General features: G+C 64.5%; 49 protein-coding genes (1 of these 49 running past the window's edge). 30 read left to right on the top strand and 19 right to left on the bottom strand.

What is annotated here, in order from left to right; translation table 11 throughout:
• Positions 1–673, top strand: the 3' portion of a protein-coding gene (locus tag AC1DO7_RS03795) for a lysylphosphatidylglycerol synthase domain-containing protein (protein WP_441623414.1). The gene continues 314 nt to the left of window position 1, outside the view; the window shows 673 of its 987 coding nt (coding positions 315–987); the start codon falls outside the window, past its left edge; it ends in the stop codon at positions 671–673.
• Between the two features lie 843 nt (positions 674–1516).
• Here the strand turns inward: AC1DO7_RS03795 and AC1DO7_RS03790 are convergent.
• The 5 genes from AC1DO7_RS03790 to AC1DO7_RS03770 form a co-directional block, all read right to left on the bottom strand.
• Positions 1517–1690 (bottom strand): hypothetical protein, encoded by a 174-nt coding sequence (locus AC1DO7_RS03790; protein WP_441623415.1) that lies wholly within the window; start codon positions 1688–1690, stop codon positions 1517–1519.
• Positions 1691–1751: 61 nt separating this feature from the next.
• Positions 1752–4847 (bottom strand): efflux RND transporter permease subunit, encoded by a 3096-nt coding sequence (locus tag AC1DO7_RS03785; RefSeq protein WP_441623417.1) that lies wholly within the window; start codon positions 4845–4847, stop codon positions 1752–1754.
• A 1-nt stretch (position 4848) separates the two neighbouring features.
• Positions 4849–6015 (bottom strand): efflux RND transporter periplasmic adaptor subunit, encoded by a 1167-nt coding sequence (locus AC1DO7_RS03780; RefSeq protein WP_441623418.1) that lies wholly within the window; start codon positions 6013–6015, stop codon positions 4849–4851.
• A gap of 21 nt (positions 6016–6036) precedes the next feature.
• On the bottom strand, positions 6037–7215 hold the full coding sequence (locus tag AC1DO7_RS03775) for a TolC family protein (protein WP_477115804.1): 1179 nt from the start codon (positions 7213–7215) through the stop codon (positions 6037–6039).
• A 757-nt stretch (positions 7216–7972) separates the two neighbouring features.
• Complete coding sequence (locus AC1DO7_RS03770) at positions 7973–8401, bottom strand: DUF746 domain-containing protein (RefSeq protein ID WP_441623422.1); 429 nt, start codon at positions 8399–8401, stop codon at positions 7973–7975.
• Positions 8402–9284: 883 nt separating this feature from the next.
• Between AC1DO7_RS03770 and AC1DO7_RS03765 the strand changes: the two genes are divergently transcribed.
• Genes AC1DO7_RS03765 through AC1DO7_RS03740 form a run of 6 tightly spaced genes read left to right on the top strand, consistent with a single transcriptional unit; the run spans position 9285 to position 15175 of the window.
• Positions 9285–9899, top strand: a complete 615-nt coding sequence (locus tag AC1DO7_RS03765) for a phosphatase PAP2 family protein (protein ID WP_441643461.1) — start codon at positions 9285–9287, stop codon at positions 9897–9899.
• On the top strand, positions 9896–10585 hold the full coding sequence (locus tag AC1DO7_RS03760) for an ABC transporter ATP-binding protein (protein WP_477115803.1): 690 nt from the start codon (positions 9896–9898) through the stop codon (positions 10583–10585). The genes AC1DO7_RS03765 and AC1DO7_RS03760 overlap by 4 nt, the downstream gene beginning before the upstream one ends.
• Positions 10582–11379 (top strand): ABC transporter permease, encoded by a 798-nt coding sequence (locus tag AC1DO7_RS03755; protein ID WP_441621824.1) that lies wholly within the window; start codon positions 10582–10584, stop codon positions 11377–11379. The genes AC1DO7_RS03760 and AC1DO7_RS03755 overlap by 4 nt, the downstream gene beginning before the upstream one ends.
• Positions 11380–11412: 33 nt before the next feature.
• Complete coding sequence (locus AC1DO7_RS03750) at positions 11413–12084, top strand: response regulator (RefSeq protein ID WP_441621822.1); 672 nt, start codon at positions 11413–11415, stop codon at positions 12082–12084.
• Positions 12081–13397, top strand: a complete 1317-nt coding sequence (locus AC1DO7_RS03745; protein ID WP_477115802.1) for a sensor histidine kinase — start codon at positions 12081–12083, stop codon at positions 13395–13397. The genes AC1DO7_RS03750 and AC1DO7_RS03745 overlap by 4 nt, the downstream gene beginning before the upstream one ends.
• Positions 13394–15175, top strand: coding sequence for a glycosyltransferase family 39 protein (locus AC1DO7_RS03740; RefSeq protein ID WP_477115801.1), 1782 nt, complete (start codon positions 13394–13396; stop codon positions 15173–15175). The genes AC1DO7_RS03745 and AC1DO7_RS03740 overlap by 4 nt, the downstream gene beginning before the upstream one ends.
• A 53-nt stretch (positions 15176–15228) precedes the next feature.
• Here the strand turns inward: AC1DO7_RS03740 and AC1DO7_RS03735 are convergent, their stop codons facing one another.
• From AC1DO7_RS03735 to AC1DO7_RS03715, 5 genes are all read right to left on the bottom strand, one after another.
• Complete coding sequence (locus tag AC1DO7_RS03735; protein ID WP_441621834.1) at positions 15229–15993, bottom strand: fumarylacetoacetate hydrolase family protein; 765 nt, start codon at positions 15991–15993, stop codon at positions 15229–15231.
• A gap of 93 nt (positions 15994–16086) precedes the next feature.
• Positions 16087–17535: an MFS transporter gene (locus tag AC1DO7_RS03730; RefSeq protein WP_441621816.1), complete on the bottom strand. Its 1449-nt coding sequence runs from the start codon at positions 17533–17535 to the stop codon at positions 16087–16089.
• 112 nt (positions 17536–17647) lie between these two features.
• Entirely contained in the window at positions 17648–19174 is a 1527-nt protein-coding gene (locus AC1DO7_RS03725; protein ID WP_441621814.1) for an amidase family protein, read from the bottom strand.
• 104 nt (positions 19175–19278) lie between these two features.
• The gene (locus tag AC1DO7_RS03720) at positions 19279–20583 is read right to left on the bottom strand and encodes an MFS transporter (RefSeq protein ID WP_441621812.1); all 1305 of its coding nucleotides are present in this window, start codon (positions 20581–20583) and stop codon (positions 19279–19281) included.
• Between the two features lie 118 nt (positions 20584–20701).
• Positions 20702–21922 carry a pyridoxal-phosphate-dependent aminotransferase family protein gene (locus tag AC1DO7_RS03715; protein ID WP_477115800.1) on the bottom strand — a complete coding sequence of 407 codons (1221 nt, stop codon included), beginning with the start codon at positions 21920–21922 and terminating at the stop codon, positions 20702–20704.
• Between the two features lie 180 nt (positions 21923–22102).
• On the opposite strand from AC1DO7_RS03715, the gene AC1DO7_RS03710 reads away from it, so the two are divergent.
• Positions 22103–22822, top strand: a complete 720-nt coding sequence (locus AC1DO7_RS03710; protein ID WP_441621808.1) for a GntR family transcriptional regulator — start codon at positions 22103–22105, stop codon at positions 22820–22822.
• 103 nt (positions 22823–22925) lie between these two features.
• Positions 22926–23612: an aspartate/glutamate racemase family protein gene (locus tag AC1DO7_RS03705; protein WP_441621806.1), complete on the top strand. Its 687-nt coding sequence runs from the start codon at positions 22926–22928 to the stop codon at positions 23610–23612.
• Between the two features lie 101 nt (positions 23613–23713).
• On the opposite strand, the gene AC1DO7_RS03700 is transcribed toward AC1DO7_RS03705, so the two are convergent.
• On the bottom strand, positions 23714–24652 hold the full coding sequence (locus AC1DO7_RS03700) for a LysR substrate-binding domain-containing protein (RefSeq protein ID WP_441621804.1): 939 nt from the start codon (positions 24650–24652) through the stop codon (positions 23714–23716).
• 150 nt (positions 24653–24802) lie between these two features.
• On the opposite strand from AC1DO7_RS03700, the gene AC1DO7_RS03695 reads away from it, so the two are divergent.
• From AC1DO7_RS03695 to AC1DO7_RS03680, 4 genes are all read left to right on the top strand, one after another.
• Positions 24803–26002 (top strand): fumarylacetoacetate hydrolase family protein, encoded by a 1200-nt coding sequence (locus AC1DO7_RS03695; RefSeq protein ID WP_477115799.1) that lies wholly within the window; start codon positions 24803–24805, stop codon positions 26000–26002.
• Between the two features lie 132 nt (positions 26003–26134).
• A complete protein-coding gene (locus AC1DO7_RS03690) occupies positions 26135–27466 on the top strand; it encodes an MFS transporter (RefSeq protein WP_441621800.1) in 1332 nt (443 codons plus the stop codon).
• A gap of 106 nt (positions 27467–27572) precedes the next feature.
• Positions 27573–29129, top strand: a complete 1557-nt coding sequence (locus AC1DO7_RS03685) for a UxaA family hydrolase (RefSeq protein WP_441621798.1) — start codon at positions 27573–27575, stop codon at positions 29127–29129.
• 68 nt (positions 29130–29197) lie between these two features.
• Positions 29198–29932, top strand: a complete 735-nt coding sequence (locus AC1DO7_RS03680) for a TetR/AcrR family transcriptional regulator (RefSeq protein ID WP_441621796.1) — start codon at positions 29198–29200, stop codon at positions 29930–29932.
• A gap of 2 nt (positions 29933–29934) precedes the next feature.
• Here AC1DO7_RS03680 and AC1DO7_RS03675 read toward each other — a convergent pair whose 3' ends face one another.
• The 4 genes from AC1DO7_RS03675 to AC1DO7_RS03660 are packed head-to-tail and all read right to left on the bottom strand — an operon-like array spanning position 29935 to position 36591.
• Positions 29935–31320 carry an efflux transporter outer membrane subunit gene (locus tag AC1DO7_RS03675; protein WP_441650023.1) on the bottom strand — a complete coding sequence of 462 codons (1386 nt, stop codon included), beginning with the start codon at positions 31318–31320 and terminating at the stop codon, positions 29935–29937.
• A gap of 4 nt (positions 31321–31324) precedes the next feature.
• Positions 31325–34489 (bottom strand): efflux RND transporter permease subunit, encoded by a 3165-nt coding sequence (locus AC1DO7_RS03670; RefSeq protein ID WP_477115798.1) that lies wholly within the window; start codon positions 34487–34489, stop codon positions 31325–31327.
• A 4-nt stretch (positions 34490–34493) separates the two neighbouring features.
• On the bottom strand, positions 34494–35699 hold the full coding sequence (locus tag AC1DO7_RS03665) for an efflux RND transporter periplasmic adaptor subunit (RefSeq protein WP_441621790.1): 1206 nt from the start codon (positions 35697–35699) through the stop codon (positions 34494–34496).
• Between the two features lie 4 nt (positions 35700–35703).
• Positions 35704–36591 (bottom strand): alpha/beta hydrolase, encoded by an 888-nt coding sequence (locus AC1DO7_RS03660; protein WP_441621788.1) that lies wholly within the window; start codon positions 36589–36591, stop codon positions 35704–35706.
• A 162-nt stretch (positions 36592–36753) separates the two neighbouring features.
• On the opposite strand from AC1DO7_RS03660, the gene AC1DO7_RS03655 reads away from it, so the two are divergent.
• Positions 36754–37767, top strand: a complete 1014-nt coding sequence (locus AC1DO7_RS03655) for a LysR family transcriptional regulator (protein ID WP_441621786.1) — start codon at positions 36754–36756, stop codon at positions 37765–37767.
• Between the two features lie 37 nt (positions 37768–37804).
• Here AC1DO7_RS03655 and AC1DO7_RS03650 read toward each other — a convergent pair whose 3' ends face one another.
• Together AC1DO7_RS03650 and AC1DO7_RS03645 are read right to left on the bottom strand one after the other, a co-directional pair.
• The gene (locus AC1DO7_RS03650) at positions 37805–38383 is read right to left on the bottom strand and encodes a TetR/AcrR family transcriptional regulator (protein WP_441621784.1); all 579 of its coding nucleotides are present in this window, start codon (positions 38381–38383) and stop codon (positions 37805–37807) included.
• A gap of 59 nt (positions 38384–38442) precedes the next feature.
• Positions 38443–38853 carry a plasmid pRiA4b ORF-3 family protein gene (locus AC1DO7_RS03645; protein WP_441621782.1) on the bottom strand — a complete coding sequence of 137 codons (411 nt, stop codon included), beginning with the start codon at positions 38851–38853 and terminating at the stop codon, positions 38443–38445.
• Between the two features lie 293 nt (positions 38854–39146).
• Between AC1DO7_RS03645 and AC1DO7_RS03640 the strand changes: the two genes are divergently transcribed.
• The 5 genes from AC1DO7_RS03640 to AC1DO7_RS03620 all read left to right on the top strand — a co-directional run bounded on the left by AC1DO7_RS03640 (position 39147) and on the right by AC1DO7_RS03620 (position 44883).
• Positions 39147–40415, top strand: a complete 1269-nt coding sequence (locus AC1DO7_RS03640; protein WP_441621780.1) for a Rieske 2Fe-2S domain-containing protein — start codon at positions 39147–39149, stop codon at positions 40413–40415.
• A 284-nt stretch (positions 40416–40699) separates the two neighbouring features.
• The gene (locus tag AC1DO7_RS03635) at positions 40700–41953 is read left to right on the top strand and encodes an NAD(P)/FAD-dependent oxidoreductase (protein WP_441621778.1); all 1254 of its coding nucleotides are present in this window, start codon (positions 40700–40702) and stop codon (positions 41951–41953) included.
• Between the two features lie 77 nt (positions 41954–42030).
• Positions 42031–43293 carry a DUF3500 domain-containing protein gene (locus AC1DO7_RS03630; protein WP_441621776.1) on the top strand — a complete coding sequence of 421 codons (1263 nt, stop codon included), beginning with the start codon at positions 42031–42033 and terminating at the stop codon, positions 43291–43293.
• A 67-nt stretch (positions 43294–43360) separates the two neighbouring features.
• Positions 43361–44332, top strand: a complete 972-nt coding sequence (locus AC1DO7_RS03625) for a quinone oxidoreductase family protein (RefSeq protein ID WP_441621774.1) — start codon at positions 43361–43363, stop codon at positions 44330–44332.
• Positions 44333–44427: 95 nt separating this feature from the next.
• Positions 44428–44883: a carboxymuconolactone decarboxylase family protein gene (locus AC1DO7_RS03620; protein ID WP_441621772.1), complete on the top strand. Its 456-nt coding sequence runs from the start codon at positions 44428–44430 to the stop codon at positions 44881–44883.
• Between the two features lie 193 nt (positions 44884–45076).
• Here AC1DO7_RS03620 and AC1DO7_RS03615 read toward each other — a convergent pair whose 3' ends face one another.
• Entirely contained in the window at positions 45077–45991 is a 915-nt protein-coding gene (locus AC1DO7_RS03615; RefSeq protein ID WP_477115806.1) for a LysR family transcriptional regulator, read from the bottom strand.
• 418 nt (positions 45992–46409) lie between these two features.
• Between AC1DO7_RS03615 and AC1DO7_RS03610 the strand changes: the two genes are divergently transcribed.
• The 3 genes from AC1DO7_RS03610 (at position 46410) to AC1DO7_RS03600 (ending at position 49464) form a co-directional block, all read left to right on the top strand.
• Positions 46410–46742, top strand: a complete 333-nt coding sequence (locus tag AC1DO7_RS03610) for a non-heme iron oxygenase ferredoxin subunit (protein ID WP_441621770.1) — start codon at positions 46410–46412, stop codon at positions 46740–46742.
• Positions 46743–46795: 53 nt separating this feature from the next.
• On the top strand, positions 46796–47806 hold the full coding sequence (locus AC1DO7_RS03605; protein ID WP_441621768.1) for an NAD(P)H-dependent flavin oxidoreductase: 1011 nt from the start codon (positions 46796–46798) through the stop codon (positions 47804–47806).
• 218 nt (positions 47807–48024) lie between these two features.
• On the top strand, positions 48025–49464 hold the full coding sequence (locus AC1DO7_RS03600; protein ID WP_441621766.1) for an NAD-dependent succinate-semialdehyde dehydrogenase: 1440 nt from the start codon (positions 48025–48027) through the stop codon (positions 49462–49464).
• Between the two features lie 115 nt (positions 49465–49579).
• Here AC1DO7_RS03600 and AC1DO7_RS03595 read toward each other — a convergent pair whose 3' ends face one another.
• A complete protein-coding gene (locus AC1DO7_RS03595) occupies positions 49580–50635 on the bottom strand; it encodes a LacI family DNA-binding transcriptional regulator (protein ID WP_441621764.1) in 1056 nt (351 codons plus the stop codon).
• A 288-nt stretch (positions 50636–50923) separates the two neighbouring features.
• Here AC1DO7_RS03595 and AC1DO7_RS03590 point away from each other — a divergent pair, with 288 nt between their 5' ends.
• The 8 genes from AC1DO7_RS03590 to AC1DO7_RS03555 all read left to right on the top strand — a co-directional run.
• Complete coding sequence (locus AC1DO7_RS03590; protein WP_441621762.1) at positions 50924–51604, top strand: SDR family NAD(P)-dependent oxidoreductase; 681 nt, start codon at positions 50924–50926, stop codon at positions 51602–51604.
• Positions 51605–51689: 85 nt separating this feature from the next.
• Positions 51690–52697 carry a Bug family tripartite tricarboxylate transporter substrate binding protein gene (locus AC1DO7_RS03585; RefSeq protein ID WP_441621760.1) on the top strand — a complete coding sequence of 336 codons (1008 nt, stop codon included), beginning with the start codon at positions 51690–51692 and terminating at the stop codon, positions 52695–52697.
• Positions 52698–52728: 31 nt separating this feature from the next.
• Entirely contained in the window at positions 52729–54285 is a 1557-nt protein-coding gene (locus tag AC1DO7_RS03580) for a class I adenylate-forming enzyme family protein (protein WP_441621758.1), read from the top strand.
• Complete coding sequence (locus tag AC1DO7_RS03575; protein WP_441621756.1) at positions 54282–55001, top strand: SDR family oxidoreductase; 720 nt, start codon at positions 54282–54284, stop codon at positions 54999–55001. The genes AC1DO7_RS03580 and AC1DO7_RS03575 overlap by 4 nt, the downstream gene beginning before the upstream one ends.
• Entirely contained in the window at positions 54998–55774 is a 777-nt protein-coding gene (locus AC1DO7_RS03570) for a citryl-CoA lyase (RefSeq protein ID WP_441621755.1), read from the top strand. The genes AC1DO7_RS03575 and AC1DO7_RS03570 overlap by 4 nt, the downstream gene beginning before the upstream one ends.
• A 73-nt stretch (positions 55775–55847) precedes the next feature.
• Complete coding sequence (locus AC1DO7_RS03565; protein WP_441621753.1) at positions 55848–56390, top strand: carboxymuconolactone decarboxylase family protein; 543 nt, start codon at positions 55848–55850, stop codon at positions 56388–56390.
• Positions 56383–57240 (top strand): SDR family NAD(P)-dependent oxidoreductase, encoded by an 858-nt coding sequence (locus AC1DO7_RS03560; RefSeq protein ID WP_477115797.1) that lies wholly within the window; start codon positions 56383–56385, stop codon positions 57238–57240. Before AC1DO7_RS03565 ends, AC1DO7_RS03560 begins: the two co-directional genes overlap by 8 nt.
• Positions 57241–57320: 80 nt before the next feature.
• Positions 57321–57671 (top strand): Bug family tripartite tricarboxylate transporter substrate binding protein (locus tag AC1DO7_RS03555; RefSeq protein ID WP_477115796.1); only part of this gene is annotated, 351 nt, incomplete at its 3' end.

Below are 57671 nucleotides of genomic sequence, written 5' to 3'. Positions count from 1 at the left end.
ACTGCGGTCGTCGACCGCATCGGCAAGCCTGATCGTGGATATGCAACTCACCTTGATCAGCCAGCTGATATTTACGATGGTCGGAATCGGCTTCCTGCTGACGGCGCATTCCGACTCGAAAGCCTTCCAGCTCGCCGGCAATCTCGCCTGGGGCGTGGTGGTGCTTCTGCCGCTGCTTGTGTTGTTTGCATTGGTGCAGCACGCAAGCCCGTTTGAACGGCTCGGCCGTGTGCTCAGCAAGATTACCAGCGGGAAAATTGCTGCGCTGACAGGTCAGCCAGCAAGGATCGATCAGTCGATCAAGCTGATCTGGCGCCGCCGGCCGATCATTTTCCGCTTTCTATTCTTCTGGCAGCCGCTCCAGTACATATCGACCGCGCTGGAGCTTTGGCTGGCGCTGCATTTCCTTGGGGCACAGGTAAGCGTTGTGGACGCCGTGGTGCTCGAAGCTCTGATTCACGCACTCAGTAGCGCAGCCTTTTTTGTACCTGCGGCGCTCGGGGTTCAGGAAGGGGGATTTGTCGTGATTGGTACCGCACTGGGTATTGATCCCGCGACCTGCATTGCCCTGGCGGGTGCACGCCGCATCCGGGACCTGATCATCTTCCTCCCGGGGCTGCTTGCCTGGCAAATATCTGAAACGCGCGGCCGCGCCAGTCGGCTTCGCCCGTGAATCGCGGTTGGCGTTGCATGCCGGCGTGCGGCTGCGGATCGGTGATGCGGAGGCATTCCGCTTTTTAAAGGTTCCTGGGAACGCGGCGCGTCACCAGACATCGATGTCGATTTCCGCGAAGAGCCGATCCAGAATAAATTCGCCGTCACGCCGAAAAGACCATCCGTCGCCTGCTCCAGCGCCAGGCGGACCGCGGTGCCGCGGGGATTCCATTTCYCACGCGAGCCAATGCTTCCAAGTGGCAACCGTCGTCGTCGCTCTCCGATTTCCACTAGTGGTGCGGCGACTATCCGAGTCGCAGAACTGTCTTGCAATTCCTAATGCCTTTTCCTACGCTGGGCCGTACCGGGGGAATCATATCTGGCAATAAAATGGAGTTAATAATATGCGCAACCGAATCCTCTTGTGCGTGGCCCTGTCGACGCTTAGCGTCACGTTCAGTAGCTTCGCACAGTCCCCACCAAGCCCAGCACCGCGCCAGCCGCCCATATCCCAAGCACATCGCGAAAATGTCGATTCACGGCTTCCTTTGTTCTTGGCAAGTACAATCAAGCGAGGTCCATTTTCGACAGTGACCGCAGACAGTTGCAAACAGGAGAACGAACTGTGCGGCAAGGACAACAATTGCTGCAATGGACTAAAGTGCGATGGTAGCCTTTGCCAGAAATAATAAATAATCCGCCCGCATAGGTTGTGCGGGTACCTCAATAGACACTTAATCGAGCTGATCGAAGCTTCGTTACCGCAATCGGTGATAAAGCCCTGCAAACGTGTTTGGTTTGCAGGGCTTACTTCTTTCAAGCTCTCGAACGGACTGCACGCGTTTTGCGAGACCGGCGAATGCTAGGGCCGGGTGTTGGCGGGAAGGACGGAATTCCGGTTCTGCTGTTTTGACGGTTTTGCTGCCTGCTGCTTGCCTTGGCTTGAGGTCTTCGCCGTCGCGCTGAAAGTCGCGCCGAGGCAGAAGCAAAATACGGTAGCCAGCAGCATGGGAAGGACACGCATTTCCCTGGTCATGACAATCTCCTCTTCTGTGGCCGGTACGCCTCGCGCGCACCGGCCGATGGTGAATTCAGATTCAGACGCCTTCGGCCGGCGTCAGCGAGGCTGCATGGGGCCCGCCCTTACGTCCGCGATGGCGATTGACCCAAGCAAATACCACGGGCAGCACCAGTAGCGTCAGCAGCGTGGTGGTCACCATGCCGCCCACGATCACCAGCGCCAGCGGGCGTTGCGCTTCCGATCCGATGCCGTGCGAAAGCGCCGCTGGCAGCAGGCCCAGGCCGGCCAGCATGGCGGTCATCACCACCGGACGCAGGCGCAGCGCCGCGCCTTCAACCACGGCTTCGTGCAAATCTTCGGACTGCGCCAGCCGGTTGACGTAGGAGATCAGGATCACGCCGTCCTGGATCGCAATGCCAAACAGCGACAGGAAGCCGATGCCCGCCGAGATCGACAGGGTTTCGCCGGCGATATGCAGTGACAGCAAACCTCCAATTGCCGCGAATGGCACGTTCAGCACTACCATCAGCGCATCCTTGAAGTTGCCGAAGGTGCTGTACAGCAGCAGGAAGATCACCAGGATGGTCAGCGGCACGATCACGGCCAGCTTCTTCTGCGCAATCTTCATCTGGTTGAACTGTCCGTCCCAGAAGATGCTGTAGCCTGCCGGCAGTGTCACCGCCTTGTTCACTCTTTCCTGCGCCTCGGCCACCGCGCTGCCCAGGTCACGCCCGCGCACGCCGAACTTGATGGCGATGTAGCGCTTGCCGGTTTCACGGTAGACGAAGAACGGGCCATCCGTGGCTTCCACCTTGGCCACCATCGACAGCGGTATGCGCTGACCGTCAGGCGTATCCACCAGGAGGCGCCCGATGACATCCGGGTTGTTGCGCGCCTGGTCATGCAGCCGCACCGACAGCCCGAAAGTCTTCTCGCCTTCCAGAATGTTGGTCACCGCATCGCCGCCGATGGCGAACTGCACCGCCGACTGGATGTCGTTGACGTTCATGCCGAAGCGTGCACTTTTCTCGCGGTCAACCGTGATGTTCAGCGTGGGCTGGCCCAGTTCCTTGAAGATGCCGACGTCGGCCAGTCCCGGTACCTTCTTCAGGATCGACTCGACTTCCCTGGCCTTGTCCTGCAGCGTCACCAGGTCGGAGCCGTAGATCTTCACTGAGTTCTCGCCCTTGACCCCGGACAGCGCCTCGTTCACATTGTCCTGGATGTACTGCGAGAAGTTGTACTCGATGCCTGGGATGCGATTCAGGTGCTGGCTCAGCCGTTCCACCACCTGCTGCTTGGTGGCGCCTTTGGGCCAGTCGGCAGGTGGCTTGAAGTAGAGCGCGTATTCCTGGTTGAACACGCCGGTGGAATCTGTGCCGTCATCCGGGCGTCCGATCTGTACCGACACGGTTTTCACCTCAGGCTGATCGCGGAAGAAGCCGCGGAGGTCGCGCGCGATGGAAGCCGAGTAGTCGAGGTCAACGGTGTTGGGCAGCGTGATGCGCAGCCACAGATTGTTTTCCTCCAGCGTGGGCAGGAACTCCGTGCCGAGATAGCGCGAACTGTACAGCGTGCCGGCCAGGCCGACGAAGGCGGCCAGGAAGACCAGGCCGGGCTTTCTCAACAGCTTGCGCAGCAGGGGCTTGTAGCCGCTCAGGATCACCGCGATAAACTTCGGCGAATGCGGCCGCAGCGATCCACGGAATACGAAGGACGTCACCGCCGGCACGAAAGTCAACGCGAGCACGATCGACGCCAACAGCGCGAAGCCCATGGTGAATGCCATCGGCTTGAAGATGATCCCCTCCACCCCGCCCATGAAGAACAACGGCGAATAGGCCACGATGATGATGCCGGTGGAGAAGATCATGGCGCGCTGGACTTCGCTGGTGGCCTTGACGATGCCGTCCGCGACATTGCTCTCGCCCTCCTCCAGGTGGCGCATGATGTTCTCCATGACGATCACCGCGGCATCCACGATCAACCCGAAGTCGATTGCCCCCAGCGAGATCAGATTGGCCGGCACCTTGAAGTGGTCCATATTGATGAAGGACACGCACAAGGCCAGTGGGATCACCGCCGCCACCACCGCCGCAGCGCGGAAGCTGCCGAGGAAGATGAACAGCACGATCAGCACCAGCGAGATGCCGACGAACAGCGCGTGTTCGACGGTCCCCATGGTGATGTCGAGCAGGTTCTGCCGGTCATAGAAGGTCTTGACCTGGATATTCTTCGGCAGCACGTTCTGGTTGATCTCGGCAATCTTGTCGCGCACGCGTGCCAGCACCTCGGTGGCATTCTCGTCGCGCTTCATCAGCACGATGCCTTCGACGATATCGTCGTGCTGGTCGAACTGCACCATGCCCAGGCGCGGGGTGTTGCCCACCCGGACCACGGCGATATCGCGCACGCGCACCGGAACGCCCTGGGATACGGAGACGGTAACGTTGCGGATATCGTCGAGCGTTTGCAGCAGGCCCACGCCACGCACCACGAACTGCTGCTCGCCGGACTTCATCAGGCCACCGCCGGTATTGGCGTTGGCGTTGGAAACCGCATCCACCACCTGCTTGAGCGAGAGTCCGTAGGCCTGCAGCTTCTCGGGCGTTGGCACGATCTGGTACTGCTTGACCATGCCGCCGAACGCTGTGATGTCGGCCACGCCAGGAACGTGCTTGATCTCCTTGTAGACGCTGTAGTCCTGGTAGGTCTTTAGCGTGGTCACGTCAACGCCGTTGGCCTCGATCCGGTAGCGCAGGATCTCGCCGGTGGCGTCGCCGTCCGGCGACAGGTTGGGTTGAACGCCAGTTGGCAGGTTGGCCTGCGACAGGTAGGTGACGAAGTTCTGGCGCGCCTTGAAGTTGTCCACGCCCTCCTTGAACTTGACGGTCACCACCGACAGCCCGAACAGCGAAACCGAGCGGAAGGACTGCACGTCGGGCACGCTGGCCAGTGCGTTCTCCACAGGGATCGTAATCTGCTGCTCTACCTCGACTGTACTGCGTCCGGGCCACTGCGTAATGGCTTGCACCGTCACCGGCGCCACGCCGGGATACGCTTGCAGCGGCAGCCGCAAGAAGCTCAGCACGCCGGCCGCCAGCAGGCCAAGGGCCAGGAAGACGATAACCAGGCGCCGCTTGAGGACGCTTCTAATGGGCGAGAAGACCATCTCAGTCCTCCTGCTTGAGCAGCATTTCGTTGAGCAGCATGCCGCCCTGCGTCACCACTCGCACGGACGCGCCCGCCGGCACGCCGTCGGTGACCTGGAAGGTGCCGTCGCTCAGCGGTGTGCCTTGCACGGGCACGCGCTCGATGTGCCTGTCGTCAGGCTGGAGCATCAAGTAGAGCTTGCCCTGGTCCTTGACAATGGCCGATTGCGGCACCACCAGGGCTTGGGTGCTGCCGGTGACGATGCGCGCTGTGGCATACATCTCGGGCTTCAGCGTGCCGTCCGGGTTGGGCACGTCGCAACGCACCTGCAGGGTATGGGTGTCGGCGTCGACATTGGGCGCGATAAAGCTGACACGCCCTCGGTAGTGCCGTCCTGGATAGGCCGGGGTTTCAATCTCGATGGTCTGGCCCAGGCGTACATTCTTGATATCGTTTTCGTAGAGATTGCCAGTGAACCAGATCGAACGCGTGTCGATGACGCTCATCAGCGAATCGCCGACATTGAGATAGGAGCCCGGATCCATGTCGCGCTTGACGATGGTGCCTCCGATCGGCGCGCGGACGGTCAAGGTGTCGGAAACGGTGCCCCGCTCGCGGATGCGCGCGATGTCCTCGGCGGACGCGCCCAGCACACGCAGCTTGTTCTCGGACGACTGCATGGTCAGCTTGGCATCATCCACCAACTCCTTCAGGTCACTGTTGCTCAAGGTGTGATAGGCGTTGTGCGAAAGCAGGAACTCATTTTGCGCAGCGATGTATTCGGGCGAGTACAGCTCGGCGAGTGGTTGACCGGCATGGACTACGGCGCCCTCGAACACAAGGATGCGCTCCACGCGGCCGGCCACGCGCGCGGACGCCAGCTTGGCTTGCTGCACGTTGTAGGCCAGCTTGCCGGGCGTGGGCGTGTCGATCGTCACGGCTTGCGGGCTGAACACCACGGACTTGACCGCCTTTGGGTCGAAGCCGCCATCAGGCAGCTTTAGCAGCGATGGCACGGGGCGCGGCCTGGCGGCCTCGGGGTTGGCGTAGGACGAGGCAGCCTGCACCGACTCGACCGCCTTGCCACGCTGGTCGGGCTGCTGCATTTGGGCCCAGTTTCTTCCGCCCCAGATGCCGGCGGTGAGGACTACCACGAAGCCGGCGCTAATCATTAGATTCTTGTTCATAGGTTCCAGGCCCGACGGCCTTCAGAATTTGTCCCGGCCCACCGCGGCGGCGAGCGTGTAGTAGGCTTGGCGTGCTTCGGACTCGGCTTGTGTTACTGCGAGTTCGGCATTCTTGAGCGCGGAGCTCGCAGTGAGCAGGTCGGTGAAGACGGCATTGTTATTGGCGTAGTTGGTGAAGGCCATCTTGTATGCTGTCAGGGCTTCAGGCAGTTGCCGCTGGCGCAGGAACTYGGCCTGGTTCACCGACTGCCGCAGGTTGTTGTGCGCGGTGTCCACCGCCAGCAGGGTCTGCTGACTTACCGACTGTTGATTGGCGTCGGACGCCACCTTGTTGGCCACGGCCTCATCCACGCCATATTTCTCCTTGGTGAAGAAGAACAGCGGAATGATGACGTCGAACTCGATGCCGTAGCTGGCCGGCTTGAAGCCCAGTGGCGGGTTGTTGCCGTTGAAGGTGCCAACGATCTGGAAGTCGGGCAGATAGGCCTTGCGGGCCAGGCGCACGCCTTTCTCGGCCGCTTCCACCTGGAAGCGCGAGGCACGGATATTGGGATGCTCCCGCAGCGCCATATCCTCCAGTTCGGGCAAAGGCGTGGGCGGCAAGCGTGCTGCGCTGGCGTCCTGGCGCAATTCGAGCGGAAACTCGGGATTCTTGCCGATCAGCGTGTTGATGGTCTTGAGTGCGTTGTCGTACTGGCGTTCCAGGCCAAAGGTGTCGTTCTGCGCGCTGCTTTGGGCCACCTGTGCATTCAGATAGTCGACATAGCCCGCCGCATTGTTGGCGTAGCGGATGCGTGCCACCTGCTTGACCTGCTCCAGCCGCTTGAGATTGAGGTGCAACACATCGAGTTGTGCCTTCTGCGCCAGCGCCTGGAAGTAGGTCGTGCTTAGCTGCGCATAGAGTTGCAGGTACAGCGCGTCGCGCTGCGCGTCGATGGACTCTGCCTGCGTGTTGGCGATATCGGCGGCCAGTGCCTTCTTGCCCGGAAAGGGGATGGACTGCGTGAGCGTATAGCTAAAGGTCTCGGCGCGCGCCAGCGCCAGCGGACTGTTCTTGGGCAGGTTGCTCCAGATGAACCCCACCTGCGGATTGTTGGGGGCGGCGATCTGCGGCACTGTGGCCTTCGCTGCCATATACAGCGAGCGAGCCTGGATCAGTTGCGGGTTGCTGGCGCGCAACTCTTCCGACAACTCCCACAAGGAGAACCCCGGTCCGACGAGACCCTTCGTCTTTTCTTCCTCACTGACCGTCGTGGCCGGAGAAGTCTCGGACGCGTCAGGYGCGCGCGTCCCCGGGACTGACCGGTCCCATCCAGTGGCTGGCGTGCTGCTGGCTGGCACTGGCTTCGTCGCTGCCGGCACGAGCGGCACTGGATTGGTGTCTCCACTCAGCTCGACACAAAACGCAACCCTGGAAGCACACACCAGAAATACGGCTGCACCAACYTTTATTTTAGTTGGTTTCTTATACATAAAACGCTCCCTACATATAGTCTGCGCATTTATGACAGGGGCATCTTACAAAGAGCTTTCCAATCCATTGCAGGGAGCTTTCTGTTGCCCCGGAATTTCCCTAATGCGTCGAGCTTCACTCGCTTAGGCGTAAGCTACCCCTGACCATTTTCAAGCGATGACGGAATCTAATTAAATTGACAGAGAATTGCGTCAATAGTCCGCGGTAAAAATGACCGAAACGATCCGTGTCTGGTGGGGAGGTGCCGCAAGAGACTAGCGTGTTTRAAAGAATTATCTTTCAAGCACAAGGGATGACCCTGTCGCACATACGTTGCGGTCCTTCGTTACGTTGGCGCCCGCTTGCTCTCGCCATTCGTAGTCGGCGCAATGATCGTGTATGAACGGTAGTACTACCTGCGCACCAACGTGTTCGTGACATCGGGTGCAGTAGCGGGCTTGGCCACCGGCCGGAGACCACGACGACGCCTTTCTTATTGTCCTGCTACTTGTTTGCGAGGCTACGCGCCCGCTCACATAGCGGGCAGACCCGCATTAACAAGGGCCCGTTGTCCGCGCCGCCTTGAAACGCGCCTTCGTCCCTTGCCAAAGCACACCTGCAGCCCTGCGACGGGAAGACTGGGCTTTCCAGCGCGCTGGACGGTGCCACCGCATAGCGCACGCCAAGCTGCACGCGGCGCTCCCAGGTTCCGGTGGGATCCAACGCAAGCAACCACAAGCGCGTCTGCAACGACCAGTTCAATACCGTTTCGTGCGCGATGTCGAGTTGCCTTGCACATGCGGCAACCGAAATGGGCTTCGACAGGAGGTGGAAATACGTCCACACCTTATCCGGCGATTTAAGCCTGGCCATCGGAGTGCCGGTCAATCGATTAAATCGGCGTTGACAGTGATGACAGAAGAACTGTGGCAACCCACTGGTATCCACGCCGTCATAGCGAGTTAAACCGGCATTGCAACGCGGACAACGCGGGGAACGACGACTGCGCGTATGCAGCTTGCGCCAAGCCGATTGCAGGAATGCTGTTAAAGCGCGGTCGCCTCCATCAGGATCATGGGATAGCCGAATGTGCAGTAGCGCCGCAGCGTGACAGGGAATGCTCGGGTAAAGCACGTCTGGCGTGCTCGTCGGTACGACAGCGTGAGAATCCGCAAAAGCTGGATGCGCGGGTTGCAGCCTTGGAAATCGACCCATAGGACGAGCAGGATTTGGAGACGCGCCATGCAAGCGATTGAGCGTGCCACCGGCAAAGAAAGCTTGTGCGACCTGGCCGGCCAGCCTCCAGAAGACGTTGCCCGCGGGGAACAACTCTGAGTGGCGGCAGGAGAGGTCTGGGCTGGCGGCGGCTCGGGCGTGTAGCCGTCAACCGTCGTAGCGGCCGGCGTCTTGAAATCGGCTGCGACCGCGCACGCCGCCACCGCCCCTGCGACTGCTCGGGATGGAACTGCGTTCAAGACTGCGTTCAGCTTGCGGCCGGAGGTCGGCATGGAGCGCCCGTATTTCTTCAGCGGTGGAATTGCTGCGATTGTATGCACGAACAGCTTGGCGGCAAACTGTGATTGATCACAGTGGACCTGCGCTCCCAGCCTGGCCGGAGGTTGATGGCGATGGGCACTGTGTGGCCTGCGCTCGATGAGCACCTTGGCCTCGGGCTACACGGGGCGGAAGCCCGTGACGCAAAGGTTGAAACAAGCACGGCATGGTCAAGGCGAGGCGTGACAGTGGCACCGCCCTTAAGAGTTTCTTAAGCCAMCGCGCCCTATCCTTGTCGCATCGCCAGACTCGCAGGATCCCGATGCCGACGCTGCTCGCCCTCAATCTCACGCTGTTCCAGCACCTGAACGCCCCGGCAGGGCTTGCGGGCGCCGGGCTTTGGATTGCCGCCTTTCTGGCCGAGGCGCTGGTCGCCGCCGGGCCGCTGGTGCTGGCCGCCGGCTGGCTGCGCGGGCGGCCAGGCGAGCGCCAGGCCGTGATCGGCGCGCTGGCCGCGGCGGCGCTGGGCGCTGTGTGCGCCGCCGCGCTCGGCGCGCTGCTGCCGATGCCGCGCCCGTTCATGGCGGGTATCGGCCATACCTACCTGGCGCATGCCGCCGACGCCTCGTTCCCGAGCGACCACGTCACGCTGCTGGCCACGCTCGGCTTCGTCCTGGTCCGCGCGCGCAGCGCCGGCTTGCGCGTGAGCGGAGCCGGCCTGCTGGCGGCCGCGGCCGCCACGGGCTGGGCGCGTGTCTACCTCGGCGTACACTTTCCGCTGGACATCGCCGGCGCGTTCGCGCTGGCGGCGTGTTGCGCGGCCATCGCGGCGGGCGCGTCCACCCGCCCGCTGCTTGCCACGCTCACGGCGCGTGCCGAGCAGCTTTACCGATACGTACTGGCCAGACCGATCGCGCGCGGATGGCTCAACCCATGACACTGGGAGACCCGATGGCGCCCGTTGCGCAGCGTGCCGCCGGCAATGGCGTGCCCTCCCCTGTGTTTGCCGTGCCTCCCGCGGCCGCCAGCCTGGTCGTCAGTGGGGTGGTAGGCGTCGGGCGCGGGCCGTTCAGCCTTGCCGTGGAGCCTGGCCGCTGCGTGGTGCTGTCCGGCGCTTCCGGCGCGGGCAAGAGCCTGCTGTTGCGCATGATCGCCGACCTCGACCCCAATCGCGGCGATGTCAGGCTGGGCCTGGTGCCGCGCGAAAGCATGRGCGCGCCGGCCTGGCGGCGCCAGGTCATGTACGTGGCGGCGGAGTCCGGGTGGTGGGGCGACGACGTGCTCGACCACATGGAAGATGCGGCGGCGGCACAGGCACTGCTGGCCCGCCTGCACCTGCCGCCGGACATCCTGCAGGCCGCCACGGCGCGCCTGTCCACCGGCGAGCGGCAGCGCCTGGCCCTGATCCGCGCGCTGGTGCGCCGGCCGCGCTTCCTGCTGCTTGACGAGCCGACCTCGGCGCTGGACGCCACCGCCACGCTCGCCGTGGAAGCCCTGCTTGACGATTGCAAGGCGCAGGGACTCGGGCTGCTGGTGGTGTCGCACAATCCCGCCCAGGTCGCGCGGCTGCAAGACCGCCACTACCGCCTCGGCGCCACCGGGCTGGAGGCGGTGCCGACATGACCCCGATCCCGCTCTCGGCCTACGATCTGGCGCTGGCCAGCCTGCTTGTGCTCGGCGGCGCCGGGGCATCGCTGGCCATGTCGCTGGGCGTGCACCGGAGCCTGCTCTGGGCCGCCGGCCGCATGGTAGTGCAGTTGCTGCTGGTCGGCCTGGTGCTGCGCACGGTGTTCGGCCTGTCCTCGCCGCTGGCGACCGCGCTGACCGTGACGGCCATGATCGCGGCCGCCGCGCGCGAGGTAGGCAGCCGGCAGGAGCGGCGCCTGGCGGGCCCCTGGCATGCGCTGATCGGCGCCGCCGCCGTGAGCCTGCCCACTCTGGTGGTGACCGTGCTGGCGCTGACCACGGCGTTGCGCCCCACGCCCTGGTACGACGCCCGCCATGCCATCCCGCTGGCCGGCATCATCCTCGGCAACGTCATGAACGCCGCCAGCCTGGCGCTCAACGGCGCCTTTACCGCCGTCTGGCATCAGCGCGCGGCGATCGATGCGCGCCTGGCGCTGGGCGACGACCGCCATGCCGCGCTGCGCGTGATCGTGCGCCAGGCGGTGCGCAGCGGTATGCTGCCCACCATGAACACCATGGCCGCGGCCGGCATCATCACCATGCCCGGCATCATGACCGGCCAGATCCTGGCCGGCATGGACCCGATCGCCGCGGCGCGCTACCAGATCCTGCTGATGTTCCTGCTCGCCGGGGGCAGCATGCTCGGCGTGATCCTGGCCGCCACGCTGGCGGTGCGGCGCCTGACCGACCACCGCCAGCGCCTGCGCCTGGACCGGCTGCAGCGGCGCTGACGGCGACCCATCAACGTACAAAGGACCCCTGCCATGCGCCTGCTGCTGGTGGAAGACGACCCGATGATCGGCGAAAGCGTGGAGGAAGGCCTGCGGGCCGAAGGCTATGCGGTTGACTGGGTCAGGGACGGACGCCTGGCCGATGCCGCGCTGGCCGCCAATGCCCCCGGCACCTACGACGCCATGCTGCTCGACCTGGGCCTGCCCGGGCGCTCCGGCGAAGACGTGCTGCGGCAACTGCGCGCGCGCGGGCTGGCGCTGCCAGTGCTGATCCTGACCGCGCGCGACGCCACCGCGGACCGCGTGCGCGGACTCGACGCCGGGGCCGACGACTACCTCGTCAAGCCGTTCGATCTAGACGAACTGTTTGCCCGCATCCGCGCGCTGCTGCGCCGCAGCGCCGGGCGCATCAGCAGCGAGCTGGCCCATGGCCGCGTGCGCCTGGACCCGGCCACGCGGGAGGTACGCTGCGCGGGCGAGATCGTCGCGCTGTCGATGCGCGAGTTCATGGTGCTGCAGGCCCTGATGGAACAGCCCGGCCATGTGGTCTCCCATGAGCGCCTGCGCGAAGCCGTCTACAACATGAACGAGGAAATCAGCAGCAATGCGGTGGAAGTCCATATCCACGCGCTGCGCAAGAAGCTCGGCGCGGACTTCATCCGCAACGTGCGCGGTGTCGGCTACAAGCTGGGAGGCTCGGCATGAGGACGATCCGTGCCCAGTTGCTGGCCGGCCTGCTCGGGGCGATGCTCATGTGCGCCCTGGTGGCGGGCGCGGGCGCATACTTCAAGGTAAGGCGAGAAGCCAGCGAGGTCTTCGATGCGCAACTGGAGCAGGCAGCGCGCATACTGCCGCCACACCTGGCGAGCGAAACCACGCCGCCGCTGGGCGACCACGAACTGGACGAGGAGATCGTGGTACAGGCCTGGGACGTACAGGGCCGCCAGGTCTACGCCTCGCATCCGATCTCGCTGCCGCGCGCGGACCYGCCGGGCTTCCATGACCTGCGCGCGCAAGGCCGCGAATGGCGCATCTACGGCGCGCACGTCGGCGAGCGCTATGTGCAGGCCGCGCAATCGCTGGTGTTTCGCCGCAAGCTGGCGGCCTCGCTCGCGCTTGGCGCACTGCTGCCCATTGTGGTGCTGGTCCCGGTGCTTGGCCTGCTGATCCACTTCGTGGTGCGGCGCTCGCTGCGCCCGGTGGAGGAGATCGCGCGCGCGGTCGGCAGCCGCTCGGCCGACAGCCTGGCGCCGCTCGACGACAGCGGCCCGCCTGAACTGGTGCCGGTGGTGGAAGCGCTCAACGCCCTGCTCGACCGGCTCAGGCAATCGATGGACACCCAGCGTGCGTTCGTCGCCGATGCCGCGCATGAGTTGCGCACACCGCTCACGGCGCTCAAGCTGCAGTTGCAGCTCGCCCTGCGCGCCGACAGCGCTGACAAGCAGAAGCTGGCGCTGGCCAAGCTGGGCGACCGCCTGGACCGCACCACCCACCTGGTGGCGCAGCTGCTGACGCTGGCGCGCAGCGAGGACAGTACCTCCGCGGCCCAGTCGCTGGTCGGCGACGTGCGCCTGCACGACGTGGCCGTGCAGGTGGTACGGGAGCTGCTGCCCATGGCCGAAGCCAGGGAGGTGGACCTGGGCCTGGAAGCCCGCGACCCCGAATGCCGGGTGCGCGGCGTGGCCGGCGATCTGTTCATCCTGCTGCGCAACCTGGCCGACAACGCGATCCGCTACGCCGGCGCCGGCGGCCGGGTCGACCTGCGCATCGAGCTGGCCGATGGCGCGCCCGTGCTGGCCGTGACCGATACCGGCCCGGGCATCGCGCCGGCCGAGCGCGACAATGTGTTCCGGCGCTTTCACCGCGGCAATGCCAGCGACGCGCACGGCAGCGGGCTGGGCCTGGCGATCGTGCAGAACATTGCCACGCGCCATGGCGCCACGGTGCGGCTGGAAGACGGCCCGGCGGGCCGCGGCCTCACCGTGGCCGTGGTGTTTCCGGCGCAGGGCAGCGCATGAGCGATCACAAGCATCCGATGCAAGACCGATCTCCCACTCGCGTTCACACCGAGGTTCACCCCGAAGATCACGCCAACGCGCAACCCCGCGGACCCGAGTGGCTTGCCCGGCCGGTGGCGGGCCTGCCGGCCGGCATCTGGCTGCTGGCAGGCCTGGCGGTGCTGCTGCTGTGGTTCGGCACGCTCGGCGCCCGCCACCTGCTCAGCTCCGACGAGGGCCGCTATGCCGAGATCTCCCGCGAGATGTTCGCCACCGGCGACTGGGTCACGATCCGCTACAACGCGCTGAAGTACTTCGAGAAGCCGCCGTTCCACATGTGGGTCACGGCGCTGTCGTACACGCTGTTCGGCGTGGGCGACTGGCAGGCGCGCCTGTGCGTGGCGCTGTCGGGCATGGTGGGGCTGGTGGCGTCGATGTTCGCGGCGGCCCGCTGGTACGGCAAGCGCGCGGGCCTGCTGACCGGCCTGGTGCTGGTGGCCGCGCCGATGTGGAGCGTGGCGGCGCATTTCAATTCGCTGGACATGACGCTGTCCGGCGCCATGGCCTGCGTGCTGGCCTTCATGCTGGTGGCCCAGCATCCCGCGGCCACGCCGGCGGCGCGCCGCTACTGGATGTGGGCATGCTGGGTGGCGATGGGCGTGGCCATCCTCAGCAAGGGGCTGGTGGGCATCGCGCTGCCCGGGCTGGTGCTGGTGGTCTACACGCTGATTTCGCGCGACGTCGCCCTGTGGAAGCGTCTGCATCTCCTGACTGGCATCGCCTTGATGCTGGCGGTCACCGTGCCGTGGTTCTGGCTGGTATCGGCGCGCAATCCCGAGTTCCCGCACTTTTTCTTCATCCACGAACACTGGCAGCGCTATACCTCAACCGTGCATTCGCGCGGCGGGCCGGTCTRGTATTTCGTGCCGCTGCTGGTGGCGGGATTCCTGCCCTGGCTCGGGCTGGCGCCGCGCATGTGGGCGGTGCTGCGCGACGACCGCGCGGCGGCGCGCACGGCGACGTCACGGCAGTTCCGCCCGCCGCTGCTGCTGGCGGCCTGGGCCGGCGCGATCTTCGTCTTCTTCAGCCTGTCGGGCTCCAAGCTGCCCGGCTACATCGTGCCGGTCTTCCCCGCCCTGGGCATGCTGGCCGCCATTGCGCTCGAGCGCATCGACGACCGCGGCTGGCGCCGCCAGGTCAGCGGCATGATGGCGATCATGGTGGTCGGCCTGCTGGCCAGCCCGGTAGTGGCCACGCTGCATTCCAACCACACGGCCAACGCCGACTACCGCCGCTACGCGGTCTGGGTGGCGGCCGCGTTCGTCGTGATGCTGGCAGGGCTGTGGCCCGCCCGCCGGCTCCTGCGCACCCATGGCCGGATGGCCAGCATGCTGGTGTACTCGCTCGCCTTGTTCGCCGGATTTACCACGGCGCTGCTCGGGCACGAATCGATCGGTGGCCCGGCCTCCGGCGCGAACCTCGTGCCGGCGATCCGGGCCGTGCTCACCGACGACATGCCGATCTACGGCGTACGCACGCTGGATCACACGCTGCCGTTCTACCTGCGCCATGCCACCGTGATGGTGGAGCACCCGGACGAACTGGAGTTCGGCACGCAGCAGGAGCCGGAAAAATGGCTGCCGACACTCGATGCCTTCATCGCAAAATGGCAGGATGGCCAGCATGCCGTGGCGATCATGTCGCCCGAAACCTACCGCCTGCTGCAAGAGCGGAAGGTGCCGATGTCCAAGATCGGCGAGGACAAGCGCCGGGTGGCAGTGAGCAACTTTGCGCCGTAGGATCGCCTGATCCGGCGTCTGTGCTGGCCACGGGGGCGTGTCCTCAGCCCTCCTCAGAGCTGGACCGAGGCGTGTCCGATGCCATCGAACTCCGCGGTCACGAGGTCGCCTTCGGACGCGTCGAGGATGCCCACCCAGGTGCCAGTGGTGACAACCGTACCAGCCTCCACGCGTCGTCCCTCGCGCGTGGCGTGGCGCAGCCACGCAAGCAGTCCGTAGGCCGGATCGCCGAGCGCATGGGTGCCGCGGCGCTCGGTCGCTTCGGTGCCGATCTGCACCCGGCAACGCTGGGTAGCCCAGTCCCGGCCGACATAGTCACGCCACTCTCCGAGCACCAGTGCGCCATGTGACTGCAAGTCGGCGAGCTTCAGCAGGGCTGGCGCGGCCACGTACTGCTGCCAGCGCGAATCGACGACTTCAATGGACACCGCCATCGCATCGACCAACGCCCCCGCGCCGGCGCGGTCAAGACTGGCCGCTTGCGCGGCGTCGACGCTGCGACCGATCCGCAGCGCAATTTCAGCCTCGATGCCGCGCCTTGTGAAGGGCCAGTCGCCGGCCTGCGCGGGACTGGCCCACACGCCGGCTGACGGCAGCTGCGCATGTGTCAGCGTCGCGTCACGCGAAGCACCCCCGGATTTCCAGTAGGCGGTGCCGGCGTCTTTCCAGCCCAGCGAACGCGCCACGATCGCCTGAACGGCATAGGCCTGGTCGGCGTTTTCAAGTGCGGTGGCGAAAAGCTCCGCATCGGCGCAACGGCGCTCGCCCCGCGCGCTGAGCAGCGCCTGCGCAACCCGGTCGATATTGGATGATGTCATGCGTTCAAGTACCTCTTCAAATGTGATGAATATCGCCTTCAGCGCCGCTCGCCGGCGAGCGTGCAACGCGCGCTGCGGCGAGCGGACCGGCTTTCACGACCGGATTGCACTCGCTGTACTGCCATCGACTGCCGGGCCGGCTTCGTCGTCGGCGGCGGTCTCACCCATGGCGCGCCCGAAGGTTTCCGGCGCGAACTGCACGCTCAACGCAAACACGGCGTACATTGCAGCGAGCATGCTGAACATGCCGCCAACACCATGGCTTTCAAACACGCGGCCACTGACCAGCGGCGTCAGCGCTCCCGCCAGCGTGCCAAGCGCCAGGATCACCGAGGTGCCGAATGCGCGCACATGGGTCGGATATTGCTCCGGCGCGAAGATCCAGATCGAGGTGTTCAGCAACACCACACAGAACGTAAAGGCGGCGCCAAATAGCAGCACCAGCGCTACGTTATAGGTCAGGAAGCCGAAGCACAGCCCGGCCGCGCAGGCCAGCCCCGCGCCGACCGTCAGCACGCGCTTGCGCGGAAAGTGATAGCCGCAGTATGACGCCGCCAGCGCGCCAAACAGACTGCCGCTTTGCATCACCATGGTAAAGAGAAAGCTCTTCGAGATGGTGTAGCCCTGCGACATCAGGATGGTCGGCATCAGGGTCAGCACCGAGATCTGCGCGCCGTAGGTCATCGATACCGCAATGCCCAGTGCGATCGTGCGTCGCCCCAGTCGCCCCCTGAAGATATCGCTCAACCGCACCTTGGTGCGCGGGGCGTCGTCCTGCACCGCAGCCTTGATATAAGGTGTCGGCTCCCCGTCGAGCTTGCCCAGGCGGCCGGACGCGAGGACCGACAGCACCCGGTTAGCTTCATCCACGCGCCCCTTGGACAGCAGGAAGCGCGGCGTCTCGGGGATAAATCGCCGGTAGAACACGACAAAGAACGCCGGCAGCACCAGGCAAGCAAACAGCCAGCGCCAGCTGTCCGGCCCCGGGAACAGGGCGAACACGGCCAAGCCGAAGGCCGGGGCCAGCATATTGCCCAGGCCACCGCTGCCCACGCTGACCATCCCTACCGCGGTACCGCGGAAGCGCGTCGAGCACAATTCGGCCAGCATGGTCACGGCAATGGAGATTTCGCCGCCGAGGCCGATGCCGACAATGAAGCGGCCCGCCGCCAATACCCCATAGTTGGGTGCCAGCGCGCAGATGATGGCGCCCAGCGTGAACAGCAGCAAGTTCACGCTCAGCATCGTGCGCCTGCCGTAGCGGTCCGCGATATAGCCGGAGCCGATGCGCCCCAGCGCGGCGGCGCTGAAGGTCAGCGTATTGAGGAAGCCAATTTCCGCGACCGAGATTCCCCACTGCTCTCGCAATATGGGGCCGACCAGGCCAACGGCGTTCTGCTCGAAGACGTCGAACATCACCCCCAGCATGATCAGGAAAATGATCTTCTTGTGCGAGGCCGTTACCCCGATGCCATCCATGGCCCGGTCGAGTTCGTGCTGCTGTGGGGAATTCGGCGATTGAACTACAGTTTCTGCGCCCATCTTTGTCTCCTCCTCGTTGCGAGGGTGTCGCGGTATGTCCGCGACCTTGTCGCCGCCGTGTCCGGCGGGCGTTTGTAGAGCAGCGATAAAACTTCGTTCCGACGGCTGTTCGCTATGCCAGCGCTGGTGTCGAGTGCGGTGGCCGGCGCGCGCGCAACGCCTGCTCCGCGGCAAAGGCAAGCCGTATCAGCACGGGTTCCGTGAAAGGGAGGCCAAAGAACTCCAGTCCGACCGGCACGCCCTGGCGTGCATGGCCGTCCGGTGCCGAAAACCCGGCCGGAATGACAATGGCCGGAAAGCCGGTGGCCGATGCGAGCACACCATTGCGCTCTGCCTGGGTCTCGCCAACCGGCACCACCAGGCGCCGCTGGTGCGGAAACGCCAGAGCGTCGAGCCGATGACGCGCCATCAGGTCCTGCAGCCGCTCGCGCAATGCCTGCTGGCGCCGCAGCCGCTCGCGGTACTCGCGTTCCCGACCGCTCAGGGCAGCAGCGGTAACCAGCGTTCCCGCCACGCTCGGATGGACCTCCCCCGCGGCGATGATGTCCTTCATCGAGCGCACTGGCACGCCGGGTGCCATCCCCTTCAGGTAGGCGTCGAGATCGCGCTCCATCTCGTAGTGGTGCACAAGCGTGGAGGCCAGCAATTCGTCCGGGCTGATGGCGTCTTCAATCGCGACGAGCTCGGCGCCCTGGGCAGCGATCACCGACAGCGCTGCCTGCATGACGGCGTTGACGGGACGGTGCACCTCCTGGTCGCCGAAGAAATGGCGCAGCACGCCGATGCGCGCGCCCTTGAGTCCATCGCGGTCAAGGCTTGCGGTGTAGCTCGCCGGAATGTGCGGCGCGCCCACGCTGGTGACCGGGTCGGCATCGTCATAGCCGGAAATGACATCGAGCAGCCGCGCCGTATCGGCGACGGTGCGGGTGATCGGGCCGATGGTGTCCTGCGTCAGCCCGCACGGGACCAGCCCCGACCGGCTGACCAGCCCCATGGTCGGGCGCAGGCCAACCAGGCTGTTTGCAGAGGCCGGCGAGCGGATCGAATTGACGCCGTCGGTGCCGATGCCCAGCAAGCCGAAGCTGGCGGCGATGCCGGCGCCGGTGCCGCCGCTGGAACCGCCAGGCGTGCGCGTCAGGTCATAGGGGTTCAGGGTCTGTCCAGCCAGGGTGCTGACCGTCTCGCCTCCCGAGGCGAGTTCATGCAGGTTGGTCTTGGCCAGGACGATGGCGCCGGCCTCGCGCAGGCGGCGGATGACAAAGGCATCGCCGGCGGACAAATTTCCGCGCAGGCAGGCGGCGCCCGCAGTGGTTGCCATGCCATCGCATTCGATGTTGTCCTTGACCAGCACCGGGATGCCGTGCAGGGGCGCAAGGGCCTGTGACGGGTTGCGCCCGGCGATGGCGTCGATGCGCGCGGCCTCTTCCAGCGCGAGCGGATTGCATTGCAGGATGCTGCGCAGCATGGGACCGCTCTGGTCATACGCCGAAATGCGGTCCAGGCATTCGCGCGCCAGCTGGAGCGCGGTCAGCCGGCCCTCCCGCATCGCGGCATGCGCGCTGGCAACGGTAGCTTCCACCACGCTGAACGGGGCGTGATGTCGCGGGCCGTCCGGCCCCGGTTCGTACGAGTTTGTCATGAGAGCTTCCATGCGCCGGCAAGGGCGCGCGAAGTGTTGACGAAGGTTGCTGTGGTGCCGGGGATGCGGAGCCAGGGCGCAACGCCCGCGCCCCGCATCACCTGCTATCGGTTGACCAGCTTGGCGGGCAGCGTCCAGATCGCGAAGGCGCCAAGGATCAGAATCCCGGCGATCATGTAGTAGGCGCTATTGCCGCTCTGGGTCACGTCGCGGAGGTAGCCGATCATGTAGCCGCTGGTAAAGCCGGCGAGATTGCCGATCGAGTTGCTCATGGCAATCGCCGTCGCCGCCGCCGCGCCGCTGAGGAATGCCGTCGGCAAGGACCAGAACAGCGGCGTGCAGGTCAGGATACCGGCTGCGGCGATCGACAGGAACACCAGGGACAGCGCGGTGCTGTGCATGACCCAGGGCAGTGCCAGGAAACCGATCGCCCCCATCATGCAAGGGATGATCAGGTGCCAGCGCCGCTCGCGGTGCCTGTCGGCGCTGCGCCCGAAGTAGTACATCGCGACGATCGCCGCCATATAAGGGATGGCGCTCAGCAAGCCGATATGGAAAGGGTCGCTGACACCGGTCGACCTGATGAACGTGGGCAGCCACAACGTGATGCCGTACTGGCCCGTGACATAGCAGAAGCAGATCAGGCTGATCAGCCAGACGCGAGGGTCGGTGAATACCTTGCCGACGCGCGCCTGCGGATCCGCCGCCTTGACGTCCTCGGTCTTTGCCTGCTCGAGGACTTGTTTCTCTTCGCTGGTCAGCCACTTTGCCTTGGCAATGGAGTTGTCCAGGTAGTAGAAGCAGAAGCATCCGAGCARGACTGCCGGTACCGCCTCGATGAGGAACATCCACTGCCAGCCGCTCCAGCCGGCCACACCCGCCATGCCGCCCATCAAGTACCCGGACAGCGGATTGCCGATGATGCCGGACAGCGGCGAACCCATGCAGTAGATGGCCATGATCTTGGCGCGCCGGTGTGACGGGTACCAACACGACAGGTAGTACACGATGCCCGGCGTGAAGCCGGCTTCGGCCAGCCCCAGCAGGAAGCGCAGCGTGTAGAACTGGGTTGGCGTCTGCACGAACGCGAAGCACGCGGAAAGCAGCCCCCACGTGATCATGATCCGGCCGATCCAGATCTTGGCGCCAAACTTGTGCAATGCCAGGTTGCTCGGCACTTCGAACAAGAAGTAGCCGATAAAGAAAATCCCGGCGCCCAGCCCGTAGACGGTTTCGCTGAAGCCCAGTTGCTGCGCCATCTGCAGCTTTGCAAAACCTACGTTGACACGATCGAGATAAGCGATCAGGAAGCAGACCATCAGGAATGGCACAAGTCGCCAGCTCACCTTGCGATATGTCGCATCCTCGAACGTCCTGATCTTTGCTCCCGCCTGCAGTGTTGTATCCACAGCGTCTCCTCTGTTTTTTGTCAGGTACGGCAGTGCTGCGCTGATCCGTTGCGATCCGTCCCGGCAGGCGCGTTGGGCACGCGTGGCGCCCGCCCCTGTCCGGGATGGAGTGGCTACGTCAGGCCGCAGCCTTGAGCGGCAGCGGCGTGGCGTGCGCGGCGAGATAGTCCATGGCGGCCACAGTGCCGCTTGCCGCGACCGGCACGCCCGACATCTTCAGGCCCATTTCGYAGCCGGCCAGCGTGGCCATCAGCGTGAGGTCGTTGCAGTCGCCCAGATGGCCGATGCGGAACATGCGGCCCTTGACCTTGCCGAGGCCCGCGCCAAGCGACATGTTGAAGCGGTCATAGATGTTCCGGCGCACCAGGTCCGCATCGACCCCGTCGGGCATCATCACGCCGGTGAGCACCGGGCTGTAGACCGCCGGGTCAGCGCACTGGATCTCCAGGCCCCAGGCACTGACCGCGCGCCGGCAGGCTTCGGCCAGGCGCTGGTGGCGGGCAAACACCTGGTCCAGCCCTTCCTCCAGGATCATGTCGAGGGCTTCGGACAGGCCATAGAGCAGGTTCGTGTTGGGCGTATAGGGCCAGTAGCCGGTGCGGTTCATCTCGATGATCTCCTCCCAGCCCCAGAAGCTGCGCGGCAACCGGGCCGCGCGAGACACTTCGATGGCCTTGGGCGACACCGCATTGAAGCTGATGCCCGGCGGCAGCATCAGGCCCTTCTGCGAGCCTGACACGGTGACGTCCACGCCCCACTCGTCATGGCGGTAGTCGGCAGACGCCAGCCCCGAGATGGTGTCGACCAGCAGCAATGCCGGGTGCCCGGCCGCGTCGATGGCGCGGCGCACGGCGGCGATATCTGAAGTCACGCCGGTCGAGGTTTCGTTGTGCACCACGCACACTGCCTTGATCGCATGCGCGGTATCGGCGCGCAGGCGGGCTTCGATCATATCGGCCTGGACCCCGTGACGCCAGCCTTCCACCCCGGGCAATCCGAGGAACTCGGGGCGGATGCCGAGGTTTTCGGCCATCTTCTTCCACAGCGTGGCGAAGTGGCCGGTCTCGAACATCAACACCGTGTCGCCGGGACTCAGGGTGTTCGACAACGCCGCTTCCCATGCCCCTGTGCCCGAAGCCGGATAGATCACCACCGGCTGCGCAGTCTTGAAGATTTTCTTGATGCCCTCCAGCACCTTCAGGCCCAGGGCGCCGAATTCCGGCCCGCGATGGTCAATGGTCGGGTAGCTGATGGCGCGCAGGATGCGATCGGGCACCGGGCTCGGTCCGGGGATCTGCAGGAAGTGACGGCCGGCCGGGTGGAAGTTGAGATTCAGCATTTGACTCCTCCTTTTGAGTTTTGAATGCAAAATACTTTACCAGACAGACTTCACGAAGGAAGCGGCAATTTGCGTAGTGTTTACCCCGGCATGCCATATACGGCGCGGGTTTACGCGGATTTTTGAGTTTCGGTTAAGCGTCTGCTAAAATCGCATGCAAACGCCAAGAGGGAATTTTGAATGCTAAAACAAGAGGTCCAAGTGATGGATTCGCCGGCCCTGGTCCTGCCTAAGGTTGAACGCCAGCGCCTTCACGACACGGTGGTCGCTCACCTGCGTTCATTCATCGTCGAGGGGGTTCTGGAGCCGGGCCGCAAGCTCAATGAACGCGAACTCTGCGAGACCCTCGGCATCTCGCGCACGCCGCTGAGGGAGGCACTGAAGGTGCTTGCCGCCGAAGGGCTGATCGATATCTCGCCCAATCGCGGCGCGACCGTATCGCGCCTTACTACCGACGAGATACTGGATACCTTTGAACTGATGAGCGGCCTGGAAGCCTTCTCCGGCGAGCTGGCCTGCGAGCGCATCACGGCCGTCGAACTGGCGGAAATCAAGGCCCTTCACTATGCGATGCTGGCATGCCGGGCGAACGAAGACCTGCCCGGCTACTACCGCCTCAATCACCAGATCCATGACCAGATCAACCTTGCGGCACGCAACACCGCGCTGCGCCAGACCTATCTGTCGGTGAACCGGCGGCTGCAGGCATTGCGCTTTCGCTCGAACTACCAGAAGCCGAAATGGGACAGCGCCATCCACGACCACGAAGAGATGCTGCTTGCCCTGGAAACCCGCGATGGCAAGCGGCTTGCCGCCATCCTGCGCCAGCACTTGCTCAACAAGCGCGATGCGGTGCTGTTGATCCAGGCTGGCGCGGCCGGCGGCACGCCGCAGGCCTAGAACGCCAACGCCGGGAGCAGGCCATCTGTCGCGCGGCGTGCCTCTCAGGACGACCGCTTTGAACTTACCAGCGTCTTCTACGACTACTGACAACGCCAGCCCCATGCGAATCGCCCTCCTGAACCCCAATGCCAGCCAGCACATCACCGACCGCATGCTTGCGCAAGCCAGGCGGGCGACCGGCGACACATGCGAGATTTTCGGCTTGACCAACGCCGCGGGCCCCGCGGTTATCCGGTCGCGGGTGGACAATGCCGCGTCAATCGATGGCCTGCTGAAGATGGCGCGGACGCTGGATGCCAATGTCGATGCAGTGATTCTCGGGGTTTCGATGGACACGGCCCTTTACGCACTGCGGCAAATGCTGACTGTCCCCGTCGTTGGAACGACCGAAGCGGCCCTGGCCACGGCAAGCATGATAGGCGGCAGGATCGGACTGTTGACGATCGGCCCTGCCTTGACGCCGTTGTACCGCGAACTGGCGGCCTCATACGGTTATGCCGGGCGCGTGGCTGGCATCCGCGGCATCGAAACGGCGGCCCCATATGGCGCCGGACTTGCGGACGAGGCCGGCGCAATGATGCTCGATGCGGTGATGTCGCTCAGCCGGGAAGACGGTGCGGACGTTGTCGTCACCGTGGCCGCTGCGTTATGCGGGTACGTACCGGCGATCGCCGCCCAGGCAGACGTGCCGCTGCTTGACGGCATCGCTTGCGCGGCCGTGCAGGCAGAGGCGCTCGCAAAACTAGGTCCTCGCAAGGCTGCCTACGGCTCGTTCGCCACGCCCTGACGACTGAACCGGCTGGCGGACACGGACCTGTGCGTGCGCGCTTGGAGTGCTCCTCCGCAACCGGTTCGTCGACCTTGTAACCCTGCGATCCCCGCCCTGTCTCACCGGGCCGCCGCCCGCAGCGCCGCCATGAACTGCTGCATGGCCTCCGACGGCAACTCATGCTTGCGGATGACAATGCCGTAGCTCGACATGGCGCGCCGGATCGGCACCGGCACGTGCGCCAGCATGCCTTCCGCGACGAAGCGCTCGACCACGGCGCGCGGCTGCAGCGAAAGCATATCCGTCGCCTGCAGCAGTTCCAGCGTGGAAAAGATCGATGGTGTCTCCACCATGCCGACCAGGCCCTGGATGCCCGCCGCCGCGACGGTTTCATCAAACAGTTGCCGGATGGCGGTGCGCTGCGGATAAAGGATCCACGGCCATGCGCCGATGTCGGCAATTTCCAGCCTGGGCCGGTCCAGCAAGGGATGTCCCGGCCGGCAGACGACCCAGACCGGCTCTGGTGACAGCGCCTCGAAATCGAAGATCGCCTGGTGCCGTGGCTCGGTGAGCCGCCCGACCATGATGTCCAGCTTCCGGTCTTCCAGCCAGATCGCGAGCTGGTCACTGCTCTGCTCGATCAGCTTGACGACCAGCCGCGGGCGCTGCTGCAGGATCTCGCGGATCGCCGTAGTCACCACCTGCGCGGCCGACGCCGAAATCGCACCAACGGTGAGGTGGCCGTGCCCGCCGGCTCGCAGCGCTTCCAGTTCGCTCACGAACTTGCCGAGCTCGGCCAGTGCGGTCGACGCGTAGCGCAGCGCGAACTCGCCCAGTTCGGTCGGGCGCATATCCCTTGGCAAGCGATCGAACAGCCTGGCCTGCAGGGTGTCTTCAATGTCGCTCAGTATCTTGGTGGCAGCCGGCTGGGAAATATGCAACTGCTCGGCCGCGATGCGCAGGTTGTGGCTGCGTCCCAGCACATCCAGCAGCTGCAGGTGCCGGAAACGCAGCTTGGCGAGCACGGCGGAAGGGGCGGAAGCAGTTTGTCTGGGCATAAACGGGGTAAACCCGGTCGAATCAATAACTAAACGGAATTGATTCTACCCAATAATCGATTGGATGTTTATCGGACTGCCACGTAGAGTTCCATCCAACGCCGCGGTGATCACGGCGCTCATGACAACAACATCAGGTGGAGACAATCGATGACATTGCCGCTCGCGCTCAGCGCCAAGCAAACGCTTCCTGCCGACGGGCTGGCGGGGACGCTGGTCGGCCGCGCATGGATCCCGGCCGGTGACGGCGCGCCGGCGGGTCCGGCCGTGGTGGTCCTGCGGCCGGATGGTGTATTCGACATTTCCGATGTCGCTCCGACCATGAGCACCCTGCTCGAACACGACGACCCGGTCACGGTGGTTCGCAATGCGCGCGGGCGCTTGGTCGGCACGCTCGACGAGCTGCTGGCCAATATGGCCGGTCCCCGCGGCGGCGACGCTTTGGCCCGCTTGCTGGCACCATGCGACCTGCAGGTGATCAAGGCGGCAGGCGTGACCTTTGCCGGCAGCCTGGTGGAGCGCGTCATCGAGGAGCAGACCAAGGGCGACCCGCAAGGCGCCGCCGAGGTCCGCAGCCGGATCTGCGCGCTGGTGGGCGAGCGCCTGTCCCGGATCCGGCCCGGTTCCCGCGAAGCGGGCGAACTCAAGGCCTTGCTGATCGAGCATGGCATGTGGTCCCAGTACCTGGAGGTGGGTATCGGCCCGGACGCCGAGATCTTCACCAAGGCACCGCTGCTTTCTGCGCTCGGCACCGGTACGGAAATCGGACTGCATCCCGGCTCGGCATGGAACAACCCGGAACCCGAGATCGTGCTGGCCATCAACAGCCGCGGTGATGTGCCCGGCGCCACGCTGGGCAATGACGTCAACCTGCGCGATTTCGAGGGCCGCAGTGCGCTGCTGCTGGGCAAGGCCAAGGACAATAACGGCTCCTGCGCGATCGGGCCGTTCCTGCGCCTGTTCGACCAGAGCTTTTCGCTGGACGACGTGCGGCGGGYGACCGTGGACCTGCGCGTCGATGGCCCGGACGGCTTTGTGTTGTCCGGCACCAGCTCGATGGACCAGATCACGCGCGACCCGCTGGAGCTGGCCGAGCAGGCAATGGGCGCGACCCACCAGTATCCCGATGGCGCGATGCTGTTCCTGGGTACGCTGTTCGCGCCGGTGGAAGACCGCGACACCGCTGGCGGCGGTTTCACGCACAAGGACGGCGATCTCGTCACCATCTCCAGCCGCCAGCTTGGCAGCCTGGTCAACCGCGTGGGCCGAAGCGACCGCATCGCTCCGTGGACGTTCGGCGTACGCGCCCTGATGGCCAACCTGGCCGCGCGCGGCCACACCAACTTCTGAACGGCGCTTGCTGAACGGGCGCCACGGCGCCCCGCCCTGAACACAGCAGCTATCCTCGCGCGAGCAAAAGACGGGGATGCCGCAATCCATGACATGAGGCCGCGACGCGCGGCTTCGTACCGGAGACAACCCATGCAGACTCAAGCTGCCAAACACGATCCGCTCGCAAGCGCGGTAAGCAAGGCACGCCTGCGCCTCGCGCCTTTCCTTGCGCTGATGTTCGCGCTGTCGATGCTCGACCGCTCCAATGTCGGCTTCGTCAAGCAAGCCCTGATGGTCGATTCGAATATCGGCAACGCGGCCTATGCGCTTGGCGCCGGCATCTTCTTCATCGGCTACGCCGTCTTCGAAATCCCCAGCAACCTGATCCTGCACCGGGTCGGCGCCAGGATCTGGCTCAGCCGCATCATGGTCACCTGGGGGCTGGCGTCCGCGGCCATGATGTTCGCGCACGACCAGACCTCGTTCTACGTGCTGCGCTTTATCCTTGGCGTGGCCGAAGCGGGCTTCTCGCCGGGCGTGATCCTGTACTCGACCTACTGGTTCCCTGCCAGCCAGCGCGGCAAGGCGCTCGGCATTTACTACTTCGGCTTGCCAGTGGCACTGGTGCTGGGCGGGCCGCTCTCGGGGCTGCTGCTCGAAGTGATGGGTGGCCACCTGGGCCTGCGCAACTGGCAATGGATGTTCATCATCGAAGGCCTGGCGGCGTCGGTGGTGGGCGTGATCGCCTTCTTCTACCTGGTCAGCAGGCCGCGCGATGCCAAGTGGCTGGACGCCGACGAGAAGACCGCGCTCGAAGCCGCGATCGCCGCGGAAGACAAGCAGAAGACCGCGCACGGCCCGGCCACCGCACTGGGCGCGCTGGGCAACTGGCAGGTGCTGCGTTTCGTCGCCATCTACTTCGCCATCCAGGTCAGCGTCTACGGCGTCATCTTCTACCTGCCGACGCGCATTTCCGAGCTGACCGGCACGGCAATCGGCGCCAAGGTGGGCCTGCTCACCGCGATTCCGTGGCTGTGCGCCCTGATTGCCCTGCGCCTGATCACCAGCATCGCGGACGCCAGGGGCAAGCAACGGGAATTCGCCATGGCCATGCTTGCCATGGCGGCCACGGGTATTGGCCTGTCGACGCTGGGGCATGAACTGGTGCCCGTGCTGATGGCTTTCTGCCTGGCTACTGTCGGCTTTGTGGTGGTCCAGCCGCTGTTCTGGACACTGCCCACCGCGTATTTGAGCGGCACTGCAGCGGCCAGCGGCATCGCCCTGATCGGCGCGCTGGGCAATCTCGGTGGCTTTATCGCGCCGACGCTGAAAACCGCGGTCGAATCCGCGTTCCATAGCCAGCAAGCGGGCATGCTGGCCCTGGCAATCGCGGGCGTAGTCGGCGTGCTGCTGCTGACGAGCGTCGGCGCACGGGCCCGCCCCTCCCCGGCGTTGCCGCTTGGTTCCTCCGAGGCGGCCTGACCGCTTCCCGTATTCCCTGCATCCAGACACCTGACATGACCATCCCCGGACTTCACGATATCGGCGGCGAACGCCGTGCCGCCGCCCCCCTGCCGGAGGCCGCAGCATGAGCGCCGTCCTGGAACAAGCCGCAGCAGTAGCCGGCGAACCCGTCATACGTCTGCATCCGGATGACGATGTCGTCATCGCGCGTGCGCAACTGGTGGCGGGCGTGCGCCTAGGCGCAGGCCTGGTGGTACGCGGCCTGGTGCCCGCGGGGCACAAGCTGGCAGTGCGCGCACTCGAGGCCGGCGCGCCGGTGCGCCGCTACGGACAGGTGATCGGCTTCGCCACGCGCCCGGTCGCGCCAGGCGAGCACGTCCACACCCATAACCTGGCCATCGGCGAGTTCGAGCGCGACTACGCGTTTGGCGCCGCCAGGCGCCCTGCCGCCGTGGCGGCGCAGCGCGCGCAATTCATGGGCATCGTCCGTGGCGACGCGCGGGTCGGCACGCGCAACTACATCGGTATCCTTACGTCCGTCAATTGCTCTGCCACCGCGGCACGCGCCATCGCCGAGCATTTCCGGCGCGAGATCAATCCGCAGGCGCTGGCAGACTACCCGAACGTGGATGGCGTGGTGGCCCTGACGCACGGGCAAGGCTGCGCCGTGGATGGCGAAGGCGAAGGCCTGGCGCTGCTCCGACGCACGTTGGCGGGCTATGCGCGCCACCCCAACTTCGCAGCCGTGCTGATCGTCGGGCTGGGCTGCGAAACCAACCAGATCGACGGCCTGCTCGACAGCGAGGGACTGGCACGCGGTGCCGCGCTGAAGACCATGACCATCCAGGCCACCGGCGGCACGGCCCGTACGGTGGCGGCGGGCATCGAGCAGATCAAGGCGATGCTGCCCGACGCCAACCGGGTGCGACGCGAGCCCGTCGATGCCAGCCACCTGCTGGTCGGACTGCAATGCGGCGGCTCCGACGGCTATTCCGGCATCAGCGCCAATCCSGCGCTTGGCGCGGCGGTCGACCGGCTGGTGGCGCACGGGGGCACTGCCATCCTGTCCGAGACCCCGGAGATCTATGGCGCCGAGCATTTGCTGACGCGCCGTGCCGTATCGCCGCAAGTCGGGCACAAGCTGCTCGACCGGATCCGCTGGTGGGAAGCCTACTGCGCACGCATGAACGCCAGCCTGGACAACAACCCGTCCGCCGGCAACAAGGCGGGCGGGCTCACCACCATCCTGGAGAAGTCGCTCGGTGCCGTGGCAAAAGGCGGCACCACCAACCTGGTCGACGTATATGGCTACGCGCAGCGGGTGGAGGCGGCTGGACTGGTCTTCATGGACACCCCTGGCTACGATCCGGTCTCGGCGACCGGCCAGGTGGCTGGTGGCGCCAACCTGATCTGCTTCACCACCGGGCGCGGCTCCGCCTATGGCTGCGCGCCGGCCCCGTCCCTCAAGCTCGGCACCAATACCGCCTTGTGGCAGCGCCAGCAGGAGGATATCGACATCAACTGCGGCACCGTGATCGATGGCTCGCAGTCGATCGACGAACTGGGGGAAGTGATTTTCAGCCTCATGCTGGCGACGGCTTCAGGACAGCGCTCAAAGAGCGAATTGCATGGCTACGGCCAGAACGAGTTCGTTCCCTGGCAGCTTGGCGCGATCACCTGATCACGACRCCCGTCTTGGTGCATGCGATTCACCGGCGGTCTTCATGGCATCGACACTAGCTCAATACCGTGAGCAACGCGAGCTTCAAGGACCCCGGGTTCCGCAAGCGCCGGGAGGCAATCGGAACGCCTGTGGCTGGTCTTCGTCGCTATAATTGGCACGTGGCTCACACACTGCAGCCGACGAAGACCATACTCCCGACTCCACGGCCCGCTCAGATGGGATATTCACAAGCTGACAAGCAAAGTTCGCACGCACGTATCGTGGAAATCGCAGCCCGGCGTTTTCGCGTCCACGGCTTGCGTGGCATCGGCGTGGCGGAAATCATGAAGGAGGCCGGCCTCACGGTCGGCGGCTTCTACAAGCACTTCGATTCTCGCGAAGCGCTGATTCGGGAGGCCATGACACAGGCGTTCCTCGATACCACCGCATGGCGCGCAAAGGCACGCGCCGATCTTCGCCGTGCCGTGCGCGAATACCTGGCCGAACCCCATCGCGACAACCTGGAGACCAGTTGCGCCATCACCGCTTTCCTCAACGACGCCGACAAGACCGGTGATGCGCCGCATGCCTTGTACACGGCGCGCCTGCAACAACTGCTGGCGCTGATTACCTCGCTGCTACCGCCCGAAAACCAGCCAAAGGCCGTGGCCCAGGCCAGGCTGATCTGCAGCGCCTGCGTCGGGGCGCTGGCCATGTCCCGTGCGGTCGACGACCCGCGGCTCTCGCGCGAACTGCTTCACACGGTCGCCGACCAGCTGATGGCGCTGATCCCATCTCGCGGCGCCGGCGACCGCGCCTGACACTACTCGGTCTGCCAGCCACCCCCGGCCGCCGCAAAGATCCGCACCAGATCCTTGCGGAGATCCGCATCGGACGTCGCCTGCCGCGACTCGGCTTCCAGCAGGTCTCGTTCGGCCACGAGCACGTCCAGCAACCCGACGTAGCCATACTTGTACTGCATCCGCGCCAGTTCGGCAGCCTTGCGGTTCTGCGTCACGCCTGCCAGCAGCGATGCATTGCGCACGTTCTCGTTCAGGTAGCCGGATAGCGCGTTCTCCATGTCTTCCAGCGCATCTAGTACGGTCTGCTGATAGCTGAGAAAGGCCTGGGTCTGCCTGGCATCCGCGGCGTTGATCTGCGACCGGATGCGGCCAAAGTTCAGCACCGGCTGAAGCAGGCCCGCACCAATGCCCCACGGCGTGGAGGAGAATGGCGTGGCATTCTGCGCGCCGAAGAAGGCCGTCAGCGAGATGTTCGGGAAGAGTTCCGCCACGGCCGCCCGCCTTGCCGAGATGGTCGCCGCGAACTGGCGCTCCGCGGCGCGTACGTCAGGGCGTTCCGCCAGCACCGTCGCCGGCGCCGATACCACGATACCGTGATCGATGGCCTGCCACGGCTGCGCTGTCGCCAACGTCGCCGCGAGCGTGCCAGGCGGCCGCCCGAGCAGCGTCGCCAGCCGGTTTGCCGCCGCGTCGTAACCGGTGCGCAGCGCGGGCAACAGCGACTCGGTGGCCGACACCTGCGCGGCGGCACGCTGGACGTCGAAGTTGCTGACAAGCGCGCCGCGTTGTTGTGCCTGGATCAGTTCGAGCGTGCGTCGCTGGCTGTCAAGATTGCGTTGCGTGAGGTCCAGCTGACGATCGACGTTGCGCAGTTCAAAGTAGGTGCGGGCCACCTCGGCCAGCAACGCCACACGCACGGCCTGCCGCGTCGCCTGTGTCGATTGCAGGATCGCCGTCGCCTGTGCCGTGCGTGCCTGGTTGCGCCCGAACAGGTCGACCTCCCACGCTGCGGAAATCGCCACCTGATTGATCGTCACCGCGTGATCGTTGGTCACGAAGCCACGATTGGCGCGCTCGCTGCTGGCCGATGCATTGACCTGCGGTGCCAGCGCGGACTGCGCCAGCAGCCGGCCGGCGCGCGCCTCTTCCACGCGCGCCGTGGCAATCGCGAGTGATTTGTTGCCTTCCAGCGCCTCGGCCACCAGCGCGTCGAGGGTCGGGTCGCGGAAGCGCGACCACCACTTCTGATCGACGCTGGCATCCTCGTCCCCTGCGACAAGATAGTCACTTGCGCCCTGCCCGCCGGCCAGTTTCGGCCATTGCGACGGGCTCGCGATATCGGACGATTGCGGACCGGGAGGGGTCGTGCATGCCGCCAGCAGCGCAGCGGCGGCCAGCACGGTCATCGCCTTAAGCTTCAACATGGTGATGCACCTTTTCAGTCTTGGTGATGCGTTTCTCCAGGGCACGCACCATTACATAGAAGATCGGCGTCAGGAACAGGCCGAAGAAGGTCACGCCGATCATGCCGAAGAACACCGCCACGCCCATGGCGTGCCGCATCTCGGCGCCGGCGCCGTGCGAAAGCACCAGCGGCAGCACGCCCATGATGAACGCGATCGACGTCATCAGGATGGGCCGCAGGCGCAGGTGCGCGGCCTCCACCGCTGCCGCGAAGGTCGACTTGCCATGGATTTCCAGTTCCCGCGCAAACTCGCCGATCAGAATGGCGTTCTTGCATGACAAGCCAATGAGCACGAAGAAGCCGATCTGCGTGAACAGGTTGTTGTCGCCGCGCGTCAGCCAGACCCCCGTAATGGCCGAGAACAGGCACATCGGCACGATCAGGATGATGGCCAGCGGCAGGAACATGCTCTCGTATTGCGCGGTCAGGACCAGGAAGACCAGCAGGATGCAGATCGGGAACACGATCAGCGCGGTGTTGCCTGCCAGAATCTGCTGGTAGGCGAGCTCGGTCCATTCGAACGTCATCTCCCCCGTCAACGTCTGATCCAGGATCTTCGCGATAGCGGCCTGAGCCTGTCCCGTCGAATAGCCCGGGGCGGGCCCACCATTGAGGTCCGCGGAACGGTAGCCGTTGTAGCGCGACGCGCTGTCCGGTCCGCTCGTATCGCTCAGCGTGATCACCGCTCCCAGCGGCACCATCTTCCCTTCGACGTTGCGGACCTTGAGGTTCAGGATGTCCTCCCGCTTCGAACGGAAGTCCTTGTCGCCCTGCGCAATGACCTGATAGGTACGGCCGAACTTGTTGAAGTCGTTGACATACAGGGATCCGAGATAGATCTGCATGGTCTTGAACACATCATCGACGTCGATACCGAGCTGCGAAGCCTTTGTACGATCCACATCGGCAAACAACTGAGGCGTCGTGACGTTATAGGTCGTATAGACGCCGGCCAGTTCCGGCGCCTTGCGGGCCTTTTCCAGCACGGCATTGACGGTCTTGCTCAATGCCAGATACCCAGCGTCGCCACGGTCTTCGATCTGGAGCTTGAAGCCCCCCGATTTGCCCAGCCCCTGCACCGGCGGCGGCGGGAACACCGCGATAAACGCATCCTTGATGGAGGCAAATTTCTTCTGCAGGTTCGCGGCCAGCGCCGGGCCGGAGGCACCGATCTCACGCATTTCCTCGAACGATTTCTCGCCGATGAACACGGTGGCCGACGATGGGCTGTTGATAAAGCCGTTCAACGACAGCCCCGGAAATTCCACGGCGGTCCGGAAACTCGGATCTTTCGAGGCAAGCTCCGTCATCTGCCGCGCGACCGCTTCGGTACGTTCGAGCGTGGCGCCATTGGGCAACTGGACCAGATTGACCAGATAACCCTTGTCCTGAATCGGCACGAAACCAGACGGCACCTTGGCGAATCCCAGCACGGTAGCGCCAAGCAACACCAGATAGATCAGGATCGAGCCACGCTTGCGGTGCAAGGCGCGCGTCACGCCGCCGCTGTACGCGTCGGAACTTCGCAGGAAGAACCGATTGAACCTGACGAAAAATCCGCCCAGAAATCGATCCATGAAGCGAGTCAGGCGATCCTTGGGGGCATCATGGGCACGCAGCAACAGCGCGGCCAGTGCCGGTGACAAGGTCAGCGAATTGAACGCCGAGATCACGGTCGAGAACGCAATGGTCAGGGCAAACTGGCGATAGAACTGACCCGTCAGCCCGCTGATGAACGCGATCGGCACGAACACAGCGCACAGGACGAGCGCGATGGCGATGATTGGCCCGGTCACTTCCTGCATCGCTTTGATCGTCGCCTCCCTGGGCCGCAAGCCGTTGGCGATGTTGCGCTCGACGTTCTCGACGACCACGATGGCGTCATCGACGACGATACCGATCGCCAGCACAAGCCCGAACAAGGACAAGGCGTTGATCGAGAATCCGAACACGTGCATCGCCGCGAACGTGCCAACCACGGATACGGGCACCGCCAGCAAGGGAATGATGGCAGCCCGCCAGGTCTGCAGGAACAGGATCACCACCAGCACCACCAGTACGATGGCCTCCAGCAGCRTGTGCGTGACCGCCGAAATGGAGTCACGCACGAACGTTGTCGGGTCGTAGGCAATCCGATACTCGAGGCCCTTGGGGAAGCGCTTGCTCAACGTCTCCATCGTTGCGCGGACATTCTTTGAGATCTCGAGCGCATTGGCGCCCGGCGACTGGAAAATCACCAGCGCGAGCGCCTGCTTGTTGTCCAGCAGCGCGCGCAGCGCGTAGTCGCTGGCGCCCATCTCGATGCGCGCAACGTCGCGGAGATAGGTCACCACRCCGCCATCGCGCTTGATGATGATGTTCTCGAACTGGTCGACATCCGTGAGACGGCCCTGCACGTTGACCGGCAACTGGATCTCGACGTTGTCCTTGTAGGGCGCGCCGCCGACCACGCCGGCCGCCACCTGGATGTTCTGCTTGCGGATCGCGGCAACCACCTCCTCGGGATTCAGGTTCCGTTCCGCAATCTTCTGCGGATTCAGCCAGACGCGCATGGCATAGTTGCCTGACCCGTTCAGGTTGATCTGGCCGATGCCGGAGATCTTCGACAGCTCGTCCTTGACGTTCAGCAACGCATAGTTGCGCAGGTACAGGTTGTCATACTGATCGTTGGGCGATACCAGATGGACCACCATCGTCAGGTCTGGCGAACTCTTGACGGTGCTGACGCCAAGCTGGCGCGTCACGTCGGGCAACCGCGGCAGCGCCTCGTTGACGCGGTTCTGCACCAGCTGCGTGGCCAGGTCAGGGTCCGTGCCGAGCTTGAATGTCACGGTCAGCGTCATCACCCCGTCGCTGGCGGCCTGCGAGGACATGTAGAGCATATTCTCCACGCCATTGATCTGCTCCTCGATCGGCGTGGCGACGGTTTCCGCAATGACCTTGGGGTTGGCGCCCGGGAACTGTGCCCGCACGACGACCGACGGGGGAACGACCTCCGGATATTCCGAGATGGGCAGTTTGGGGATCGCAATCAACCCGGCCAGGAAGATCAGGATGGAGATCACGGCCGCGAAATTGGGCCGGTCGACAAAGAATTTGGAGAGATTCATCGTGTCACTCCGGCCGCGTCGCCGTTCCCACGGCGGCGGTCTTGACGGCCTCTGGCGCGCCTTCCTTCGGTGCCACCAGGATATCCGGACGAACGAACTGCACGCCCGTGGTGACCACGCGGTCGCCGGCAGTCAGCCCGCTCAGCACAATGTGCTGCCCGTCGACGCCTGCGCCCAGCGTCACCTCGCGATAGACCACCTTGTTTTCCGGGTTCACCACGAAGACGAACTTCTTGCTCTGGTCGCTGCCGATCGCGATGTCGGGCACCATCAGCGCCCGCGTATCGGCGCTGCCCGCCAGGCTGATCGATACAAACATGCCCGGCAGGAGCGCTCCGTCCTTGTTGGCGAACTTCGCGCGCGCGCGGATCGTGCCGGTATTCACGTCGATGCTGTTGTCGAAGGTATAGATCGTGCCCTGGTACGTGTGGTCCGTATCGCCCTGCACCTTCAGGTCGACCGGAATCTGCTGCTCCTTGCTCTGCGTGCTGGCATGCGTGCGGATCGTCCGGACGTAGCTTTGCTCGTCGACCTCGAAATCCGCATAGATGCCGTCGCTCGAGACGATCCGGGTCAGCACTGGCGCGTTGGGCCCCGGCTGTACCAGATTGCCGAGCGTGATCTCGGCGCGGCTGATGCGCCCGGCGATCGGTGCCTTCACATAGGCATAGTCAAGGTTGATGCTGGCCTGACGCAACGCGGCCTCGGCGGCGAGCACGGCGGCCTGCGCCATCCGGTTCTCGTTGCTGCGCTGGTCGTGCACGCTCTTGGGGATTGCCTCGGCATCGATCAGCCCCTTTGCCCGCTCATATTCGGTCGCGGCGAATTCCGCACGCGCACGAGCCGAGGCCACATCGGCCCGCGCACGAGCCACGGCGGCCTCGTACGGGCGCGGATCGATGACGAACATCACATCACCGGCACGAACGTTCTGACCATCCCGGATCCGCACTTCGACGATGCGACCGCCGACCTCCGGCCGGACCAGCGCTTCGTCCACCGACTTCAGACGACCGGAAAAGCTGGTCCAGACCCGCACATTCTCTGGCTGGAGTGACTTGACGATGACCTCGGTTGGCGGGGGCGCTGCAGGCGCGGCAGCACGCGTGTCCTTCTGTACAAAGGCCGCAGCCAGGCCGCCGGCCACGGCCACGGCCGCGACACCGGCCAGCACTGGCGGGCGACGAAGGATAGATCGGGGATGTTCCATGGCTTCACTCCTGGGAAGGTCGACGTTGGGAATCGGGAAGGAAATCGGGTGCGGGTTGGGGACGGGTCCGGCGTCCACGGGGTGCGGGCTCGCCAGAGTGCAGCCGAAGAAACGCCGCCACCTCGGCCAGCGCCCCCGCGTGGGTGACGATGGACCCGTGCGTGGCCTCGCTGTAGCAGCTGGCCTCGGTCGGCACGCCGGCCGCAAGCAGACCGCCGGCATAGAGCTCGCCTTCGACGTGGCACAAATCCTGGGCGGCGCCGACAATCAGGGTCGGCGGCAGGCCGCCCAGTCGGCGCGATTCGAGCGGCGCCGCGTACGGATGGAGTTGCTGCAGCACGTCAGGCAGGTAGGCCCGATAGCCCTGAGCGCAATCACGGGCGGAGAGATCGTTCTCCTGCAACCGTGCAGCGTCGGCGAGGCGCGTCATGCTTGGATCCAGCAACGGCGCCAGCAGCGCCTGGGCGCGCAGGACCAGGTCCTTCCGGTCGCGCGCCATCGCGCAGATACCGGTCGCCAGGTTGCCGCCGGCATCGTATCCGGCAATGGCCATGCGCCGCGCATCGCCGCCAAGCGCCTGTGCGTTGGCCTGTGCCCAGCGACCCGCCAGATAGCCGTCTTCGAGCGGCGCGGGAAACGGAAACTGCGGCGACAGCGAATAGCCCACCGCCACGACGATGGCCGGCGCCTGGCTGGAAATCGCCGTGGCCGGCACATCGGCGCAGTCGAGACCACCGGTCAGAAAGCCGCCACCGTGGAAATAGAGCACGATGGGCAACTTCTCCCGCGATTCGGCCGGGGCATAGATGCGCAAGGGAATGCGCTGCGCATGACCGGCAATGGTCACGCCACTGACGCGCACGGCAATGCGATGGAGGGGTGAATCGGCCATGACGGAGGGGAGGTCCTGCGGATGTTGCGATGCATGAATTCTGGTACAGTGCGCGAATCTGATAAACGCCTATAATCCAGAACACAATTTGGCGCAGCCAAACAATCGGACAGCCACGCTGCATTCGTTCGGTGCTGCGTACCGAAGCAGGGAAAGCCATAGATGGACAAGGTGCAAGCAATGGAGGTCTTCACCCGCGTGGTGGAGATGAGCAGCTTCTCGCGCGCGGCAGAGGCGCTGGGGCTATCCCGCACGTCGGCCACGACGATCATCCAGAACCTCGAAGCGCACCTGCATGTGCGCCTCATTCACCGCACGACGCGCCAGCTCAGGCTGACGGCGGAGGGCGCCGAGTATTACGAGCGCTGCATGCGAATCCTCGGCGAGATCGCCGAGACTGAAGTCGCCCTGACGCGCTCAGGCAAGGGGCCGACGGGCAAGCTGCGTATTGAAATGCCGGCCTCGCTCGGCCGCACCGTCGTCACGCCCCGGCTCCATACCTTCCACGCAAAGTACCCGGACATCGAACTGGTCGTGGGCTACGGCGACAAGCTCGTGGATCTGATCCAGGACGGCGTGGATTGCGCGATTCGTGCCGGGTCATTGCAGGATTCCAGCCTGGTCGCGCGCGGCCTTGGTGATATCCACACCGCCACGGTGGCCAGCCCCGCCTATATTCACCGTCACGGCATGCCGCGCAGCCTGTCGGACCTGCAAGATCACAAGGCCATCCACTACATCTCGAACCGTACCGGCCGCACGCTCGACATGAATTTCGTGGTAGATGGCAATCCCGTGGACGTGAGCATGCGCGGCAACGTCAGTTTCAATAGCCTGGATGCATACGTCACCTATGGGCTCAGTGGTGCCGGGATACTGCAGCCGCCCCGCTTCATGATTCAGGAGCATCTGCGCAGTGGCGCGCTGGTGGAACTGCTGCCCCAATGGCGGCCTCGCCCGATCCCGGTCGCGGTGGTCTATCCGCAGAACCGGCATCTGGCCCCCAAGGTGCGCGTATTCGTCGACTGGGTCGCCGAGTTGTTCGAGTCGTGTCCGCTGATGGCGGCAGCCGATTCCACGGGCGAGGCTTGCGAACTCGCCAGGAGCCGGGTTGCCCGCGCCGATCCTCCGCCTGCGCGGGCCCGGCCGGCCGTCGCGCAAGCGCTCGCGGTCTGAAGCCCGGTCGCTCGTTCGAATCCGTTCCTGCTGGTTCTTACCCGGGCCGGGCGGGCACCTTGGCGCCGATCGCATTCAAGCCGTTGGCCACGTCGTCGAGCAACGCGACGGATAGCGCCGGATCTGCCGAGGCACGCGCCAGCCCCATCGCGCCAACACAGGTAGAGAACTGAAAGATCGCCATGGCCCGTGGATTGCTGCAGCCTTGCGCCGCAAGCAGCCCCTCCAGGAAACGCAGGACCCGCTGCACATGGTGCGTGTAGGCGTGACGCGTGGCGGCGTCGCCGCGTGCCGCATCGTTGGCCAGCGCGACGATCGGGCAGCCGCTTCCGGGCGCATCGCGATGGGCGGTGCTCAAGTAATTGCGCAGCGCGGACGCCAAGTCCGGTGACGAGGCCGCCCAGGTATCGAGGCTCCGCGCGGCTTCATCAAAGGCTTCGGCCAACATCTCTTCGCGGGACGCGAAATGCCGGTAGAAGGCACCGGTCGTGACGCCGGCTTCCGCCGTGATCTCCGCCAGCCCGACCCCAGACATGCCGTGTTCACGGAAACGCCGCGCCGCGATCTGGATGATTCGTTGCCGGGTTGCGGCCTTGGCCGCCTGGGAATGGCCCATGGGTATCTTCGCGCCTGTCTTGGCTTCCTGGCTGGCACATCGCCAGCCTGCGCGAGATTTTAATCCATGCCCGGCGACACTGGCTGCGGGAGTGATGGTATCCGGCCTCGCGCTTGAAATTGCCGCGGTTCGGCCATTCCGTAACGACTGCAGGATCTGCTTCCAGGCGATCGCAAAACGTGGAAGAAGGCCTCATGCTCGCGCAAGGCGAATGCACCCAAAGGCAGCACTGTTGGCGCCGTGCAATATTGCAGAGCGCCCTCGCGGGCTTCCCCGTAACGCTGGCCACGAATCACGAATACATGCAGATGATCGTTGGTCCAGCCCATGACCATCTGGATGACTTCGTGGAATTGCCCAAGCGTCATGGTCTCGGGAATGAGCACACGTCGCCAAGCCGACGGACTCAATCCGCGGAGCGCGATTCGGAGTTGTAAGACGGAGGGCGCGGTTCGAGAGTCCGAAGTCATTAGCGCATTCTAGGTGGCTCATCAGCCTCACAGCGCGGGTCAAGGACTTCGCCCCCGTTTTGGCGCGATCTCCTTGCCGTCATCGTTGCTGTCCCTGGCCATGCGGCCCCCCGGTCCGAATTGAGGTCACTGCGATCCCATCAAGCTCGTGGTCGAAAGCCGCATACGAAACAAGCGATTATCCAGCGGCGCCTGAGAGTGTTTCCGCCTGCGACGTGTTTATCCGGGCGCCCGCAGAGCGTAACTTCGTCCCTAGCGTAATAACGCGACAACACAATATTTGGAGACACGTAATGCAGTCCGCCTACGGATACCAGACCCCACCAGCCGCTTCCGAACTCACCTCCGTCGAGGCGGGCACCCCAATGGGTGAGCTGCTGCGACGCTACTGGCAGCCTGTCTGCACCTCGGATGAGGTCAAGGACCTGCCGCGTAAGGAAAAGCTCCTTTGTGAGGAGATCGTCCTGTTCCGCGACGGGACAGGACAAGTGGGTGCCTTGAAGCCGCACTGCGCGCATCGCGGCGCTTCTCTTGAATGGGGCCGGGTAGAAGACAAGGGATTGCGTTGTTGCCTTCACGGCTGGCTTTACGACACCCAGGGGCGCTGTGTCGAAATGCCATGTGAAACCCAGGAATTCTGCACGCGGATGAATGTCTGGCAGCCGGCCTATCCAACCCACGAATTTGGCGGGCTCATCTTCGTCTATATGGGGCCGCCCGGCACCGAGCCGGTGTTCCCGATTTATGACGTCGTCGATCCGGACGTGGTGGGCGAGGTCGAACTTCGCGGCATGCGGCTCTGGGGCGACTACGGGATTGGCTACGTCAAGGACTGTAACTGGTTGCAGCATTACGAGAACATTGTCGATCCCTGGCACCTGATTCTGTTGCACCAGGTTATCAGCGGAAACCAAGGGCACAACATGCTCGATGGGCTGACGCAGGAAATGATGGCGCGGGACATGGCCAAGATAGATTTTCAGAAGACGCCATTGGGGGTGCGCTTCAACATGGTGCGCGAGCTACCGAACGGTGACTACTTCATTCGCCACGCCGAATGCATCGTGCCGAACGCCTTCCTCGTTCCCGCCGTCAACGACAGTGGTGCGCGCAAATCGCGCGCCACTGAACTGTCCTGGGCAGTGCCGGTAGACAACGAACATGTCCGCGGTCTCAGCATCGTCGCCTGGCCGCTGGAGGGTGGCGCACCGAAGCCCGGCTGGCGTCCCGGGACCGATATCAGCGACGCGATCCGGCCGGGCGCGGCCTTGGAGCGGAGTTACGAGGAGCGCCAGCGTAAGCCCGATGACCGCGAGGCGCAGGAGGGGCAGCGCGCCATTGCCGTGCACGCGCTCGAAAACCTTGGCACCTCCGACACTGGCGTCGTCATGTTGCGACGCATGCTGCGCGAGCAGTTGAAGCGGCTGGAACAGGGGCTCGACCCACTCAACATCGTGCGCGACAAGGACGCCGCGCGCGGCATTCCGACCTTCACCTGGAACGCGGTCCTCACCGCCAGCGAAGCCGCCGCGCTTGGCGACAACGTCGGGCGCTTCGGGTGATTTTCCGGAGCCCACGTCCCTGGCGCCCGATGCGCCGGGGACGCGTATTCCGCGATGCTCGACGGATTCATCCGCATCGCAGGCGAGTGCAGCGATGTGGAGGTACACGACACCTGCCACGCCTATATCGCGGAGTGCGATCGCGGCTGTAGCCCAATGTGGAGCGAAAACGAGATGCTCAAATTCACCTCCTGCAAGCACCGTCCGGACAGTCGCCTGTCCTACCCATTACCAGCATCGCCAAAAATCTGCGGGCTCGCCTTGCACCTGATGGGTCCCCGGGTATGAAGTACAACTCGACTGTCGTCATCATCGGCGCCGGCCAGGCCGGCTTCCAGGCAGCCGCGTCGCTGCGCCAGGCGGGGTTCGACGGCAGGATCCGGCTCGTCGGCGACGAGCCCTGCATCCCCTACGACCGCCCGCCCCTTTCGAAATCCTATCTTGCGGGCGAAGCCCAGATCGACAACCTTTGGCTGCGGCCGGAGACGTTCTACCAAAAGGAGCGCATCGAACTGGAACTCGGCGAGACCGCGACTGCCATTGACCGGCAGACGCGGCATGTCGAATTCGCCTCTGGCCGCAAGATTGCCTACGACCGATTGGTGTTGGCGACCGGTGCCCGCTGCCGTCCCTTATCGGTCCCAGGTGCCGGACTTGACGGCGTTTTTCCGCTGCGCAACCTCGCTGACGCAGACGCCTTGCGGCCGCGGCTCGCAGAGGCGAGCGAAGCGATTGTGATCGGCGCCGGATTCATTGGCCTTGAATTTGCCGCCGTTGCTCGTCAAGCCGGGGTTGGCGTACGCATCGTCGAAGTCACGCTGCGCCCGATGGGACGCGTTGTCTCCGAGGAGACATCACGCTTCTACACCAAGGCGCACCGGGACTGGGGCTCCGAGATTCTGCTCGGCACTGGTGTCACCCGTATTCTTGGCAACGGCCGCGTCAGCGGCGTTGAGACTAGCGATGGCCGCAGACTGCCGGCCGACCTCGTACTCGTTGGCATCGGCGTCCTGCCAAATACCGAGATCGCCGCGGCAGCGGGGTTGGCGACCGACAACGGCATTGTCGTCGACCAAAACCTGGCGACGTCCGACCCAGCGATTTTTGCGATTGGCGATTGCGCCAACTTCCCCAGCCGCTTCGCGGCGGGACGCTGCCGCCTCGAATCGATTCAAAACGCCGTTGACCAGGGCCATGCCGTCGCTGCTGCAATCGTCGGCAAGCCAATACCTTATGACAAGGTGCCATGGTTCTGGACCGACCAAGCAGATTTGAAATTGCAGATCGCCGGCAACACCGTCAGCCGTGATCGCGTAGTGCTGCGCGGCGATCCTGAGAGCCGCAGCTTCTCAATGTTCTGCTTCCGCGCCGGCACGCTGACGGGCGTGGAATCGATCAACCGGCCGAGCGACCACGTGATCGCGCGCCGGCTGCTGCTTGCCAGCCCGCGCCTGTCCCCAGAACAAGCCGGCGACCCTGATTTCGATCTGCGGGCGTATGCCACCAGCGTTTCGCGACGCGAGGCGGCGCACACATGACGATCGAATAACACGGGTGTGTTTCCAATCTTGGCTTGCCATTGAATGGCGAACGAACAACTGGGAGGACCGTAGAGATGGCGGGAGAAACTGCAAATTTCGGATTGCGCAACTGGCCGCCGGCGCCGGCAATCCGACCATTCGAGCCGACACCGCGCCAGCAGAAGATGCGCGACCTGGCGCTAGCCGGCCTGGCCGAGCCGTTTCGCGGAATAAGCTGCGCAGCCTCGCTAGTCGAGGGGCCATCCCCGCGCACTGCCACCGGCGCCTCCCTTGCCCCGTTGGTCGACGCGGCACACACCTTTCTCGCGAGCCTCGACGCCAGGCAGCGGCAAGCCGCCTGCCTGGCCATCGACGATGACGCGGGCCGGCAGTGGTCCAACATTCATGCCTGGTTGATACCGCGCAATGGGATTTGCCTTGCCGATCTCGACCATAGCCAGCGCGAGGCAGCGCTGGCACTGCTGCGCGAGACGATGAGCGAGACGGGTTATCAAACCGCGCGTGACGTCATGCGCCTCAACGAGCATGCCCTAGAGATAACGGGCAAGCCTGAGGAATACAGCGAGTGGTACTACTGGATCAGCATGTTCGGCACGCCGTCGCCGAACGCCCCCTGGGGCTGGCAGATCGATGGTCACCACCTGAACGTCAATTGCTTCGTGCTCGGTCACCAACTCGTCATGACGCCGACCTTTATGGGGTCGGAGCCCGTTCTGGCGCGGTTCGGCAAATATAAAGGTCTCCGCGTGTTTGCCGCTGAAGAGGAACACGGCCATGCGTTGATGGGCGCGCTGTCGGCCGAGGCGCGGCAACAGGCGACCATCGGCACTGACCTGCCGCGGGAAGTGTTCGCTGGTCCGTTCAACGATAACCGGCATATCGAGCCGGGCGGCATCCGTTATGCGGACCTGCCGCAGGAAGGCCGTGAGCGTCTCGAGGCGCTGCTGGCGACCTATGTCGGGCACATCCGCCCCGGTCACTCGGCACTGCGCTGGGACGAGGCCAAACGCCACCTCGCCGATACGCATTTTGCCTGGATCGGGCCGTTTGACGAGTCCAGCCCGTTCTATTACCGCATCTTGAACCCGGCAATCCTCGTCGAGTTCGACCACCAACCCGGCATCGTCTTTGACAACGATATGCCGTCGCGCGACCACATCCACACGCTCATTCGCACACCAAATGGCAGGGATTATGGCAAGGATCTGCTGCGCCAGCATTACCTCCAGTGGCATACCGGTGGGCACGGTACCCATACCCACTCGCACACCCACGGGTCACCCGCCCGTAGCACGGCTGAGCCCGGCGGCCGAAGTCCGGCCGAACCGCCGAAGTGAACGCCTGGCCGACGACGCATCGGCACGACTAAACCTGCAATGCTTAACCAACTGAAGGAGACGACTGATGCCCTACGCCATTCGCATTCACGAGACCGGCGGACCCGAGACTCTCACTTGGGACGAGATCTCCATCGGAGATCCTGGTCCGGGAGAAGTACGCCTTCGCCAGACGGCCGTCGGCGTCAATTTCATCGACACCTACTACCGTACCGGCCTCTACGAGCTGCCGTTGCCCTTGATCCCGGGGCGCGAAGCCGCCGGCGTGGTGGAGGCAGTCGCGCCTGACGTGACTTCGCTGAAACCGGGCGACCGCGTTGTTTATGGCGGTACGCAAGGCAGCTATGCCGAAGTCCGGCTCATGCCTGCCGATCGCCTCATCAAACTTCCCGACGGGATTAGCGACGAGCTCGGTGCCGCAATGATGCAGAAGGGCATGACCGCCCAGTTCCTGTGTCGCCAGATCTACCCGGTCGGCAAGGGTGACACGATTCTCGTGCATGCCGCCGCGGGCGGCGTCGGCCTCGTGCTCTGCCAGTGGGCCAAGCATCTCGGCGCGACCGTCATCGGCACAGTGTCAACCGAGGAAAAGGCGAAGCTTGTGAAGGCCCACGGCTGCGACTATCCGCTGATCCACGGCAAGGATGACTTTGTCAAAGCAGTGAAGGAGATCACAGGCGGTGTCGGCGTCCCGGTCGTCTATGACTCGATCGGCAAGGACACCTTTATGAGATCACTCGACTGCCTTAAGCCACGCGGCCTCATGGTGTCATTCGGCCAGGCGTCCGGCGCGGTGCCGCCGTTTGACATCAGCATCCTGAATAAAAAGGGCTCGCTATTCCTGACTCGCCCTACCCTCAATGCCTACCTGGAGACCCGTGCGCAGGTCGACAAGGTTGCCCAGGACGTGTTCGACGTCGTGCAGTCGGGGGTAGTGAAGGTGTACATCGGCCAGCGCTTTCCGCTCAAGGACGCAGCGCAAGCGCATCGCACCCTGGAGTCCCGCAAGACAACGGGCTCCTTGGTGCTTCTACCCTGACATAAAGCGCCACGTTCTACCTCACGATGTCGAGGTGCTGGCTCGATCATCGGCAAGCTCACGACATCACAGCTCGAAAGAAAAGGATGCCATTGATGACACACGCCAACTTCGACATGAATGCGGTCAGAAGCAAGATCGGCTCGTACGCCGATACGCTAACGCCTCTCGCTGATCGCGAACAGGAATACAAGGACCTGGTCGGTTTCGTGCCGCCGCGCATCGCCGCCCGACTTGCCGTGACGGGCGCGCTCGATCCGATACTGCTTGGTATGCAAGAGGACGTGCGCCGCCGCGCTATGTATCCGACATGTTTCGATACGAAGACCGCCCAGCTCATGGCATTCGGCATCCTCCTTGTCAAACTACTCGATGCAGCCACGTTGCACGCTCGCGCGGCGCGCCGTGCCGGTGCGACCTGGGAAGAGCTGCAAGCGGTCGTCAATCTCGCCTACTTATACGGTGGCATGCCGATCGCGAACCGCGGAGCGGAGATCATGGCTCAGCTGGCTGCATCCGAGATCGAGGTCCGGACCGATCCCACTGCCTAGCCGCAAAGGCGGCTCAAGACGTCTTGAATGATCCGCCATCGCGGCGGCTCTCCCCCCGCCGTTCTTGCCAAATACCGGAAATGAAATGCCGCAGCGCATGCCCGGTGGTGAGCGGCGGTGTCCTGGCATCGAGACGCTAGTTGGGCCACCTTCCGCAGGGCACTGAGAGGCCTGGCGGATTACGACTCCAGTCCTACCGATCAGGCATGGCGGCAAGCCAGCGCTGCTCGTCGGCAAACCGCTCGATCAGCATGTCGAGGAGCAGCCGGACCTTGGTGCTTAAGTGTCGCCGATGGGGGTAGAGCGCGACGATCTCCAACTCCTCTGTCCGGTAGTCGGGCAGCAGCGRCACCAGCGCGCCAGAAGCGAGAAGATCAGAAACAATAAACGGGGGGCACAGCCACAATCCGAGTCCGGCAGTTGCAGCCGAGCGCATGACGGTAATGCTGGCGGTGACCATGTTGCCCGACACGCGAGTGGTCGTTGTATTGCCGGCAGCATCGATGAAACGAAACTCGTTGCGGAAGAGCGAATAGGCGTAAAGCAGGCAGTTGTGGCCGGCCAGGTCTGCTGGCGTGTGCGGTGTGGAGTGCGTGTCGAGATAAGCCGGCGCACAGTACAACTGGTAGTGCCATTTCGCCAAGGTCCGTCTGATCAGGGTCGAATCAGGAGGCGATACAGGCATGATCGATAGGTCGAACCCATCCCGCACGGGGTCGATCGTCGCGTCGGTCTCGAAATCCAGCGAGACTTCCGGGTACTTGGCCGAGAAGTGGGTGGCGACAGGTGCAATAAAGCGGTCCAACGAGTGGTGGCAACGCAGGCGGAGACGACCGCGCGGAGTCGCCTGCAACGCGCTGGTATTTTCGTCCGCTTCCGCCAGATCCAGCAGGATCCTCGAGCAGCGTTCGTAATATTCGCGGCCAATCTCCGTCAGGCTGACATGCCGCGTGGTGCGGTTCAACAGGCGCACACCGAGGCTGTCTTCCAGCGCCTGTACCTGGTTGCTGATTGTCGTTGTCGAAAGGTCGAGGCGCCGCGCTGCCATGGTGAAGCTGCCGCTTTCGACAACGCGGACAAAGGCGGTAAGACTGGCCATCCGATCCATGCGTTCCACCGACCATCGCGTCACAGTTGACAGTCACTCATGATGGAGCGCCAAGCCAGCGTTTGTCAATGTGGCTGTCGTATCGCATCAAGCACATCGCTTTCACTTCCGCGGCTGTTCCTGCCCTGGATTCAGCCACATTTCTTCCCGCAAATCTCAATTGCGCGTCTCTCGCGATCGGCGCCGCGCCGCTGTGCGTCGGATATGGCGGCAACCAGTCCGCCCACAGGGGGAAATGCCCTCCAACCAGGTACATGATTTTTTCATGTCACCTGAAAGTCTATCCCGTTTTCGGGGAGTTATTCCCTCGGAAAAAGCGTTTATCTTGGACCCAATGCAGACGGRCCGCCATGTTGATCCAAACCGTCTGATTGACAAGAAACGCGTCAGGAAAAACCAAGTGAAACGGAGGTGAAACATGCCCAAAGGTCATGATGTTTGCAGCGTTGCCGAATTAAAGTCGGGCGACATGAAATGTGTCTTTATGGGAGCCACGCGGGTTCTGCTCGCCAACGTGGACGGCAAGGTCTACGCGACCAGCGATATCTGTTCGCACGCTTTGGCCTATCTCTCGGACGGATACCTCGAGGGCTCTGTAGTCGAGTGTCCGCTTCATGGTGCGCAATTCGACGTCATAACCGGGAAGGCGTTGTCGCCGCCGGCAGACGGAGATATTGAAACCTACGAGGTCACAGAGGCAGACGGCAGGATCTTTGTAGCCCCAGTGGAATTGGCGCTCGCGAAAAGCTGAGCCAGACCCATAGACCTGATAGATGCTCAATCTGAGCGTGGAGGAATACTGATATGCCTTTCGAAACAGCGTTGACCAGAGCGCTTGATTTGCGCGTTCCGATCTTGGCGGCCCCTCTCGGACGAGGTACAAACGCGGAATTTCTCGGAGCGATGGCCAATAGCGGCAGCTTCGGGTTTACTGCGCTGGCGCATATGGCGGAAGAGACTGTAAGCGACGAGCTTGCAGCGATAAACCGGGTCACGAACGGCCGGTTTGGTGCCAATCTCACCTTGGTCGTTGATCAACGGAAGCGGCTCGCTGCAGCATTGGATGCCGGCGTGCGCGTCTTCTCTCTATGGCAAGGAGATATCGAGCCCTATGTTCGTGCCATCAAGGATGCGGGCGGGCTTGTTTTCTGGACAGTGGGTGACGCAGAAGATGCGGCGCGGGCAAAGGAGTTGGGCGTCGACTTTATCGTTTCTCAAGGAAGGGAGGCTGGCGGTCATTTCGTAGGAAGCGCACCTACGATGACGCTCCTCCCCTCCATTGTTGACGCCGCGAATGGGGTCCCCGTGGTAGCTGCGGGCGGTATTGCAGACGGCAGGGGCCTGCTCGCTGCGATGGCTCTTGGTGCTTGTGGCGTTTGGATGGGAACGCGCTTTGTTGCGAGCAAGGAATCGGCCAATCACAGCGGTTACAAGGAACGCGTTGTTTCAGCTCGCGCGCGGGATCTTGTCGAGACCGAGCTCTTTGATCCGGTTGGGCAGGAATGTCCCCATTGGGTAATTCGCAACTCCACATTCTCTAAATGGGAAGCGGCCGGTTGCCCACCCGCCGGTCAACGACCTGGGGAAGGCGAGCCTATATCGCGCTTTCCGAATGGAAAGCCACTCTATCGCTATAACGTCGCGGCGCCTTGGGACGCCATGGAGGGAGAATGGGAAGCTAGCCCACTCTATGCCGGCGCCACAGTTGAACTCATACATGATGTGAAGTCTGTCGCAGAGATCGTTACGGAGATCGAGGCAGCGGCGCAGGCCGCGCTTGCCAAGGTTGCTCACTGGCAGACCGTCGTCAAATGAGGCAGGTGATCTATCAGAATGACAATCCACAACGGATCTTGGCGCCAGGCCTCGAATGGGGATGCGGCGCGCGACGTTCCGGGGCACCACGTAGCGTTCAGTCGCGAAAACGGGACTCGCAAGTGCATCGCCGGGTGTGCAGAGGGGTGTCAGCTGAAGGCTTCGCGCAGTGCGCCAAGGCGCTGGAAGATGCAACCAGGAAAGAGGAGTTGGCGTAAATGACATATCCGAATACTCAGTTGTTGATTGGTGGTGAGTGGGCCGACGCGCAGAACGGCGAGACCATGGACGTGGTGAACCCGGCCACCGGCCTCGTCATCGGGAACGTGGCGAAGGCCTCCACCGCCGATCTCGATCGCGCGCTTGAGGCCGCACAGAAGGGTTTCGAGGGCTGGCGCGACGTGCCTGCCAACGAACGGGCCCAGATCATGCGCCGCGCCGCCGCGCTGATCCGCGAGCGTGCCGATACGATCGCCCCCTGGATGACCCAGGAACAGGGCAAGCCGCTGGCCGAGGCGAAGGTTGAGACGCTGGCCGCCGCCGACGTCATCGAATGGTTCGCCGACGAAGGCCGCCGCGTCTACGGCCGCATCGTCCCGTCGCGCAATATCGCCGCGCAGCAACTGGTGATCAAAGAACCGGTCGGCCCGGTCGCGGCGTTCACGCCCTGGAACTTCCCGATCAACCAGGCCGTCCGCAAGGTGTCGGCCGCGCTTGCCACGGGCTGCTCGATCATYGTGAAGGCGCCCAAGGAAACCCCGGCATCGCCGGCCGCGCTGATGCGCGCGTTCGTCGACGCCGGCGTGCCGGCGGGCGTGGTGGGCCTGGTGTTCGGTGACTCCGCCGAGATCTCCAGCTACCTGATCCCGCATCCGGTCATCCGCAAGGTCACGTTCACGGGTTCGACCCCGGTCGGCAAGATACTGGCGGCCATGGCCGGCCGGCACATGAAGCGCGTGACGATGGAACTGGGCGGTCACGCCCCGGTGATCGTCGCCGAGGACGCCGACCTGGAACTTGCGGTCAAGGCCGCCGGCGGTGCCAAGTTCCGCAACGCCGGCCAAGTTTGCATCTCGCCGACACGGTTCCTGGTCCACAACAGCGTTCGCGCCGAATTCGCCAAGCGCATCGCCGCCCACGCCGAAAGCCTGAAGGTCGGCGACGGCCTTTCCGAAGGCACTACGTTGGGCCCGCTGGCCAATCCGCGCCGCGTCATGGACATGACCAGCCTTGTGGAAGACGCGCTCAAGTCGGGCGCCAAGCTGGAAACTGGTGGCACGCGGATCGGCGACGTCGGCAACTTCTTCGCACCGACCATTCTGAACGACGTCCCGCTCAACGCCTGCGTGCTCAATGAAGAGCCGTTCGGCCCGATCGCGGCTATCCGCGGCTTCGACAAGATCGAAGAGGCAATCGCCGAAGCCAACCGCCTGCCGTTCGGCCTGGCTGGCTATGCGTTCACGACGTCGATCGCAACGCTCCACATGCTGTCGCGCCGTCTCGAAGTCGGCATGCTCTGGGTCAACCAGCCGGCAGCGCCGTTCGCCGAACTGCCGTTCGGTGGCGTGAAGGATTCCGGCTACGGCTCGGAAGGTGGGCCAGAAGCGCTCGAAGCCTACCTGAACACCAAGACCGTCAGCGTCATGTCGGCAGCCTGATCGATATTGCGCGCCCGCATGCCCGGCGGCACAGGTCGGGTCGCGGGCGCCGGCTTAGAACAGGCCTTGAACCTTTTCGGGATAGTCTCCCGACATCTCCCTCGGAAGACTTCGCTTATCTCGACTCAGGCGCATGTGCGATCCCGCCGGGCCGCCCGTGTGCCGCCGAAGCTGACGACTCACCCAGAACCAACTCAAGCGGCACATTCACGCTACGTGGTTGTTTCACACCCTCCCCGGTCAACCGGTCAAGCATCAGATGTGCGGCCGCCTCCGCGGCGCGCTCGATGTCAAAGCGCAAAGTGGTTAGCGGGGGATACATCAACTCAAGCGTCTCGGGCGTACCGATGCCGATCACCGAAAGGTCTCCGGGAATATCCAACCCCGCCTTGCGCGCAACATAAACGGCGCCAGAGAGCAGGCGCGTTCCTAGTCCGATGATTGCGGTCGGGGGCACGGAAAGAGCGAGCATGGTCGCCATTTGGGTGCGTGACGAATCGATCGCCGAGCGTGACATGCAAACTAATTCGGGGTCGAACTCCAGACCCGCCTCCGCAAGGCCATCCCGGTAGCCGAGCAGCTTTTCGCGCCCTGGACGAATGTGCTCGCCGGGCCCGAAAAACGCGATACGGCGGTGACCTAATGAAACAAGATGTGCCATCGCCTGCTTCATGCCGCTACGGTGATCCAGATAGACGGTATCCATTGGTAGCGGCGTTTCCCGATCCAGAATCACCACCGGCAGGCTGCAGTTGCTGAAGAGGCTGTTGGCGGGGTCCGCGCTCTCCAAGCTCGGCGCGGCGATGATGCCCTCCAGCCGGCGGCTCTCGAACAGCGCAACCAGGTCGCGGTCGCGCTGTGGCTGGTCCAGCGTATTGCCGACCAGCATGGAGTACCCGGCAGCCTGCATATGCCTCTCGACTTCGCGGAAATGCGCCGCCAGCAGCGGGTTTCCGATGTTCGAAACGAGATAGCCAACCGTCTTGCTGCGCCCGGTGCGCAGATGGCGGGCTGCAAAGCTGGGCTCATAGTTCAGTGCCTCCACGGCCGCGTGCACCCGGGCTCTCAGCGCCTGGCTGGCATAGCCGGTGCCGTTCAGAACCCGCGACACGCTGCCGATGGAAACCCCCGCCGCCTCAGCCACATCTCTGACGGAAATCCGTTGCGTCATGGTCTTCCCTAATGAAAACGTTCCACAGTTGGACGCCAAATTTGTTGCCTGATAACTTATCACAAACGGAAATCGTTTTCACATTTCCCCACATTAACTGAGACAGCACCAAACTATCCAATGCAGCCAGACCGTCCTTCGCGCCCCATTTCCGCGCCCGCCGGCGCCGGCCTTGCAGGCGAGGCCATGTGTGGATCGCTGGGCGGCCAACGCATCCTCGTTGTCGGAGGCGGACAGCTCCCTTCCGCCGATACGGGGAATCCTGTCAACAACGGACGCGCCATCTGCATGACCCTGTCCCACGCTGGCGCCAGCATCGCCTGCGCCGACAAGAGCACGGAGGCAGCGGAACTCACCGTACGCAGTGTGCGGGACGGCGGCGCGGTGGCCATCCCGGTCGATGTCGCCAGCGCCGGCGGCATCAAAGGGATGGTCCAGGCTGCACGCGCGGCGCTGGGCGGCCTCGACGGACTCGTACTAAACGTGGGCATTAGCCGCCGCGAGCGCCTGGCGGAACTGACGGCCGACAGCTGGGACGAGGTGATGGCGGTCAATCTGCGCGCGCACATGCTGACCGTGCAGCAAGCCTTGCCGCTTATGTCCATGCACGGCGCCGTCGTATTCGTGTCTTCAGTTGCGGCCAGGCTGCCCGCGGGAATGAATCCGGCATACGAAGCCTCGAAGGCAGCGCTCGGTGCCCTGTGTCGTGCGACCGCGCTGGCCGGGCAGCCTAACCACATACGCGCCAATGTGGTCATGCTCGGCCTGATCGATACGCCGATGGGCCGCGCGGCCTCCGCGGCGCGGCCTGGACGCACCGCCGCCTTGCCGTTCGGGCGGCAAGGCACGCCCTGGGAGGTCGCGCATGCAGTGCGCTTTCTGCTATCGGCGCAAGCCTCCTATATCAACGCAGCCGAACTTCCCGTCGACGGTGGCTTAAGTGCAGGCGTTGCATCTGCGCCGTCCTGAATCCCGCTAGGCGGCTGGCACCAAGCCTGGCGCGGCTCCACCCGGAGCTTGCCGCCGGCAACAACTACGACAACGGAGACATCCCATGCTTCACAGACTGATCTGTGCGGTCGCGGCCGCGCTCGCCCTGCACATTGCGGGGCCGGTACGGGCCGAGGCCTATCCCTCACGGCCAATCCGATTGGTGGTGCCGTTCCCGCCCGGCGGCGCCGCGGACATTTTCGGACGGCTGCTCAGCCAGCAACTGACCCAAAGCCTCGGGCAGCCGGTGCTGGTGGAGAACCGCGCCGGCGCTGGCGGCAACATCGGCGCGGCCGCCGTCGCCAACGCGGCGCCGGACGGCTATACCTTGCTGCTGGGCACGATCGGCACCCATGGCATCAACCCGACGCTGTATGCCAACCTGCCCTACGACCCGAAGAAGGACTTCCAGCCTGTGGCCCTGGTTTCTTCCGGCGCGAATGTGCTGATCGTCAACTCTGCCTTGCCGGTGCGCAATGTGAAAGAACTGATTGCGCTGGCCAGGAGCAAACCTGGCCAGTTGATGATGGGCTCGTCCGGCAATGGAAGCAGCATTCATATGTCCGGTGAACTCTTCGAGCATATGACCGGCACACAGCTCACGCACGTGCCCTACCGCGGTGGCTCGCCCGCGCAGACCGACCTGATGGGCGGGCGGGTCCAGTTGATGTTCGACAACCTGCCCACCTCGCTGCCGCTGATCGCCAAGGGCCTGGTGCGCCCTCTCGCCGTGACCTCGGCGCGCCGTTCGCCCGCACTGCCGGATGTGCCGACCGTTGCCGAAGCCGGCGTACCGGACTACCTCGTTAGCAACTGGAGCGGCATCTTCGCGCCTGCACACACGGCGCCGGAGATTGTGAACCGGCTCAATGCCGCGGTCGGCCAGGCCGTGACAAGCCCGGCGCTGCGCCAGCGCTACGCGCAGATGGGCGCCGACAGCGGCGCGGACCTCGGCACCGGCAGGAACGCAGGCAGCCAGCCGATGAGCGCAGCGGAATTTAGCAGATTTGTCGATGAGGAGATGAGCAAATGGGCAAGGATCGTCAAGGTATCGGGAGCACGGGCGGAATGAGTGAAATGAACGAGACGCAACGGATGAAAACATGCAGCCAATCGACTACCTGCTGAGAACCGCCAGCGCCACGCCGGCGCGCATCGCCTTGCAGGCGTCCGGCGAATCGCTGACCTATGGCGAGCTGACGCAGAAGGTGCTCGCGCTCGCAGCGGCCTTCCAGGCGCTGGACTCCACGCCCGGATCGCGCGTCGGCATCTGCGCCGGCAATAGCGTGCAGCATGTGCTCGCGCTGCTGGCTACGCTGGCCGCCGGCAAGTGCTGGGTGCCGCTGAATCCGCGCGCCTCGGTCCACGAACGGGCCCGTATCGTCGACTTCACCGAGCCGTCCATCCTGGTGGTGGAAGACAACGGCCCGAGCCAATCCGGCACGATCACGCAGGGCACCCGCGTGATCGCCTGCGGGCCGCAGGCATCCGGCCCGGACAGCTTGGCCGGACTACTAGCTGCCTGGCGCGGCCGCGTCCCGCTACGCGTGCAGCGCGAACTTGGCGAAACGCAGGCCATCAAGTTCACCGGAGGTACCACCGGCGCGCCCAAGGGCGTCATGCAGTCGCTGCGGACCTGGAACACGACAGTGGTGTCCATCCTCACCGCAATGCAGTTGCGCGAGGACGAGCGCTATCTCGCCGTGGCTTCCATTACCCACGGCACATCTACCTTCCTGCTGCCGGTGTTCGCGCGCGGCGGCACGGTAGTGCTGGCGGATACGACGAGGCCGTGCGCACTGCTCGATCAGCTGGAGCGCGAGCGCATCACCGCGGTGTTCATGCCACCCACGCTGATCTACGATTTGCTGGACGAACCGGGCGTAGGCGCCCGGGACTGGTCCGCGCTGCGGCACCTGATCTATGCGGCGGCGCCGATGCGCGCCGACCGAATTGCCCAGGCCATCGAAGTCTTCGGCACCCTGGAGACCTCGTTCGGGCAGACCGAAGCCCCCGGCATCATGGCTTTCCTGCCTGCCAGCGAAATGCGCGACCCCGCCCGCCACGGCTCTGTGGGACGTGCCACCTGCCTGACCGAGCTCGCCATCATGGGGCGCGATGGCAGGTTGCTGCCGGCTGGCGAGACCGGAGAGATCGTGGTGCGCGGCGACCTCGTCATGTCCGGCTACTGGCGCCAGCCCGGCAAGACCGCCGAGGCACTTGCCGATGGCTGGCTGCATACGGGCGACGGCGGCTACCTGGACGCGCAAGGCTACCTGTACCTGAAAGACCGGTTGCGCGACGTCATTATCACGGGCGGCTTCAACGTGTACCCAAGCGACGTGGAGAACGCGCTCGGCGCCCATCCCGCGGTGTGCCGCTGCACTGTGCTCGGCATGGACGACCCGCGCTGGGGAGAGGCCGTGCATGCGGCCGTGCAACTGCATGCCGGCGTCACCGCCAACGCCGCCGAATTGCAGGCGTTCGTCAAGGAACGCCTGGGTTCGGTGCAGGCACCCAAGCGCATCCATTTTGTGGAAACCCTTCCGCTCACGGCCAACGGCAAGGTCTCGAAGCTCGAAGTGAAGACCCTGCTCGCCGCCAGTGCATGCAATTACGCCAACGACAACCCTCAAGGCAAGGAGCCTCTTTCATCATGACACCGACAGATATCCTGGTAACCGGCGGCTCCGGCGGCATTGGCTGGGCCCTGTGCAAGACGCTGCGCGAGCGCGGCCACACGGTAGTGAACTTCGATCGGGTGGCACCTCCCGAGGCCGGCGTGACGCATTTCGTCGAAGTCGACATGGCCGAGCCGGCGCAACTCGCCGCCGCGCTTGGCGAAGCCACGGCCAGCTTTGCCTTCGCCGGCCTCGTCAACAACGTGGCGACCCTGCGGGCGGCGAGCCTGGAGGAAACCAGTCTTGACGACTTCGACAAGCAGATCGATGTCAATGTCCGGGCGGCGCTGCAATGCACTCAGGCACTGGTGCCGGCCATGCGTGCGGCGCGCCACGGCCGCATCATCAATATCTCCAGCCGTGCCGCGCTGGGCAAGGAACTGCGCACGGCGTACTCGGCCAGCAAGGGCGCCCTGAACGCCATGACGCGAACCTGGGCGCTGGAACTCGCGGCGCACGGCATCACCGTCAACGCCGTTGCTCCGGGGCCCATCGCCACGGCGGCGTTCGGCGAAGTCAACCCGGCCCGGGATGCGTTGACGCAGCGCATTGTGAACGGCGTGCCGGTCAGGCGGCTAGGCAAGCCGGAAGACATCGTCCACGCTGTCGAGTTCTTTCTCGACGAACGCGCGTCCTTCGTCACCGGGCAAGTGCTGCACGTCTGCGGCGGCATCACCGTGGGGCTGAGCGCATGAATGGCGTACGCACCGAGATCGGCTACACCACACCCGATCGCATCACGCTGCGCGGACTCGACCTGGCCACCGAGGTGATTGGCAGGCTGGATTTCGTGCAAACGCTCTGCCTGGTCGCGCTCGGCCGCCTGCCCAGCGCGGCGGAAGCACGGATGATTGACACGCTGCTGGTGACCGCGGTCGATCACGGGCTGACGCCAAGCGCGATCAGCGCCCGCATGACCTGGCTCGGCGCGCCGGAATCCTTGCAAGGCGCGGTCGCCGCAGGATTGCTGGGCGCCGGGGAGCGCTTCCTCGGCACCGTTCAGAACATGGCGGAGATGCTGTTGCAGGAAGGTGCAACGCTGGCGGCTGATGCTGACGGCGACACCATCGCGGCGCAGGCACGGCACATCGTCGCCGCTCGCCGGTCAGCCGGCAAGCCGATACCTGGCGTGGGCCATCCGATCCACGCGCAGGGCGACCCGCGCGTGCCGGCCCTGATGGAGGCAGCCAGGGCAAACCACTTCCACGGCAAGTATTGCCGTCTTGCGCTTGCACTCGGTGAGGCCTGCGATGACGGCGCGCGCCGCGCCCTGCCGCTCAACGCCGCTGGCGCGATCGGCGCGATCCTCGCCGAAATGGGGCTGGACCCGTTGTTCGGTCGAGGCCTGGCGCTGATCGGACGCTGCGCGGGACTCGTCGCCCACTTGATCGAGGAATGCGAGCAACCGATCAGCCAGCAGGTATGGAACCTGGTCTTGCGCCAGGACGCTCGCAACATATTGCCGTAAGCGGCCAACCCTTCTACCCCTGTTCCCACCACGACATCACCTGCCGCAAGGCAGGAAACGGAGACAACGCAACATGGCAAGATTGCCTTATTTCGATGTGGACAACGTGCCCGGCCGCCTTGGCGAGCAACTGCGCGGACGTCCCGCCCTGAACCTGTACCGGGTGCTGCCGCATGCGCCAGAGATCGCGCTCGGCTTCCTCGGCCTCGGCCGGGCCATTCTCACCGAGACCGTGCTGCCGGCGACGCTACGCGAGCTGGCCATCCTGCGGGTGGGCGCGCTCAGCGGCGCCAGCTACGAGGTGCATCAGCATCGCCGCGTGGGGCGCGCCGCCGGCCTGCCCGAGGAAAAGATCGATGCCGTGCTGACGCCCGACGCCAACGGCGACTTCAGCGAAACCGAGCGCCTTGTCATCGCATTTACCGATGCCGTGGTGCGTGACGTCAAAGCGCCGGCGGCGCTCTACGCGCAGGTTGCCGCGGCGCTGGACGCGCAGATGATGGTCGAGCTGCTGGCGACCATCGGCTTTTACATGCTGGTGTCGCGCCTGCTGGAAAACCTCGAAGTCGATATCGAAAACCCACCGCTGGAAAAGCTGGAGCTGCGTCATGACTGAATTCCTGGAAAGTCGTCCGGACCAACAACTCTTTGCGCCCGCGCTTGGCCTGCCGCGCCGCGAAGGTCGGCTCGCCGGGCGCCGCATCCTGGTGGTCGGCGCGGGCCAGCGCCGCACCGTCGATCCGGTGCCATCCGTGGGCAACGGCCGCGCCATGTCGCTGCTGTTCGCGCGTGAAGGCGCGGCCGTGGCATGCGCCGATATCGACATTACCGCCGCGCAGGACACGGTCGACCACATCCGGCTCGAGGGCGGCGTCGCCGTGCCGGTCCAGGCGGATGTGGCGGACCCCGCGCAGATCGCGCGCATGGTGGCGCAAGCCAACGCCGCGCTGGGCGGGCTCGATGGCTTGGTGGTCAACGTCGGCATCGGCAACCAGAATCGCTTCGGCGCGGAGACGCCTGAGGACTGGGGCCGTGTGCAGGACATCAACCTGCGTGCCCCGATGTTCTGCGCCCAGGAGGCGGCCGCGGTCATGCCCGCCGGCAGCGCCATCGTGTTCGTCGCCTCCACTGCAGCAATCTCGCCACTGAGCGGGCTGCCTGCCTACGAAACCTCGAAAGCCGCATTGATGGCGCTCGGCCGTGCCGTGGCGTTCGCCGGGCAGCCCAGCGGCTTGCGCGCCAATGTGCTGGCACCGGGACTGATCGACACCCCGATGGGCCGCGACGCCTCGCGCGCCAGGCCCTCGCGCGCAAGCCGCCCGCTGCCGTTCGGCCGGCAGGGCACAGGCTGGGAGGTTGCACATGCCGCGCTCTACCTGATCAGTGCCGAGTCCTCCTATGTCAACGGGCAGATGCTCATTGTCGATGGTGGCCTGTYGATCGGTGCCGTACGCRCCGCGGGCTGAAGGTTGGTGCACAGCCGGGCCTGTGCCGTGCAATGTGCATTGGCTCGGCCCACCATCACAACATCATGATGGAGACAAACATGATGCGGTATTGCTGCAATACATTGAAACTCGGCCGTTTCCTGGCCCTGGCATGCGCGCTTGGCATGGCCCTGGACCTTCTTGGCGCCGCGCCGGCGATCGCGCAGCCGTGGCCGGCACGGCCGGTTCGCCTGATCCTGCCCAGCGCCGGTGGCAGCGGGCCCGACACCATTGCGCGCATCTTTGCCGAGCGCTTGTCGCGCACGCTGGGCCAGCCCGTCGTGGTCGACAACCGGCCGGGCGCTAACGGCGTCATCGGCGTCGACGCGGTGGCCAAGGCGCCGCCTGACGGCTACACCTTGCTATTCGCCAGCTCCTCTTCGACCGTCATCAGCCAGGCCCTGTTGCAC

It is taken from the genome of Cupriavidus sp. 05N40, assembly GCF_056397305.1.
The sequence above is the reverse complement of the archived record's forward strand: the minus strand, read 5'-3'. Positions and strand labels throughout refer to the sequence as shown.

Bases quoted from the DNA above. Each gene is read 5' to 3' on its own strand.
- AC1DO7_RS03565 (WP_441621753.1), top strand. From the start codon at position 55,848: ATGGCAAGATTGCCTTATTTCGATGTGGACAACGTGCCCGGCCGCCTT.
- AC1DO7_RS03735 (WP_441621834.1), bottom strand. From the start codon at position 15,993: ATGACATCATCCAATATCGACCGGGTTGCGCAGGCGCTGCTCAGCGCG.
- AC1DO7_RS03725 (WP_441621814.1), bottom strand. From the start codon at position 19,174: ATGACAAACTCGTACGAACCGGGGCCGGACGGCCCGCGACATCACGCC.
- AC1DO7_RS03780 (WP_441623418.1), bottom strand. From the start codon at position 6,015: ATGAACAAGAATCTAATGATTAGCGCCGGCTTCGTGGTAGTCCTCACC.
- AC1DO7_RS03620 (WP_441621772.1), top strand. From the start codon at position 44,428: ATGACACACGCCAACTTCGACATGAATGCGGTCAGAAGCAAGATCGGC.
- AC1DO7_RS03590 (WP_441621762.1), top strand. From the start codon at position 50,924: ATGACCCTGTCCCACGCTGGCGCCAGCATCGCCTGCGCCGACAAGAGC.
- AC1DO7_RS03730 (WP_441621816.1), bottom strand. From the start codon at position 17,535: ATGGGCGCAGAAACTGTAGTTCAATCGCCGAATTCCCCACAGCAGCAC.
- AC1DO7_RS03765 (WP_441643461.1), top strand. From the start codon at position 9,285: ATGCCGACGCTGCTCGCCCTCAATCTCACGCTGTTCCAGCACCTGAAC.
- AC1DO7_RS03630 (WP_441621776.1), top strand. From the start codon at position 42,031: ATGGCGGGAGAAACTGCAAATTTCGGATTGCGCAACTGGCCGCCGGCG.
- AC1DO7_RS03690 (WP_441621800.1), top strand. From the start codon at position 26,135: ATGCAGACTCAAGCTGCCAAACACGATCCGCTCGCAAGCGCGGTAAGC.
- AC1DO7_RS03625 (WP_441621774.1), top strand. From the start codon at position 43,361: ATGCCCTACGCCATTCGCATTCACGAGACCGGCGGACCCGAGACTCTC.
- AC1DO7_RS03635 (WP_441621778.1), top strand. From the start codon at position 40,700: ATGAAGTACAACTCGACTGTCGTCATCATCGGCGCCGGCCAGGCCGGC.
- AC1DO7_RS03610 (WP_441621770.1), top strand. From the start codon at position 46,410: ATGCCCAAAGGTCATGATGTTTGCAGCGTTGCCGAATTAAAGTCGGGC.
- AC1DO7_RS03675 (WP_441650023.1), bottom strand. From the start codon at position 31,320: ATGACCGTGCTGGCCGCCGCTGCGCTGCTGGCGGCATGCACGACCCCT.
- AC1DO7_RS03585 (WP_441621760.1), top strand. From the start codon at position 51,690: ATGCTTCACAGACTGATCTGTGCGGTCGCGGCCGCGCTCGCCCTGCAC.
- AC1DO7_RS03575 (WP_441621756.1), top strand. From the start codon at position 54,282: ATGACACCGACAGATATCCTGGTAACCGGCGGCTCCGGCGGCATTGGC.
- AC1DO7_RS03650 (WP_441621784.1), bottom strand. From the start codon at position 38,383: ATGGGCCATTCCCAGGCGGCCAAGGCCGCAACCCGGCAACGAATCATC.
- AC1DO7_RS03595 (WP_441621764.1), bottom strand. From the start codon at position 50,635: ATGACGCAACGGATTTCCGTCAGAGATGTGGCTGAGGCGGCGGGGGTT.
- AC1DO7_RS03750 (WP_441621822.1), top strand. From the start codon at position 11,413: ATGCGCCTGCTGCTGGTGGAAGACGACCCGATGATCGGCGAAAGCGTG.
- AC1DO7_RS03660 (WP_441621788.1), bottom strand. From the start codon at position 36,591: ATGGCCGATTCACCCCTCCATCGCATTGCCGTGCGCGTCAGTGGCGTG.
- AC1DO7_RS03580 (WP_441621758.1), top strand. From the start codon at position 52,729: ATGCAGCCAATCGACTACCTGCTGAGAACCGCCAGCGCCACGCCGGCG.
- AC1DO7_RS03645 (WP_441621782.1), bottom strand. From the start codon at position 38,853: ATGACTTCGGACTCTCGAACCGCGCCCTCCGTCTTACAACTCCGAATC.
- AC1DO7_RS03710 (WP_441621808.1), top strand. From the start codon at position 22,103: ATGCTAAAACAAGAGGTCCAAGTGATGGATTCGCCGGCCCTGGTCCTG.
- AC1DO7_RS03605 (WP_441621768.1), top strand. From the start codon at position 46,796: ATGCCTTTCGAAACAGCGTTGACCAGAGCGCTTGATTTGCGCGTTCCG.
- AC1DO7_RS03785 (WP_441623417.1), bottom strand. From the start codon at position 4,847: ATGGTCTTCTCGCCCATTAGAAGCGTCCTCAAGCGGCGCCTGGTTATC.
- AC1DO7_RS03705 (WP_441621806.1), top strand. From the start codon at position 22,926: ATGCGAATCGCCCTCCTGAACCCCAATGCCAGCCAGCACATCACCGAC.
- AC1DO7_RS03790 (WP_441623415.1), bottom strand. From the start codon at position 1,690: ATGACCAGGGAAATGCGTGTCCTTCCCATGCTGCTGGCTACCGTATTT.
- AC1DO7_RS03665 (WP_441621790.1), bottom strand. From the start codon at position 35,699: ATGGAACATCCCCGATCTATCCTTCGTCGCCCGCCAGTGCTGGCCGGT.
- AC1DO7_RS03655 (WP_441621786.1), top strand. From the start codon at position 36,754: ATGGACAAGGTGCAAGCAATGGAGGTCTTCACCCGCGTGGTGGAGATG.
- AC1DO7_RS03755 (WP_441621824.1), top strand. From the start codon at position 10,582: ATGACCCCGATCCCGCTCTCGGCCTACGATCTGGCGCTGGCCAGCCTG.
- AC1DO7_RS03700 (WP_441621804.1), bottom strand. From the start codon at position 24,652: ATGCCCAGACAAACTGCTTCCGCCCCTTCCGCCGTGCTCGCCAAGCTG.
- AC1DO7_RS03570 (WP_441621755.1), top strand. From the start codon at position 54,998: ATGAATGGCGTACGCACCGAGATCGGCTACACCACACCCGATCGCATC.
- AC1DO7_RS03640 (WP_441621780.1), top strand. From the start codon at position 39,147: ATGCAGTCCGCCTACGGATACCAGACCCCACCAGCCGCTTCCGAACTC.